Origin of the sequence: Proteus faecis, from assembly GCF_003144395.1 — a bacterium.
In the GTDB taxonomy this organism is placed as follows: Bacteria; Pseudomonadota; Gammaproteobacteria; order Enterobacterales; family Enterobacteriaceae; genus Proteus; species Proteus faecis.
On the sequence record NZ_PENZ01000007.1, the window covers coordinates 115,344 to 173,014 of the forward strand.

53 protein-coding genes (2 of these 53 cut by a window edge) are annotated in these 57,671 nt (G+C 40.1%); 29 read left to right on the forward strand and 24 right to left on the reverse strand.

The genetic code is table 11. The features are described from left to right. Nucleotides 1-500, reverse strand: partial view of a glycosyltransferase family 39 protein gene (locus tag DK858_RS01585; protein WP_109395930.1) — the start only. The gene continues 973 nt to the left of window position 1, outside the view; 500 of the gene's 1,473 nt are visible here — the first part of the coding sequence; the start codon lies at nucleotides 498-500; its stop codon lies off the left edge, out of view. A gap of 188 nt (nucleotides 501-688) precedes the next feature. Here DK858_RS01585 and yihI point away from each other — a divergent pair, with 188 nt between their 5' ends. The 5 genes from yihI (at nucleotide 689) to DK858_RS01610 (ending at nucleotide 6,118) form a co-directional block, all read left to right on the forward strand. Then, nucleotides 689-1,186 carry a Der GTPase-activating protein YihI gene (yihI, locus tag DK858_RS01590; RefSeq protein ID WP_109395931.1) on the forward strand — a complete coding sequence of 166 codons (498 nt, stop codon included), beginning with the start codon at nucleotides 689-691 and terminating at the stop codon, nucleotides 1,184-1,186. Between the two features lie 225 nt (nucleotides 1,187-1,411). Continuing rightward, nucleotides 1,412-2,857, forward strand: a complete 1,446-nt coding sequence (locus DK858_RS01595) for a DUF4026 domain-containing protein (protein WP_109395932.1) — start codon at nucleotides 1,412-1,414, stop codon at nucleotides 2,855-2,857. A 398-nt stretch (nucleotides 2,858-3,255) separates the two neighbouring features. After that, complete coding sequence (gene feoA / locus DK858_RS01600; protein ID WP_109395933.1) at nucleotides 3,256-3,492, forward strand: ferrous iron transporter A; 237 nt, start codon at nucleotides 3,256-3,258, stop codon at nucleotides 3,490-3,492. Nucleotides 3,493-3,540: 48 nt separating this feature from the next. Then, on the forward strand, nucleotides 3,541-5,868 hold the full coding sequence (gene feoB / locus DK858_RS01605; RefSeq protein WP_109395934.1) for a Fe(2+) transporter permease subunit FeoB: 2,328 nt from the start codon (nucleotides 3,541-3,543) through the stop codon (nucleotides 5,866-5,868). 19 nt (nucleotides 5,869-5,887) lie between these two features. Further along, nucleotides 5,888-6,118: a FeoC-like transcriptional regulator gene (locus DK858_RS01610; protein WP_006534547.1), complete on the forward strand. Its 231-nt coding sequence runs from the start codon at nucleotides 5,888-5,890 to the stop codon at nucleotides 6,116-6,118. A gap of 92 nt (nucleotides 6,119-6,210) precedes the next feature. Here the strand turns inward: DK858_RS01610 and bioH are convergent, their stop codons facing one another. After that, a complete protein-coding gene (gene bioH / locus DK858_RS01615; RefSeq protein ID WP_109395935.1) occupies nucleotides 6,211-6,978 on the reverse strand; it encodes a pimeloyl-ACP methyl ester esterase BioH in 768 nt (255 codons plus the stop codon). Nucleotides 6,979-7,015: 37 nt separating this feature from the next. Between bioH and gntX the strand changes: the two genes are divergently transcribed. The 6 genes from gntX (at nucleotide 7,016) to glpD (ending at nucleotide 12,312) form a co-directional block, all read left to right on the forward strand. Next, entirely contained in the window at nucleotides 7,016-7,708 is a 693-nt protein-coding gene (gene gntX, locus DK858_RS01620; protein WP_109395936.1) for a DNA utilization protein GntX, read from the forward strand. Nucleotides 7,709-7,768: 60 nt separating this feature from the next. Beyond that, nucleotides 7,769-8,347 (forward strand): Fe-S biogenesis protein NfuA, encoded by a 579-nt coding sequence (gene nfuA, locus DK858_RS01625; RefSeq protein WP_006534544.1) that lies wholly within the window; start codon nucleotides 7,769-7,771, stop codon nucleotides 8,345-8,347. Nucleotides 8,348-8,526: 179 nt separating this feature from the next. Further along, nucleotides 8,527-8,853 (forward strand): thiosulfate sulfurtransferase GlpE, encoded by a 327-nt coding sequence (glpE, locus tag DK858_RS01630; RefSeq protein ID WP_109395937.1) that lies wholly within the window; start codon nucleotides 8,527-8,529, stop codon nucleotides 8,851-8,853. 19 nt (nucleotides 8,854-8,872) lie between these two features. Continuing rightward, nucleotides 8,873-9,712 (forward strand): rhomboid family intramembrane serine protease GlpG, encoded by an 840-nt coding sequence (gene glpG / locus DK858_RS01635; protein ID WP_109395938.1) that lies wholly within the window; start codon nucleotides 8,873-8,875, stop codon nucleotides 9,710-9,712. 38 nt (nucleotides 9,713-9,750) lie between these two features. Beyond that, the gene (locus DK858_RS01640) at nucleotides 9,751-10,509 is read left to right on the forward strand and encodes a DeoR/GlpR family transcriptional regulator (protein WP_006534541.1); all 759 of its coding nucleotides are present in this window, start codon (nucleotides 9,751-9,753) and stop codon (nucleotides 10,507-10,509) included. 309 nt (nucleotides 10,510-10,818) lie between these two features. Continuing rightward, nucleotides 10,819-12,312 carry a glycerol-3-phosphate dehydrogenase gene (gene glpD / locus DK858_RS01645; RefSeq protein ID WP_109395939.1) on the forward strand — a complete coding sequence of 498 codons (1,494 nt, stop codon included), beginning with the start codon at nucleotides 10,819-10,821 and terminating at the stop codon, nucleotides 12,310-12,312. Nucleotides 12,313-12,425: 113 nt separating this feature from the next. Here the strand turns inward: glpD and DK858_RS01650 are convergent, their stop codons facing one another. Continuing rightward, complete coding sequence (locus DK858_RS01650; RefSeq protein WP_109395940.1) at nucleotides 12,426-12,785, reverse strand: DUF488 domain-containing protein; 360 nt, start codon at nucleotides 12,783-12,785, stop codon at nucleotides 12,426-12,428. A 277-nt stretch (nucleotides 12,786-13,062) separates the two neighbouring features. On the opposite strand from DK858_RS01650, the gene metF reads away from it, so the two are divergent. Next, on the forward strand, nucleotides 13,063-13,962 hold the full coding sequence (metF, locus tag DK858_RS01655; RefSeq protein ID WP_098941645.1) for a methylenetetrahydrofolate reductase: 900 nt from the start codon (nucleotides 13,063-13,065) through the stop codon (nucleotides 13,960-13,962). Nucleotides 13,963-14,012: 50 nt separating this feature from the next. On the opposite strand, the gene DK858_RS01660 is transcribed toward metF, so the two are convergent. From DK858_RS01660 to DK858_RS01700, 9 genes are all read right to left on the reverse strand, one after another. Then, complete coding sequence (locus DK858_RS01660; protein ID WP_109395941.1) at nucleotides 14,013-14,603, reverse strand: DUF4291 domain-containing protein; 591 nt, start codon at nucleotides 14,601-14,603, stop codon at nucleotides 14,013-14,015. A gap of 246 nt (nucleotides 14,604-14,849) precedes the next feature. Next, nucleotides 14,850-15,854: a LacI family DNA-binding transcriptional regulator gene (locus DK858_RS01665; protein ID WP_109395942.1), complete on the reverse strand. Its 1,005-nt coding sequence runs from the start codon at nucleotides 15,852-15,854 to the stop codon at nucleotides 14,850-14,852. 56 nt (nucleotides 15,855-15,910) lie between these two features. Beyond that, complete coding sequence (locus DK858_RS01670) at nucleotides 15,911-17,428, reverse strand: tripartite tricarboxylate transporter permease (RefSeq protein ID WP_109395943.1); 1,518 nt, start codon at nucleotides 17,426-17,428, stop codon at nucleotides 15,911-15,913. A gap of 19 nt (nucleotides 17,429-17,447) precedes the next feature. Next, the gene (locus DK858_RS01675) at nucleotides 17,448-17,909 is read right to left on the reverse strand and encodes a tripartite tricarboxylate transporter TctB family protein (protein ID WP_109395944.1); all 462 of its coding nucleotides are present in this window, start codon (nucleotides 17,907-17,909) and stop codon (nucleotides 17,448-17,450) included. A gap of 61 nt (nucleotides 17,910-17,970) precedes the next feature. Then, nucleotides 17,971-18,945, reverse strand: a complete 975-nt coding sequence (locus tag DK858_RS01680; protein WP_228407144.1) for a tripartite tricarboxylate transporter substrate binding protein — start codon at nucleotides 18,943-18,945, stop codon at nucleotides 17,971-17,973. Between the two features lie 20 nt (nucleotides 18,946-18,965). After that, nucleotides 18,966-20,018, reverse strand: a complete 1,053-nt coding sequence (locus DK858_RS01685; protein WP_109395945.1) for a sialidase family protein — start codon at nucleotides 20,016-20,018, stop codon at nucleotides 18,966-18,968. A gap of 22 nt (nucleotides 20,019-20,040) precedes the next feature. Continuing rightward, nucleotides 20,041-20,970: a dihydrodipicolinate synthase family protein gene (locus tag DK858_RS01690; RefSeq protein ID WP_109395946.1), complete on the reverse strand. Its 930-nt coding sequence runs from the start codon at nucleotides 20,968-20,970 to the stop codon at nucleotides 20,041-20,043. Nucleotides 20,971-20,980: 10 nt separating this feature from the next. Next, nucleotides 20,981-22,627 carry a signal transduction protein gene (locus tag DK858_RS01695; protein WP_109395947.1) on the reverse strand — a complete coding sequence of 549 codons (1,647 nt, stop codon included), beginning with the start codon at nucleotides 22,625-22,627 and terminating at the stop codon, nucleotides 20,981-20,983. A 50-nt stretch (nucleotides 22,628-22,677) separates the two neighbouring features. After that, entirely contained in the window at nucleotides 22,678-24,264 is a 1,587-nt protein-coding gene (locus DK858_RS01700; RefSeq protein WP_109395948.1) for an FGGY-family carbohydrate kinase, read from the reverse strand. A gap of 440 nt (nucleotides 24,265-24,704) precedes the next feature. On the opposite strand from DK858_RS01700, the gene DK858_RS01705 reads away from it, so the two are divergent. Next, complete coding sequence (locus tag DK858_RS01705) at nucleotides 24,705-25,133, forward strand: hypothetical protein (RefSeq protein WP_109395949.1); 429 nt, start codon at nucleotides 24,705-24,707, stop codon at nucleotides 25,131-25,133. Nucleotides 25,134-25,184: 51 nt separating this feature from the next. On the opposite strand, the gene DK858_RS01710 is transcribed toward DK858_RS01705, so the two are convergent. From DK858_RS01710 to DK858_RS01735, 6 genes are all read right to left on the reverse strand, one after another. Continuing rightward, nucleotides 25,185-25,937, reverse strand: a complete 753-nt coding sequence (locus tag DK858_RS01710; RefSeq protein ID WP_109395950.1) for an ABC transporter ATP-binding protein — start codon at nucleotides 25,935-25,937, stop codon at nucleotides 25,185-25,187. A gap of 24 nt (nucleotides 25,938-25,961) precedes the next feature. Then, nucleotides 25,962-26,777 carry an ABC transporter ATP-binding protein gene (locus DK858_RS01715; RefSeq protein ID WP_109395951.1) on the reverse strand — a complete coding sequence of 272 codons (816 nt, stop codon included), beginning with the start codon at nucleotides 26,775-26,777 and terminating at the stop codon, nucleotides 25,962-25,964. After that, nucleotides 26,755-27,624: a nickel/cobalt ABC transporter permease gene (opp1C, locus tag DK858_RS01720; RefSeq protein WP_109395952.1), complete on the reverse strand. Its 870-nt coding sequence runs from the start codon at nucleotides 27,622-27,624 to the stop codon at nucleotides 26,755-26,757. The genes DK858_RS01715 and opp1C overlap by 23 nt, the downstream gene beginning before the upstream one ends. A gap of 2 nt (nucleotides 27,625-27,626) precedes the next feature. After that, nucleotides 27,627-28,553: a nickel/cobalt ABC transporter permease gene (opp1B, locus tag DK858_RS01725; protein WP_109395953.1), complete on the reverse strand. Its 927-nt coding sequence runs from the start codon at nucleotides 28,551-28,553 to the stop codon at nucleotides 27,627-27,629. A gap of 71 nt (nucleotides 28,554-28,624) precedes the next feature. Further along, the gene (gene nikA, locus DK858_RS01730; protein WP_109395954.1) at nucleotides 28,625-30,199 is read right to left on the reverse strand and encodes a nickel ABC transporter substrate-binding protein; all 1,575 of its coding nucleotides are present in this window, start codon (nucleotides 30,197-30,199) and stop codon (nucleotides 28,625-28,627) included. Nucleotides 30,200-30,210: 11 nt separating this feature from the next. Continuing rightward, nucleotides 30,211-30,993 (reverse strand): class I SAM-dependent methyltransferase, encoded by a 783-nt coding sequence (locus DK858_RS01735; RefSeq protein WP_109395955.1) that lies wholly within the window; start codon nucleotides 30,991-30,993, stop codon nucleotides 30,211-30,213. Between the two features lie 409 nt (nucleotides 30,994-31,402). On the opposite strand from DK858_RS01735, the gene DK858_RS01740 reads away from it, so the two are divergent. The 13 genes from DK858_RS01740 (at nucleotide 31,403) to DK858_RS01800 (ending at nucleotide 49,729) form a co-directional block, all read left to right on the forward strand. Next, nucleotides 31,403-32,896, forward strand: a complete 1,494-nt coding sequence (locus DK858_RS01740) for a vWA domain-containing protein (RefSeq protein WP_109395956.1) — start codon at nucleotides 31,403-31,405, stop codon at nucleotides 32,894-32,896. A gap of 578 nt (nucleotides 32,897-33,474) precedes the next feature. Beyond that, nucleotides 33,475-34,971, forward strand: a complete 1,497-nt coding sequence (locus tag DK858_RS01745; protein WP_109395957.1) for an SrfA family protein — start codon at nucleotides 33,475-33,477, stop codon at nucleotides 34,969-34,971. A 3-nt stretch (nucleotides 34,972-34,974) separates the two neighbouring features. After that, a complete protein-coding gene (locus DK858_RS01750) occupies nucleotides 34,975-37,959 on the forward strand; it encodes a virulence factor SrfB (protein WP_109395958.1) in 2,985 nt (994 codons plus the stop codon). Beyond that, entirely contained in the window at nucleotides 37,956-40,667 is a 2,712-nt protein-coding gene (locus DK858_RS01755) for a putative virulence factor (protein ID WP_109395959.1), read from the forward strand. Before DK858_RS01750 ends, DK858_RS01755 begins: the two co-directional genes overlap by 4 nt. Nucleotides 40,668-40,670: 3 nt before the next feature. Beyond that, the gene (locus DK858_RS01760) at nucleotides 40,671-41,678 is read left to right on the forward strand and encodes a hypothetical protein (protein WP_109395960.1); all 1,008 of its coding nucleotides are present in this window, start codon (nucleotides 40,671-40,673) and stop codon (nucleotides 41,676-41,678) included. Nucleotides 41,679-41,687: 9 nt separating this feature from the next. Continuing rightward, nucleotides 41,688-43,685 carry a vWA domain-containing protein gene (locus DK858_RS01765; protein ID WP_109395961.1) on the forward strand — a complete coding sequence of 666 codons (1,998 nt, stop codon included), beginning with the start codon at nucleotides 41,688-41,690 and terminating at the stop codon, nucleotides 43,683-43,685. Next, nucleotides 43,685-44,377, forward strand: coding sequence for an ABC transporter ATP-binding protein (locus DK858_RS01770; protein WP_109395962.1), 693 nt, complete (start codon nucleotides 43,685-43,687; stop codon nucleotides 44,375-44,377). Before DK858_RS01765 ends, DK858_RS01770 begins: the two co-directional genes overlap by 1 nt. After that, nucleotides 44,358-45,593 (forward strand): ABC transporter permease, encoded by a 1,236-nt coding sequence (locus DK858_RS01775; protein ID WP_228407148.1) that lies wholly within the window; start codon nucleotides 44,358-44,360, stop codon nucleotides 45,591-45,593. Before DK858_RS01770 ends, DK858_RS01775 begins: the two co-directional genes overlap by 20 nt. Beyond that, a complete protein-coding gene (locus DK858_RS01780; protein ID WP_194294820.1) occupies nucleotides 45,583-47,139 on the forward strand; it encodes a formylglycine-generating enzyme family protein in 1,557 nt (518 codons plus the stop codon). Before DK858_RS01775 ends, DK858_RS01780 begins: the two co-directional genes overlap by 11 nt. 26 nt (nucleotides 47,140-47,165) lie before the next feature. Next, nucleotides 47,166-47,849: a hypothetical protein gene (locus DK858_RS01785; RefSeq protein ID WP_109395964.1), complete on the forward strand. Its 684-nt coding sequence runs from the start codon at nucleotides 47,166-47,168 to the stop codon at nucleotides 47,847-47,849. A gap of 17 nt (nucleotides 47,850-47,866) precedes the next feature. Then, on the forward strand, nucleotides 47,867-48,355 hold the full coding sequence (locus DK858_RS01790; protein WP_109395965.1) for a hypothetical protein: 489 nt from the start codon (nucleotides 47,867-47,869) through the stop codon (nucleotides 48,353-48,355). A gap of 251 nt (nucleotides 48,356-48,606) precedes the next feature. Further along, nucleotides 48,607-49,158, forward strand: a complete 552-nt coding sequence (locus tag DK858_RS01795) for an Ail/Lom family outer membrane beta-barrel protein (protein WP_109395966.1) — start codon at nucleotides 48,607-48,609, stop codon at nucleotides 49,156-49,158. 70 nt (nucleotides 49,159-49,228) lie between these two features. Continuing rightward, nucleotides 49,229-49,729: an outer membrane beta-barrel protein gene (locus DK858_RS01800; protein WP_162556436.1), complete on the forward strand. Its 501-nt coding sequence runs from the start codon at nucleotides 49,229-49,231 to the stop codon at nucleotides 49,727-49,729. A 117-nt stretch (nucleotides 49,730-49,846) separates the two neighbouring features. On the opposite strand, the gene chbG is transcribed toward DK858_RS01800, so the two are convergent. From chbG to DK858_RS01830, 6 genes are all read right to left on the reverse strand, one after another. After that, on the reverse strand, nucleotides 49,847-50,611 hold the full coding sequence (gene chbG, locus DK858_RS01805; RefSeq protein ID WP_109395968.1) for a chitin disaccharide deacetylase: 765 nt from the start codon (nucleotides 50,609-50,611) through the stop codon (nucleotides 49,847-49,849). 36 nt (nucleotides 50,612-50,647) lie between these two features. Further along, nucleotides 50,648-52,003, reverse strand: coding sequence for a 6-phospho-beta-glucosidase (locus DK858_RS01810; RefSeq protein WP_109395969.1), 1,356 nt, complete (start codon nucleotides 52,001-52,003; stop codon nucleotides 50,648-50,650). Nucleotides 52,004-52,163: 160 nt separating this feature from the next. After that, nucleotides 52,164-53,012 (reverse strand): transcriptional regulator ChbR, encoded by an 849-nt coding sequence (gene chbR / locus DK858_RS01815; protein WP_109396019.1) that lies wholly within the window; start codon nucleotides 53,010-53,012, stop codon nucleotides 52,164-52,166. A gap of 10 nt (nucleotides 53,013-53,022) precedes the next feature. Next, nucleotides 53,023-53,370 carry a PTS N,N'-diacetylchitobiose transporter subunit IIA gene (gene chbA / locus DK858_RS01820; RefSeq protein ID WP_109395970.1) on the reverse strand — a complete coding sequence of 116 codons (348 nt, stop codon included), beginning with the start codon at nucleotides 53,368-53,370 and terminating at the stop codon, nucleotides 53,023-53,025. A 59-nt stretch (nucleotides 53,371-53,429) separates the two neighbouring features. Further along, nucleotides 53,430-54,788, reverse strand: a complete 1,359-nt coding sequence (chbC, locus tag DK858_RS01825) for a PTS N,N'-diacetylchitobiose transporter subunit IIC (RefSeq protein WP_109395971.1) — start codon at nucleotides 54,786-54,788, stop codon at nucleotides 53,430-53,432. A 94-nt stretch (nucleotides 54,789-54,882) separates the two neighbouring features. Then, on the reverse strand, nucleotides 54,883-55,209 hold the full coding sequence (locus DK858_RS01830; RefSeq protein ID WP_006534491.1) for a PTS sugar transporter subunit IIB: 327 nt from the start codon (nucleotides 55,207-55,209) through the stop codon (nucleotides 54,883-54,885). Between the two features lie 452 nt (nucleotides 55,210-55,661). On the opposite strand from DK858_RS01830, the gene DK858_RS01835 reads away from it, so the two are divergent. The 3 genes in view from DK858_RS01835 to DK858_RS01845 are tightly spaced (each overlapping or abutting the next) and all read left to right on the forward strand, a layout consistent with a single transcriptional unit that may run on beyond the window. Next, a complete protein-coding gene (locus tag DK858_RS01835; RefSeq protein ID WP_109395972.1) occupies nucleotides 55,662-56,633 on the forward strand; it encodes a siderophore ABC transporter substrate-binding protein in 972 nt (323 codons plus the stop codon). Further along, entirely contained in the window at nucleotides 56,630-57,592 is a 963-nt protein-coding gene (locus DK858_RS01840) for an ABC transporter permease (RefSeq protein ID WP_109395973.1), read from the forward strand. Before DK858_RS01835 ends, DK858_RS01840 begins: the two co-directional genes overlap by 4 nt. Beyond that, nucleotides 57,579-57,671, forward strand: the 5' portion of a protein-coding gene (locus DK858_RS01845) for an iron chelate uptake ABC transporter family permease subunit (protein WP_109395974.1). It continues 915 nt past the right edge of the window; the window shows 93 of its 1,008 coding nt (coding positions 1-93); its start codon is at nucleotides 57,579-57,581; its stop codon lies off the right edge, out of view. The genes DK858_RS01840 and DK858_RS01845 overlap by 14 nt, the downstream gene beginning before the upstream one ends.

Sequence of the window (57,671 nt, forward strand, 5' to 3'; positions counted from 1 at the left end):
CCCATTGTGGCAATACCCATCGTAATCGCAAAACCAATCCAATATTTTTTATTGTCATTAATCGCACAAAGGAAAAAATAGAACGCCCATGCCCAACAACCAACTAGAATATAATTATCGTTATACGGGATAATATCAAAGTTGATAACGCCAGATAAATTAAGCGCTAACATAGCAAACCACGCTAGGTTAGTATTTTGTGTCAACTTATAGGCTAAGTTCCACACACCTAATAATCCAATGGCAATGACAATAAAGTGGATAAAATACCAATAAAAGCTAAAATCGATACCGCCATAAATAGCCGGTGTCATTATAAAACCAACAAACCAAGGATTTTTTGGAGATCCCCACCCTCCATTAGTGCCCCAATTGACAGCCTCAACGGCATCATAAGGCACTGTAGGGTCAAAGAGATAACTCACTAAGATCCAGAGCGTCGCATAACCAATAACCCACCAATATACTGGTTTACGTAATTGTGCAGATGATAATGTCATAATAAATAAAAATTTAAGTTAATTAATTTAGTTTGGCCGTTAATTGACGTCACAACACAGTAAAGTATAGTGAAACGAACCGCACATTGTACGTGAGCAAAAATTAAATTGTCTTAAATTTGCGCTTTTATTGAAAATTTGTTTCTGATAGATTGCGCAACCAAGAAGATCACTATCGAGTTACCATTATGAATATGATTAAAAGAAAACCCGCAGCTAAAGCACGTAAGAAATCTCGTGAAGAGCTGAATGCGGAAGGACGTGAACGTAAACGTCAAAAGAAACACCGTGGCAATCCTGCCGGTAACCGTCAGCAGGAAGCGGAAAACAAACAGCAAACGAAAAATACAGCGCCGAAAGATCCACGTATTGGTAGCAAAAAACCGATCCCTCTGATTGTAGGCGATACACCAAAAGTGGCGAAGAAAAAACCGGCGCCAGTTAAAGCAGAGCCCGTTCGTTTAACACCTGAGCAAGAATTAGACCAGTTAGAAAACGATGCTCGTTTAGATGAATTACTGTCTCGTCTTGAAAACGGTGAAAAACTCAACGCAGAAGAACAGGCTTATACTGAGAAAACCCTTGATCGTATTGACGAATTAATGGTTGAACTGGGTATTGAGTTTGAAGATGATGACGATGAAGAGAAAACAGAAGACATCATGCAGTTGCTGAAAGGTAAATAATCAAAAGATTAATTATTTTCCTTGAATAGCTTACATCTAACGGATATTAATAACTTATTGATATCCGTTATTTTTTATAGTGTTTTCTCTGTTTTATTTTTCATTAATTTTTATTATCAACAATAGATTAAATAACCCTCACAAGCTCAGATAACTCCATCTATTCCTCTCTTGTTATCCCTGATATCCTATTTTTCTATCTTTAATATACGAGTGATAAAAAATATGGATAACAGACAGCAGTACTTAGATATCGCAGCCGGGCAAGGAGAAAAAGTGCCCTCTCGTATAGTGGCCTTCCCTGCACAGCCACTAAACTATGCGCTTATTGAACAACGTCTAGACGAGCAGACCGATTACACTGATGGTGAAATAAATTATCTGAGTGAAAACATTGACGACGGTTTTTTCTATCGTTGCCAGCATGGTGATGACGAGTTACATTTTTTTATCTGTCTTTACCCTCGTGATGAAAGTTACGAAATACGGCCAATGTATTCGACTGATGAGCTCACACCACAACGACTCGCACATGCGAATGCGACCACTCAAGATTTATTGTTAGAAACACTGTTTACTGAAACCTTGCATCCTTTAGCTAGCTATCGCCATCAACTGAATTTTCTTAATATCATCGCACCAGAAATAGTCTTAGCATTAGATGAATCCGCGGCAGGCAAAGCATTAACACCGGAGTGGATCCGCTTCCAATTAGAAACGCCCGATCTCTATCCAGAAGTAGAAAGCTTATATGTTATTCATGCTGTCTATGACACAGAAAATGATCCACCAACCATGTTCTGGTTCCATACACATGGATTAGCCCGTTGTGGCATAACAGAAGTCGATTTAGTTATTCCAAGTATGCTTGAATCTTACTATGGTATTCCTGATCTCTTCCGCTGTTTTGTTAACAACAGTATTAACCATCGCCAAATTAAATTTGGTGAACCAATGCTTTGTGGCCAAACATCATCAGGCTTGGAGTATCTTGTCGCATTACCTTTTGAAGAAGGTATTCGCCATGTTAATCAATCAACACCTCTTGAAAACCTTAGACCTTTAGAAGAGATGCGTTATGACACGCAAGGCGCACCAAATGGCGTTTTCTTGGGGGATTTAGCCGATCGTGATGAATATCATCAACATCCTTCTTCTATGCTATTTAGAACCAATGAAGAAAATCCTGTTTTAGAAACCTTCTTTAAAGGTTATGAAGAGCAGCAAGCAATGATGCTACTGCGTAGCAATGAAGAAACCTATGAGATGTCTGAAAAAGCCAAGCGACGCTGGGAATACTTCGTTTCTATGTTTGATAACTACAATCAACCACCTGTTGAGAAAAAAAGTGGTTTTCTCTCCAAACTATTAGGAAAAGACAAACCCGAAGAGACCGAAAACCCTTGGCAGTTTATGATCAAATTCGGTATTCCTTATGGTGAAGAGGAAGAAAAAGAGCTAGAGCATATGTGGTTTGTGCCACAATCTCGTGATGGGGATACCGTTTATGCAAAATTACTCAACGTGCCATTTTATGTTCAGGATATGCAAGAAGGTGAAATCTATCCTATCAACACGGCACTCATCACTGATTGGGTCGTTTCATTTGAAGGTGATAGTTATACCCCTAACAATATTTACCAACTTTTTAGCCACCAGCAAACTCACTAATTAGCGGGTATTTCACAATAACAACGCGAGCTTTCCACTTAAGCTCGCGATCTTCATATTCTTGAAATCTACTTTTATATTGTTACCCGTTAATAGCATTAATTGATTATTATTTTGTTGCTACATTGACATTTCAACTTGTTACATTCTGTTTTTGTCTAATAACAGATAGGATAAACAGTCAATTTTCATCTCAATATCTTTTCTCTAGTTGATTTAAATCAAGTGCAGATAAGCGTAGACTAGGCTAAATTATACCCAATAAGGATAATTATAATTCTCATTAGCATTAAAAATATTTATTATAATTAACCAGACTATTATTATGTGAATTCACATGCTAGTTAATAATAATCATTATCATTATTTTTTGTATCAATATTCGTGGAAGGACAATTATGTCTCTGATCCCAAATCACAGTTATAAAATCTTGAGCTACTCACCTCAGATTAGCCCTGCATACAGACAGAAATTATTATCCTTAGGTATGTTACCTGGCGCTGTGTTTAACGTTATTCGTATTGCGCCACTGGGTGATCCTATTCAAATAGAAACGCACCGAGTCTCTCTAATTTTGAGAAAAAAAGATCTCGCATTCATTAATCTTAGCGAAGTGCTTCATAACGAAAAATAATCGTTATTTCTCATTCAACCAGGCAAGACAACTATTGGCATCACTATTATGACTCCTCTCACTATAGGCCTTATCGGTAATCCCAATGCCGGTAAAACAACACTCTTTAATCAGTTAACAGGCTCTCGTCAGCGTGTGGGAAACTGGGCGGGGGTTACGGTCGAACGCAAAGTTGGTCGTTTTACAACTGCAAATCATAAAATTGAACTCGTCGATTTACCCGGAACATACTCTTTAACAACAATCTCAGAACAGACCTCTCTCGATGAGCAAATTGCCTGTCATTTCATTTTAAGTAATGAAGCAGACATGTTGATTAACGTGGTTGATGCATCAAATCTTGAACGTAACCTCTATTTGACATTGCAACTGCTTGAGCTTGGTATTCCGTGTATCGTGGCATTAAACATGCTCGATATTGCAGAACATCAAGATATGCAAATTGATATTCAGGCACTTTCAAAACATTTGGGTTGTCCTGTTATTCCAATGATTTCAACCAAAGCATCTGGCATTGATAAGCTCAAAGAAGCCATTGATACCTTCCCGGCTGAAAAGAAAAAACCACAAGAATTACTCACTTCTTATCCACTATGGTTATTAAATGAAGTTGAGGTGCTTGCTGAAAAAATTAATCATGATGAGTTTAATTTACAGCAACGTCGTTGGATGGCATTACAGTGCTTAGAGGGCGATATCTATACTCACCAACGAGCTCAAATCACTAGTGAAGATATCAAAACTATTCGCCAACGCATTCAAGACGAACAGAATAATGAACCAGAATTAGTCATCGCTGATGCCCGTTACCAAAATATTGAGCGCATCTGCCATACCGTGATTAATATGGAGTCCATCAAGCCGAATATTCTGACACAAAATATCGATAAAGTGATATTAAACCGTTGGTTAGGTGTTCCTATCTTCCTGTTTGTTATGTATTTAATGTTCGTTCTAGCAATTAACATTGGCGGTGCATTACAACCTGCTTTTGAAGGTGGCTCCGAAGCTATCTTTATTCATGGTATTCAATGGATTGGCGCAACGTTTAATTTCCCTGAATGGCTAACAATTTTCCTTGCCCAAGGTGTCGGTGGCGGTATCAATACTGTTCTTCCATTGGTGCCACAAATCGGGATGATGTACCTCTTTTTATCTATCCTTGAAGACTCAGGTTATATGGCTCGTGCCGCATTCGTTATGGATAGATTGATGCAAGCTCTAGGGTTACCGGGTAAATCATTCGTACCACTGATTGTTGGTTTTGGTTGTAACGTACCTTCCATTATGGGTGCACGTACTCTTGATGCACCAAGAGAGCGATTGATCACTGTATTAATGGCGCCGTTTATGTCTTGTGGTGCACGTTTAGCTATCTTCGCGGTATTTGCGGCAGCTTTCTTTGGTAAAAATGGTGCAAGTGTTGTTTTCTCACTTTATCTTCTGGGTATTGTGGTTGCTATCCTCACAGGCTTACTGCTAAAACACACTATTATGCGCGGTGAAGCGTCACCTTTCGTGATGGAACTGCCTGTTTATCACGTACCACACCTAAAAACGTTACTACTACAAACATGGCAACGTCTAAAAGGCTTCGTTATACGTGCTGGTAAAGTCATCATTATTGCTAGTATGTTTATCGGTGCACTAAACAGCTTTACCTTCTCAGGTAAACCTGCAGATAACATCAATGATTCTGCACTAGCTTCTGTCAGTAAAGTGATCACGCCATTACTGCAACCTATTGGTGTTCACAATGATAACTGGCAAGCAACGGTTGGTTTAGTCACAGGTGCAATGGCAAAAGAAGTGGTTGTTGGAACATTAAATACCCTCTATACCGCAGAAAGCATTGTTAATGAGCCATTTGATCCTGAAGAGTTCGACCTGTGGGGAGAAATTGGTGATGCATTTGGTGAAACATGGGATAGCTTAAAAGAGACATTCACTTTAGCTGCACTATCTAACCCAATTGAAGCCAGTAAAGGTGATGGTGAAATGGATACCGGCACAATGGGAACAATGGGGGCAAAATTTGGCTCAGGTATCGCAGCTTATAGCTACTTAATCTTTGTTTTACTGTATGTACCTTGTGTTTCAGTCATGGGTGCGATTGCACGTGAAACCAGTCGTGGCTGGATGACTTTCTCTATTCTTTGGGGGTTAAATATTGCTTACTCACTGGCTGCGCTGTTCTATCAAACCGCAACCTTTAGCGAACACCCGCAAAGCAGTACCATTACCATTGCCGCGGTTGTGATATTTAATCTGGTTCTATTTATTTTGTTGCGTAATGCGCGTAATCGTCTAACAATTAACTTAAGTAATAAGTCTTCATTGGCTAAACAATGTTGTTCAAAAGGTAGCTGTCACTAAGTGACAAAGGAAGAGCAAGATGGCGAGTTTGATAGAAGTACGTGATTGTATCGCCCTTAATGGTCGAGCCGATGCCCGTCTTATCAGCCATCAACTCAATATGCCAGAACCGTTGGTGCAAGCAATGTTAGAACGGCTCACATTGATGGGTAAGCTTCAAGAGGTAGATGTTGAGGATTGTCTTACGGGCAGTTGTAAAAGTTGTCCAGAAGCCACCGCTTGCCAGACAAAGCTTTATCAATTACGTTAATGCGTTATAAAAAACAAACCCCTATTTTTTATAGGGGTTTTCTTTATCTCCAAGAAAAACGATACTCGTGTTCTATCTTGACGTATCTGAAATCACTTTTTACACGTATTAATAAGTGCATCACTAAATTCATCTGGATGTGAAATAAACGGCGCATGTGCTGCATTACGGAAAATAACCGAAGGTGATTGCGGATAAATAGCATCTAATAATCCAGCCACTTTTCGAGGCACTAACCCATCTAAATAACCATAAAAACGAATAAAAGGACAACGCAACATTTTCAACTCTTCTCGTAAATCCTCAGTACGCAGAATTTCTAATCCGCCATTAAGCACTTCAACAGAAGGAAGGGGTTGCTCTAATACCACGGATTTTAATGCCTTCATATCTTCACGCGCACTTTGAGTGCCCAATGTTTGCAGTGCTAAAAAACGTTCAACTGTACGATGAAAGTTCTCATTTAACTGTTGCTCAAACCCTCTTAGAACCTCAGGTTTGATACCTGGCCAATCGTCATGAGCACTAAAACAAGGCGAAGAGGCTACTGTAATCAATGCTTGCACATTATTGGGATTATCCAAGACAACACGGCTCGCAACTAATCCACCTAAAGACCATCCTAACCAAATGGCATTATCGGGAGCGTTGGCAAACACAATCTCAGCCATCTCTTTTAATGTAAGAACAGGAAAACCTTGGCTACGACCATATCCTGGGAGATCAACGAGATGCAGTGTAAAATGCGAGTTTAGTCGCGGTATTAATGATTGCCAGACCTCTGCATTCAATCCCCATCCGTGTAATAGCACAAGATCTGTTTTTCCTTCACCGATTGTCTGCCAATACAATTTATTCATTGTTATGCTCTCTTCTCTTAGTACAGGGATTTTCATTATGTGGATAACAATAGCAGGATATTGTTGGTTATGTCGCCAACCCTTACATTATGATACTAAAGGTATTTGTTCGAGTTGTATTCGCCATTTACCTAAACAGAATAACCGTTGCCCATGCTGTTTATATCCCTCATCTCACGCTATGATGCTATGCGGACGTTGCTTACAATCGCCCCCACCATGGAAACAGATGTTGACAGTCACAGACTATCAACCCCCATTAAATAAATTATTACACCTTTATAAATACCAACCTCGCCCTCAAATAGCTTTATGTCTCGCACGACTTTTTCTATTGCGATGGCTTTCACATCGCAGAGACAATGGGGTGCAAAAACCCGATAGAATTATTAGCGTTCCTTCGCATCGCCATCGCCGTTGGTCTAGAGGCTTTGAGCAAGTAGAAGCTATCGCAAAGCCTTTGGCAAGGTGGCTAAATTGTGCTTATCAACCGAATACCCTGATAAGAACTCGTGCTACACTGGTGCAAACGCATCTTAATGCCAAACAAAGGCAGCAAAATTTAAAGAATGCATTTGTATTAAATAACACAGTGTCGGTATCAGGGAAAAATCTGGCACTAATTGATGATGTTATCACTACAGGCGCGACATTAAAGAGTATTGTCCCCTTGTTATTTCGTGCTGGAGCACGCTCTGTTGAGGTATGGGCGATTTGCCGAACCTTGTAGTTAACCGCCAATTGGGCGTATGATAACCAACCAGAACAGTCAACTATTGAGCAAGACGATATGATTATTATTACTGATGCCGCACAGGCGCATTTTGCCAAACTACTGGCTAACCAAGAACCCAACACTCAAATTCGTGTATTCGTTATCAATCCTGGCACACCTAATGCTGAATGTGGCGTTTCATACTGTCCACCTGATGCCGTAGAGCCAAACGATACTGAAATTAAGTTCGAAAAACTTTCTGCGTATGTTGATGACATCAGCGCACCTTTTTTAGAAGATGCGGAAATTGACTTTGTCACTGACCAACTGGGCTCACAATTAACCTTGAAAGCACCTAACGCAAAAATGCGTAAAGTCGATGCTGATGCACCTTTAATTGAACGCGTAGAATACGTACTACAATCACAAATTAACCCACAATTAGCGGGCCATGGTGGTCGCGTTAGTCTAATGGAAATCACAGAAGATGGTTATGCTATCTTACAATTCGGTGGTGGGTGTAACGGTTGTTCAATGATTGATGTCACATTAAAAGATGGTATCGAAAAAGAACTATTAAACCAGTTCCCAAATGAGTTAAAAGGTGTGAAAGACTTAACTGAACACCAACGTGGCGAACATTCCTACTACTGATCCTTCAGTATGACATCCCCTATGATACTCACCTGCACGGATATCATGGGGGATTTGTTTATTAAAATAATCATTTACAAAGTATAACGTCATCTTTACCTATTTGACGTTATGATAAATGTACCGTTCTCTCGCTCAGAACAAATAAATCAATTAACAATATAATAAATAAGACAATTATGGATAAGTTTCAATTTCTCAGCATTGAACAAGCCTATCAATTCTGGACATCTCAATCGGCAATCTTAGTTGATGTTAGAGATCCTCAGAGTTACCGCATAGGTCATGCTACCGGCGCATTTCATCTCACCAATGATACGCTAAACACATTTTTACAAGATGCTGACTTTGATGTGCCTGTGATGGTGATGTGTTATCACGGCCATAGCAGTCAAGGAGCAGCTCAATATCTGGTCAATATGGGCTTTGAAACCGTTTATAGTGTTAACGGTGGTTTTGAAGCATGGCTAAGAGAGTTTCCACAAGCGATAACCTCTCTGCAATAACTACAGATGAGTTTTGTTAATGATCCACATTATTACGCTTTCTAACCCTCAAACGGCTGATTTATTTGTCAATTATATGGCAACGAAAGGTGTGCGAATTCACACAAAAAATGAAAATCAGCAGATCTCACTTTGGTTAGAAGACCAACATCAATTGGATATGGTTGAAAAAGAACTCAATACTTTTTTACGCGAGCCTTTTCACCCACGTTACCAAGCCGCAAGTTGGCAAACCGGTGATCCAAAAAATACAGGTATCAAATATCGCCCAGCCTTTTCGATAAAAAATATGGTGCAACGATCAGGTCCATTAACAGTGCTGGTCGTAATTTTATGTGCTCTTATTTTTATTTGGCAACAAGTAGTGGGCGATTATGACGTTATGCTCCATCTAGCATGGCCTTATAAAGAGAGCCTGAACTTTGAAATTTGGCGCTATATCACCCCTGCGTTTGTTCACTTCTCACTAATGCATATCGCCTTTAACCTTGCAATGTGGTGGTATCTCGCCAGTCAAACAGAGCAGCGATTAGGCACAGGTAAGTTATTTGTCATCATGCTCGTTTCTGCGCTCTTTAGTAATTGGGCACAATCACTGTTTACACAGTCCAATTTTGGTGGGCTTTCCGGTGTTGTCTACGCATTAATTGGCTATGTCGGCTTAACGGGAATACGTAATCCAGAAAAAGGTATTGGTGCTCCAACCGGCTTACTCGTCTTTTCGATTTTGTGGATTGTTGCGGGTTATATGGGCGTTTTAGGTGACTCTATCGGAAATACTGCACATTTTGCAGGCTTCCTTATCGGCTTATTGATGGCTTTGTGGGATAATCGACATCAATTATCTCGTAGATCATAATAAAATTAACATGATATTTTTAACATTAGGGGATACCTGTGAAGCAAACGCAACGACATGATGCCATCATTGAACTGGTACGCCTACAAGGCTATGTCAGCACTGAAGAATTGGTGGAGCATTTTGAAGTCAGCCCACAGACAATCCGACGCGATTTAAATGAACTAGCGGAAAAGAACAAAATCCAACGTCATCACGGTGGTGCGGCATTACCTTCAAGCTCAGTGAATACAGCTTATCATGATCGTAAAATTATGTGGTCTGATGAAAAATCACGTATCGCACAACGAGTAGCAAGCTTAATTCCTGATGGTGCAACACTATTTATTGATATTGGTACAACGCCTGAAGCGGTCGCTCATGCATTAATTAACCACAAAAACCTACGTATCGTGACCAACAACCTCAATGTTGCAACATTACTGATGGGCAAAGAAGACTTTCGCTTAATTCTTGCGGGTGGTGAAGTGCGTACGCGAGATGGTGGTATTGTCGGTGAAGCCACACTTGATTTTATCTCTCAATTCCGTCTTGATTACGGTATCTTAGGGATAAGCGGTATTGATATGGATGGTTCTCTACTTGAGTTTGATTACCATGAAGTTCGAACTAAACGCGCAATTATCGAAAACTCACGCTGTGTAATGTTGGTGACTGACCATTCTAAGTTTGGTCGTAATGCGATGGTGAATTTAGGTAATATGAATCTGATCGATTACTTATTTACCGATCAAGAACCACCAGCAGGGATCCAAAAAATTGTTGAGCAACACAACGTTCAACTCGAATTATGTTAATTTAATCCATTCCTCAAAAAGTACCTTATCAGGTACTTTTTTTTCGCCTATTCCCAACTAAACTCTAATTAACCCATTCTATTTACTCTTATTTTTAATCTATCTACGCTTTTTTTTATTAACACATTAACAATGTTGCTTATTATTAATAAACCCACAAAAGATGTGGATATGATAATAAATTGTTATCCATATCACGCGGTTATGTTTTTTATCAGTTATATAGTTGGCATTTTCATCAAACTTCATTACAATTATGAGCGAAAACGAACATTAAAGAATTATTTCGCGCATTCGTAGGAGGATGTTATGAAAACTCAAGACTTGATTGTCATCGGCGGCGGGATAAACGGCGCTGGAATTGCGGCGGATGCAGCTGGCCGAGGCCTTTCAGTACTTATGCTGGAAGCTCAAGACTTAGCAAGTGCGACATCTTCCGCGAGCTCTAAACTGATCCATGGTGGTTTACGTTATCTGGAACACTATGAATTTCGCTTAGTAAGCGAAGCACTAGCAGAGCGTGAAGTGTTATTACGCTTAGCACCACATATCGCATTTCCAATGCGTTTCCGCCTGCCACACCAACCACATTTACGTCCAGCTTGGATGATCCGTATTGGTCTATTCCTTTATGATCATTTAGGAAAACGTGTCAGTTTACCAAGCAGTAAAGGGATTAAATTTGGTGCAAATTCTGTATTAAAACCAGAATTAACACGCGGTTTTGAATATTCAGATTGTTGGGTTGATGATGCACGTTTAGTGGTACTCAATGCACAAGAAATCGTCCGCCATGGTGGTGAAGTACGCACGCGCACTAAAGTCACTCGTGCTTGGCGTGAAAACAATTTGTGGATGGTAGAAGCACAAGATTTACGTACTGGTGAAACATCGCTCTATCAATCAAAAGCTCTTGTCAATGCAGCAGGTCCTTGGGTTAAAACACTGTTTGACGAAGGCTTAAAACTGAAATCACCTTATGGTATCCGTTTAATTAAAGGTAGCCATATTGTTATTCCTCGTGCCCATAACGAACCACAAGCCTATATTTTACAAAACGAAGATAACCGTATTGTGTTCGTTATTCCTTGGATGGATGAGTTCTCTATCATCGGTACTACTGATGTTGAATATAAAGGCGATCCTAAAGATGTCGCTATTGATGACAATGAAGTTCAGTATTTACTGAAAGTTTATAACGATCACTTTAAAAAGCAGTTAACCAAAGAAGATGTCGTTTGGAATTACTCTGGTGTGCGCCCATTATGTGATGACGAATCAGATTCACCACAAGCGATAACCCGTGATTACACCTTAGATGTTCACGATGATAATGGTCAAACACCACTATTATCTGTATTTGGTGGTAAATTAACGACTTATCGTAAATTAGGTGAACATGCCGTTGATAAACTCGTAAGCTACTTCCCTAACATGGGCAAACCGTGGACTAAAAATGGTCAATTACCAGGTGGGAATTTAGAAGGTTGTGATCGTGATGGTTATTCACGTTTAATTCGTCAACGTCATCCTTGGTTACCAGAAGCACTGGCACTGCGTTTTGCCCGCACTTATGGTAGTAATACTGAATTACTGCTTGAAGGCATTACTGATTTAGCCGGTATGGGCGAAAACTTCGGTCATAATCTGTATGAAGCAGAATTGCGTTATTTAGTGAAACATGAGTGGGTTATCGAAGTTGATGATGCCATTTGGCGTCGTACCAAACTCGGCATGTGGCTAAATGACGAACAAAAACAACGTATTAGTGAATGGTTAGTGGCAAATACACACACAGCATAAGAGTAGCAAAAATATTCTCTGACTCTGTTCGATGTTTTTATTAGCAATTTTTGTGGCGCCTAATACCGCGCCACTTTTTTTGCTTTTTTATCAAAATGATGAAATTACCATCATTAGCAATGAGTTAACTGCTTTTCTAGAAAAGCTTTTAGCACCGTTGCATTATTTTGTTGCTCATCTTTACCTGAATAAAGTAATACTAAGGGTTGCTCTTTTGCTATCAAAAGGAGAGGTTGCCAATGTTCTGGCCTATCTGTCAATTCTTTAATATAACGTTGCGTAAATTCAGCAAAGTCTCCCCCACCAGCATGAAACCATTTTCGTAATTCAGTCGAAGGTGCAACCTCTTTATTCCACTCATCATAATGAAAATCGGTTTTCTTCACGCCTCTAGGCCACAATCTATCAACTAATACACGATAACCTTCATTCGTCCCATTTTTATCGTTATACACACGTTTACAGGTGATCATTTCGCCTCTCGTCAATTAGTTACTTCAATTAATTGTAGAAGAAAAATTATCAGGCTAATGCCTAGTGAGACTCTTTTTTTTTATAAAGAAAACTTCAACATGAAGTTTTCTCTCATTTCTATTGAATTATCCTCATCAAAAATAGGTGAATAATTGTTGACTAAATAACCTAATTAAGAGAATCTACATCTAGACGTCTAAATGGTTAGATGGGTGACTAGGTAGTGATACTTAAATAAGAATAACAACACAGAGACATGATTGATGAGGTATAGGTATGAGCTTTTATCACGCAAGCCAACATGAAGCATTAAACCAAAATCTTGCCGAACTTGATGGTCAGATCCAAGTTTCTTTTGAGTTTTTCCCTCCTCGTACCGAAGAGATGGAAAATACCCTTTGGCAATCTCTTGCGCGCTTAAATACCTTAAAACCTAGCTTTGTTTCTGTAACTTATGGTGCAAACTCGGGTGAGCGCGATAGAACGCACTCTATCATTAAAGGGATTAAAGAGCGTACAGGATTAGAAGCAGCACCGCATTTGACTTGCGTTGATGCTAGCCGTGAAGAACTACAACATATCGCACAAGATTATTGGCAAAGTGGTATTCGCCATATTGTTGCCTTACGAGGTGATTTACCGGACAACACTCAAAAGCCCGATATGTATGCCACTGATTTAGTTCATTTACTCAAAGGCGTGGGTGATTTTGATATCTCCGTTGCGGCTTACCCTGAAGTCCATCCTGAAGCAAAAAGTGCGCAAGCGGATCTCATTAACTTAAAAAGAAAAGTCGATGCGGGAGCAAATCGTGCGATCACCCAATTTTTCTTTGATGTCGAAAGCTATCTACGTTTTCGTGATCGCTGTGTTTCAACCGGTATTGATGTTGAAATAGTGCCAGGCATTTTACCTGTCACTAATTTTAAACAACTAAAACGCTTTGCCGGTTTAACCAATGTGAAAATTCCGGGTTGGATGCATAAAATGTTTGATGGGTTAGATAATGATCCTGAAACCCGTAGTCTGGTCGGAGCTTCAATTGCTATCGATATGGTGAAGATCTTAAGCCGTGAAGGCGTCAAAGACTTCCATTTTTATACACTTAATCGTTCAGAATTAACCTATGCTATTTGCCATACGCTCGGTGTTCGTCCTGAACTTGTACAAGCCTGATCCTAGCTTACCATTACCCCGCTAATTAAGCGGGGTGACATCGAGATAGATTACTCACCAAAGTGATAAGGTTTTTCTACTGGTAATAGGTTGTATGCGGTGTCGAGATCACCATTAGCAATACAAGCATCTATTTTACGTGCCTTATCGGTAATATCCGTAATATTCACAATCCACTCATTGCAATATTTTTCAACTGCTTGATTTCGCAAACCAATTTGGATAGTGCGATAACTGAGTCGATTCAGATAAATATCACGTTCAGGATCCCACTGAATACGGATATTACTGGCTTCTGATGCTGCTTTCCAAGCCTCAGCACTGACATAGCGGTCTGGATCAAAATGACTCACAACACCTTGTGTCAGCATCTCTTGAAAGCCTTCATGGGTAATATCAACTGCAAGAATAGAAGCTTGATTAGCGTCTTTGCGTCCCCAACCAGAACGGTACATCATCCAAAGAAAGGAAGGTTTTACCCAAGTCATGCGGGTCATACTAAAAGGGGGCGAAACAAATGTTCCGTTTGCGACTGCGCTCTGAGCAATAGTATTTGAATAGGCTTGATAAACACGAACAAAATCATTCGTATAATATGCCCTTACTTCACACTCAGGACATCGGTCAACATCATCGTTCATCTTTCTTTAATATCCTTTTATATTAATAAAATGGAACTATCCGCTTAAATTATGAGCCTCTAATTACAGATAATCAAGAGTCCCTATTTTTGATAAGGCTATATAAATAGCGTAGCGCGTGCCCACAGAAATAAAAAAGAATAACAATAAAACAAACCGACGACTGTCACGATTGTGGTTTATTTGTACAGAAATGAGTCAATTAAAACGTCTATTCTGCTCACAAGAATAAGCGATTTAATTAACTCATTGGGGAGAAATTAAGCGCTCGATAAGTTGCGTTTTTATTAATGCTGGGGATTTGACTGTGGTACCCGCTATCTTTGCCGTCATGATTTCAAACGCTTTTTCGACTAATAACGCTTCATCCTGCTTCATTGACCACACATTATTCGGTAAAAAGCTGAGCATCACATGCTCATCGAAGGTACCAATATGAAGATGAGCGGGGATACTTCCTTCACGTTGACGGATAACACTCAATAAACCTTCAAGAATAGGCAATGATGAGGCAATAAAATGAGAGGGTATTTGCTGATGTTGCTCCAAATACTGTTTCATCATCTGCTCACCATCTTTGGTTGTATTATGCTCAGCATAAGAGACAGTGACCCGGTTATCATCACCATAATGTCCTTTTATCGCTTGCACATAACCGCGCAAACGAGCGGCGATGGTTGGTAATAATGCATCACCGGCAAAAAAGTGGATTGGCACATCTTGCTTTATCATCGCTCTTGTCAGTTGAGCACCACTGTCACAGTTATCTGAAGCGACACAAATAGCCCCACTCACAGAAAAATCTCTATCTAAAAATACCAATGGCTTTTGACGATGCTTAACATGGTGTAGCTGATTTTTGCGGCTTGATGAAACAATAAAAATGCCATCGACATTGCGCTCGTCCATTGATTTAACAAGCTTATTCTCATTTTTAATATCACCATAGGTACAACTAATTGTTAGCTGGCAACCAATTTGGTGACAATGCATCTCTAATTTTTCCGCTAAAGCGGCAAAGAATGGGTTAGAAAGACGAGGGATAACCAATCCATAGGTATCTGTTTTATTAAGCTTTAAGCTTCTAGCCGCATGATTGACGGTATAGCCAAACACCTCAACATAATCTGCTATCTTCTTTTGCGTTTTTGCACTGATCCGGTATTGATCACCTTTGCCATTTAATACCAATCTGACTGTGGTAATAGACAAATTCAGGTCATTTGCAATCTGTTCAACTGTTTTTGCCATTAATATTCCATCATTGATATTGTGCCCTCATCGTAATGATGAGGGCCTGTTAACCGTTACTGAGCTGGTTTGGCTCGGTATTTCTTCCACATTGCTTTTAACGAAGGTCCAATAATGGGTAGGATCAACGTCAGTATCGCAATACCTAAGAATGTCGCTGTGATCGGGCGCGTATACAGGATAGATAAATCACCCTGAGACATCATTAAAGCACGACGTAAATTTGATTCTGCCATCGGCCCTAAAATAATCCCGATCACCACAGGAGACATAGAAAAGTCGAGCTTTATCATAATATATGCTAACAATCCTGCGCCCATCATCACAAACACATCAATGATGCTGTGGTTTACAGAATAAGCACCGACACTACACAATACAAAAATAATAGGTACTAATACACGACGGGGTACATCCATCACTCGAACAAAGAGTTTCATACATAAGAAACCTAAGATACCGAGGAAAATATTCGCCATCATCAAACCAAGGAAGATGCTATTAACTTCAACCGGATTGTCAGTAAAGAGCTGAGGCCCTAATGCCAATCCTTGAACCATAAATGCACCCATGATAATGGCTGTTGCACCATCACCCGGAATACCTAAGGTCATTAAAGGCACCATGGTTCCGCCTGTTACTGAGTTTGCACCGGCTTCTGGTGCAGACACACCTTCTGGTGAGCCGTGACCAAACTCTTCGGGATGCTTAGACCAACGTTTTGCTTCGTTATAAGAAATAAATGATGAGATATCTCCACCCGTTCCAGGAATAGCACCAATCGTTGTACCAATAGCTGATGAACGGAAATAAGTTGGCAATACTCGTTTAAAGTCTACCCATGTCGGTAATACACGCTGAATACGTGCATTAATTTTTTCACTCTTTTTCTGTTTACGCTCACGGTACTCTTCTTCGAAACTAATCAGTCCCTGAGAAAAAGCAAACAGACCAACCAAGATAGGAATAAATGAAACCCCACCCATTAAGTAAACGGTATCAAAAGTAAAACGAGGCCCAGATGTCATTGGATCAAGTCCAATAGTCGCAATCGCTAACCCTATCGCACCACCCATTAATCCTTTCACAATCGATTGCGATGATACACTGGTAATAATACTTATGCCAAATACAGCGAGTGCAAAATATTCAGCTGCCGAGAAACCTGTTGCTACTTTTGCTAATTGCGGCGCAATAACAATCAGGGCAATCGTACTAAAGATCCCCCCGAACATAGAGCCCATCGTGGATAAACCCAGAGCCCGCCCTGCTTCCCCTTTTTTCGCCATTGGATAACCGTCCAATACCGTTGCAGCGGAAGCGGGAGTACCCGGCGTACTAATCAATATCGCAGTAATTGAGCCACCATAAACGGCACCACAATACATTCCTAATAATAGGAGGATCCCTGTCATTCCTTGGAAGGAGTAAGTTAATGGGAGAAGTAATGCAATCCCCATATTCACTGTTAAGCCTGGTAATGCGCCGATAATAATACCCGCGAATACCCCCAACAGGATCATCGTTATCGTTTCCAGACTGAAAACGACCATTAAAGCGTCTAATATTTCCATCTCAAAGCTCCTTTACCGCTTACTCAAAAAGGACGGAGGTTGGCAGAGGTGAATTAAAGATAATGTCAAAGAAGACATAAACGGCGGCAACCATTACAACCGGGATAACAACCAAGGCAATAGGTTTTCTTTCATTCATCAGCCACATAATGATCGGGATAAGAAGCAGTGACGGAATAATAAAGCCGAAAAAGTGCAGGCCTGTGGCATAGACCAACATAAAGAGGCCTAAACCGTAAGCGCGTTTAACTGCAGTAGAACTCAGGTCAACAGACTGGTGTACATGTTTGATTTTATCAATCACAACACCGATCCATTGAAAAATCCCCAGTAAAATAAATAAGATGGCAAGACCATAAGGCCAAAAACGCTCCCCAGGCACACCATAATCATCAAACATGCTCATATCACGGGAGAGATAGATAATAAGTGCCCCGAAAGCCACTGAAATCGCACCGATGATTGTATTGATTTTTGTCATGTCGGGATCTCCCCGACCCTACCTGCCGTAACAGGTAGGGTGGTTTATAATAATAGAAAAGTTATTTTTTCAGGGTTGTTGAAATTAACTCAGCATACATCTCGTGGTCTTCTTTCATCATTTGGTAAGCATCGTCACCCGTGATGAATACAGGCATAATGCCTTGTTTTTTCAGAGCTTCTTGATATTCAGGTTTTTGCACCACTTCAGAGAATGCATCTACTAACTCTTTCTTCACGTTATCAGGTACATTAGCGGTTGTTGCTAATACAGCCCAAGCACGCATTTTCACGTTAGTGTCTAATTTCAATGCTTCTTTGAAAGTAGGAACAGCAGGGAATAATGGGAAGCGACGCTCATCCATGACACCCAGAACACGCAGAATACCGGCATCAACTTGAGACTTAACAGCACCTGGGGTGGTTAATACGCCATCGATATGATTACCCACTAAAGCCGCAATTGAAGGGCCTGTACCTTCGTTATAAGGGATATGGTTAAATTTAGCACCCGTAGTACGTTCGATATTAACGCCCGCTAAGTGATAAATAGCACCCATACCTGAGTTACCAACTTTCAGTTTACCCGGATTTGCTTTCGCGCCATCGATAAACTCTTGTAACGTGGTATAAGGTGATTCAGCATTAACCACTAACACCACTGGATCAGCGATAGTTGTTGCGATTGGAGTGAAGTCTTTATAAGTAACTGGTGATTTTCCTTGGTGTGGGAACATCGCCAGTTCAACTGTTGTCATCACTAATTTTGTGCCATCTGGGCGCGCATTAGCAACTTCAATCAGCCCCGTTAAACCATTACCAGCAGGTTTATTTACAGGAACGAAAATACGTCCAGCTGGCATCACGTCTTTTGCAAATTCAATGATAGTACGTGCAGAAGTATCAGTACCACCGCCCGGATTTTTCGGGATGACAACATCAATATTTTTTGTAGGATACGTTAACTGTTGGGCAACTGCGTTCCCCATGCCCAGTGTCATCGTAATCGCCAACGCTGCGAGTAGACTCTTTTTCATAAAACCCTTTCTCCACATTTTTATTGAGTAGCCATTAACTGCTGATAAACAATGTTTTTTCGATTCCAAGTAAAGGTCACGTGCAGGGTATTGTTTTCAGCAATAATAGCCGGATATGAAAATTCGCCTTCCCCATCGAGTAAATCGAATGGTTCAGACCAAGTACTGCCATTATCGGATGAAAGACTGACAGAGATAGGATAACGACGGCTCCAGTTACCTGAATTCGGGTTATATACCAATGCCAGTTGACCATCTGCGAAGGAGACGACATCAATGCCGCTATTATTATTTGGTAATATTGTTGCATAAGCCGGACACCAATTGCGCCCATAATCCGTTGAATCGCTACGATAAATAGTACCGCGCGTACTCCGCATCATGGCATGCACATGCCCAGGCTGGGATTCCCATAGTGTTGGCTGTATCACGCCATCCCATTGAAAAACGCGTTGTAGATCAGTCTCCCATAAGGCATCGTCCTTTAAACCTTGCCAGATTTCATGTTCCGCCTGTTCACCTTTATGATGTTCAATTGGAATATCTACTCGCAACCAGTGTTGACCGTTGTCACTCGAAATATCAACAAACGCATCCCAGAATTGGTCATCCTCAACCGATCCTGGTGCCAACCACTCGCCGTTCGACATCACTAACACTTTATTTTTCACAGGACCTCTAGGTGTAACATCACCAGAAACCAATTCACTCGGTAAACTCCAGCTATTTCCGCCATCCTTCGAGATAACGTATTGGGTCGTCCAACTATGTACATCGGGACCCGTTTTATAAAACAGCCAGATATTACCTGTTGATGGGTCAACATGTAAAACTGGATTCCAGTGCGCAACACCCGGATTTTTAACAACAGGTTGAGCGTGTTGCCAATGATCACCCTCTTTCATCACTAGCCAGATAGCGGTATTACCGCTACCTTCTTTATCACCAGCGAAAAAAGCGGTTAACAAACGCTCAGAGTTAGGCACACGCACAATCGTTGAAGCATGGCAGTGATTAAAAAGTGAATGTGCATTATCAAGCACAAACTGGGTTTCCTTCATCACGAAAGGCATATTCCTACTCCTGTGTCCTAAATTAATCTAACGAAAGCCACTTCTTCATATTCTCACCCAATGCAGTCATGCTATTGACGGCAGAAGGGAAAAATGAGTTTTCAAACTGACTGCTGTTACGGGAACGGCAGACCAGTGTGCTGAAGTTACCAATCAGGCGCTGATAATATTTAGCGCATGCTGGATAATCCAGTGTTTCGGTCATCGCTGCTGTTGATAAATAATCCGCTAACACCGCAGCCTGTTCTGGTTTATCTTTCCAATTCTCATAAAGCCAAACATAAAGCTCTGGATGGAAATTTGCCATAACACCGCTATATGCCTGACATCCTGCTTGGAATGAAGCTAATAGCGTTTGACTGTTGGCGTTTGCAAGATGCAAGCGAGTTCCTTTTGATAATGCCAAACGACGTTCTATCATCGGAAGAGAACAGCACGTATCTTTGATAAAAGTAAAGCGATTGCTTTGTGCACACCACTCTACAATCTCTTCAGATAACAAGCGCTTGTAAGGATAAGGGCATTCATAGATACCCAAATCAATCTCTTTTGGTACCACATTGGTTAAGACTTGCAGTGTTTCCAGCGCTTTATCATCTGACTCACCGACTAGAGCCAAGCGATTACTAATCATAATGACGCCATCGACGCCTGTACCCGCCATTGCCTGCAATTGTTCTTTTTGCTGACTTAATGCGGTTGCAGTATGACCAGAAGCAACTACAGGTACTCTTCCATCTGCTTTCTCAACGATAAAACGGGTAAGTGCTTGAGTCTCCTCATCACTTAAATAGAACATTTCGCTTGATTGGCAAGCGGCAAATAGACCATGTACACCGGAATCGATATACCAATCTACAAGACGCTCTAATGACGCCCAATCAATCTCCCCTTTGGCATCAAAAGGGGTTAACATAACAGGCCAAACACCGACGTATTTTTGCTGACTCATCATCAATTCCTTACAGTAAGTTAATGGCATCACCTGCCACTTTCACTTGGATACCTTGAGTCAATGCTTGAGCAACAAATGCTTTTAGCACAAACGCCAATTTATCTTCATCAACATAAGCCACAGTAATGTGGTTACTTTGATGTCCCGCCATAAGGTCATCACGTGTTACGCCATCTAACGTACAGTTCAGTAATGGCCATTCATAGTTAGTTGCTCTACGACGACGTTCAAATTCTGCTTCAGGTAATTCCACCGCTACACCAGTACCAATATGCATAATTACATCTGTACCTTCATAGTGTGCACGCGCCCATAACAAACGCCCTGCTTTACCTTGACCTGCGATAGTTGATCCCCCTTTAGGGAAGAACATCGGAGGCTGGCGATAACCTGTCGCACCTTTTAAGCCGCCTTTGAGGTGTTCAAAAGGAACAGAGCCCGAAATTTCCATATCCCAGTAGAATGTGCCTTCATACTCACTACCCCAACGAATATCATGTAGTGTGGTTTCAGCCGGTAATCCTAATGAGGTTAATAAACGCCATAACATCGTTTGAGGAATAGCCGTACCCATATCCACTTCATTGATACAAGGAATTGGCGTGTTAGGGCAGATAATCTCGCCGTTTTCATCTGGTAGAGGGAAACGCATGGTTGAACCAATCGCACCTTCAGCAAAGTCAGACGCAGGGCAACAATCTTTTAAACCCTGCTGATATTGCACACCCACCGCAGTTAGACCAAAACGTTTTACGAAACGCGCCATTGCAATCATCATGGCGCACTGCTCCATCACTTGTTCACGGGTGAGTTCAGTTTTGTCATCCTGACCAAACATAAACGTCATCCCGTTATCTTCGTACCACTGTAAACATGCCTCTCTTAATTCTGTCGGTACTTTCGCCATTTCGACCAATAACGCAGATTGAGAAAGGGATTCAATAGGCATACCAATATTGATCATTGCCTGTTGTGGGAAGACCCCGTTAATCATTCCCATACAGAATGTATCGAACAAACCAATTATTTCTTTATTTTTAATTATATATTCGCCGACTTTACGACCCACTTCGCCAGCTTCTGTCGCCATTACCCTGTGTGTTGGCGCAACATCTGTAAGATAGCTAAGCTTATGATTTACATAACCATATTTTAACCAAGTTGCTAAACCATCTACAAAAAATTCGTCATCAAACGCTTCTGACCATAAACGTGAATAATTTTTACCTAAGCTAGTCATCGTACCCGCTAAGCACAACATACCCACTAGACCCGGCCATGTACCATCAAAGTTAGCCAGCAGTAAAATAGGGCCTCTATGGTGTGCCAAGGAAGAGGCAATATGGTGTGAATATTGCCATGCGGTTAATAACACGATAACCGGAGCATCAGGATCAATTGCGGCAAACATATCGCAACCTTCACGCTGACTGCTGATAAAACCATGACCGCGAGCTTCATTAATTTCATGAGCACGCTTCATTTTGTAACCTTGAGCTTCTAATGCTGCGGCCAATTTATCTTCAAATTTTTTCTGTACAGGCCAGCATGTTACGTTTGCAGGCTCACGTAAGTCTGCGTTGGTGACCATCAGGATCTCTTTCTGACCAGCTGTGATGGTTGTCGGTAATTTTGGTAGATTTAAGTTCAACATAAGATATCCCTGGTGAGGTAAACTTGGTTCATAATCGGAAAAATTAGAGGTCAACAATCTGACATCATTTCGTTATAACGTTGCTGATCTTGATACATCTGCAAATAAACTTGATATTTAGCTTGATGGAAGGCAAATGTGTCACTATCTGGTGTGATAATGCTACCTTCTCGTACCATTGCGCTGGCAGCTTTAGAGAAATCATCGAAGGCTTTACACGCTACAGCGCCTAATAATGCAGCCCCTAAATTCACCGCATCTTCTTCTTGCGCTAAATGAATTTCACGGCCTGTCGCATTAGCGTATTCACGTAGCCACAATGGATTCTTTGTTGCACCACCACACATCACGATGCGATTGATTTGATGTCCCGCATCTTCCAGTGTGTCGATAATATGGCGTGTGCCATAAGCAATAGATTGCAGTGTTGCAAGATAATAACGAGCCAATGCAACACGACCACTTTCCAGCGTTAAACCGCTTACCATACCTTTTGCAGCAGGATTGGCGCGCGGAGAACGATTGCCATGATGGTCAGCTAAAACATGAAACTGAGCTGTTGGATATTGTTCATTCTCTTCCAATTCAGCGACAGCTTCGTTTAATAAGGCATAGTAGTTAACACCTTTTTCTTTTGCTTCTTGCTCTAATTCAGCCCATGATTCATGACGGCGGATAGACCATTCAACTAACGCACCAGCAGCACTTTGCCCACCTTCGTTTAGCCATAATTCTGGTAACATCGCGCCAAAATAAGGCCCCCAAACACCGGGAACCATAATTGGATATTGGCTGACTATCATGTGGCAATTAGACGTACCACTGATAATTGCCAAACTACCTTCAGGTTGTGATGCCGTTAATGCCAAACCACCTGCATGTGCATCAATAATGCCTGAAGCAACAATGACACCCGTGTGCAAGCCAAACGCATCAGCAACCGACTCATCTAAACAACCGGCCTGTTCGCCTAACGCAAGAATGGTTTGTGGTACTTTTTCTAATAATTCATCCAAACCTACATCGGCTAACAAGCTCTCACTAAATTGCCCCTGATGTGCTAAATAGTTCCATTTACAAGTTAATGTACAAGTACTTGCGACATCCCCTGATGTTGCTTTCCAAACTAAAAAGTCGGCTAAATCAAAGAATCGCCATACGTTTTGATAACGCTCTGGATAATGATTTTTTAACCACAGAATTTTTGGCAATTCCATTTCAATACTCACTTCACCACCGACATATCGTAGTGAAGGATCATTGGTCAAATTGATGGTGACCGTTTCTTGTACAGCACGGTGATCCATCCACATGATGATATCTTGTTCCGCTTTACCACTTGGAGAAACAGAAAGCCCTTTACCATCCTTATCCACAGCAACTAAAGAACAAGTGGCATCAAAACCAATAGATTTCACATGGATAGGATCAATAGCAGATAACGCCACCGACTCTTTTACTGTCGTGCAAACCTGTTGCCAAATATCGGTAGACGATTGCTCAACGAAATCCGTTTTTGGACGGAATTGAGCAATAGGGCGGACAGAAAAGCCCAAACGCTTTCCATTGCTATCAAATACCGCTGCACGGACACTGGCTGAGCCAACATCAACGCCAATAAAATATTGTTGTTCCATGCGAACCCTCATCATTTGCTAACGCTATGCTAATTTTTGCTACTTCGAGTTAGCAAGTTAATTCGAGCATGACGAAAAAACAATCACAATAAGATTGGTTTGTGATGTAGATCTACATCGATAATTTAACACCATGATTTTATTGATAATTTATTTATTTGATTTTATACGCTATTTAGATGAGGTACTGAATCGATTATGTTCGTTATGAAACTAACGAACATTTAATTAATAAAGTAGGTAAAAGCACTTATAAAAATAGTAATATCTCGACAATAAACTCTCTTTTATTAAAAGATATCTCACTAATAATGAGAGATATTATTCAAAAAATAATGAAACCCGGGAAAACGATAATATTCCTATTGCTATAACGCTCTATTACTTTATTTTTAATAAGTTAATTTAAATTTATATATTCTTTTTTGGAGCATTTAATTATGTTGAAAAATATTGCGATTAGTCTTTCTCTACTTTTTATTACCTCTTCTGCCTTTTCAGCGACATTAGCTGAAAAAGAATTACAACAAAAATTTGAGGAGAATATTCAGTCTCGTGTTATGGATTTAAATAAAAGCTGTGATACCAATATAAAAGTGGTTTTTGATTGGTCTGCATTTTCTGCCGATGATTTAAAAACAATAGGTATTGATAGTTATTGCAGTGAAGGATTAAAAGGCGTAATTAATACTTGTGAAAGCAGCCAAATAGCACAAGAAACGGTAAAAGAAAAAATAGAGAATATTATCTGCTCTAAAGCAACACCGCGTAGTATTGAACTCAAAGATGGCACTCTAAATTTTGGTATTGATTTCAATGCGGCAAACGATGCAAAAGCAGTTCAAGAACACTTAATGAATAATCTCTAAATATATTAAATTCATCAAGCAATAATGCTTAAAGGCATTACTGCTTGTTGATTAAATAACAGCTTGAATAAGCTTTTTAGAATAATCATGAGAAACATCGCCTAAATTATTTATCTCACACAATTCAATATTTTTGCCTTGTAAAAAGAACATCACTTTATCACAGAAATAAGCCACCGTTTGAATATCATGACTAATAAAAAGATAAGAGAGTGCAAATTCTTCTTTTAACTGTTTTAATAAATCTAATATTTGAACTTGAGTAGGAATATCTAAAGAGCTAAGCGCCTCATCTAATACAATAAGTTTTGGGTAAGATGCTAATGCACGACATAAACATACCCGCTGAGCCTGACCACCAGAAAGTTCAAATATATAACGGGTATAGCAACTTTTAGGTAATTCTACTTTATCTAAAAAAGCAAAAATAAGTGTTTTCAGTGCTTGATGGCTAATACTTGGATTAATGATTTTAATCGGCTCAGCAATAATTTCGCCTACCATTAATGTCGGATTAACAGAAGTCAGATAATCTTGAAAAACGATACTGATTATACCTTGGCGATGAAGTCGTTTTGTAACGGGCTTATTATTTAAAGAGATAACACCACTATCAGGTAACTCTAATCCACAAATCAAACGTGCTAACGTACTTTTACCACTACCACTTTCACCGACTAAACCAAAAGCTTCACTCGAATTAATATTAAAAGAGAGTGAGTCGATAACCTTCACTTTTTCACCGAATAGTGTGTTATTTTTTTGAATATAATATTTACTTATATTCTCAACGTTTAATAACATAACCCCTCTTTTATTATGATGATATCAGTATATTTTTTTATTAATCAATTGCTCAAAGCGTAATGAAAGTTGTCGGCGTGCATTAATTAAATAACGCGTATATTCTTGCGTTGGATGAGCTAAAACGGTTGCTTTCTCACCACATTCAACCATTTTTCCTTTTTGCATGACAAATATATCGTCAGCCATTTCATTAACTATCCCTAAATCATGAGAAATAAAAATCAGTGTTGAATGATGAGTTGTGACGACATGCTGGAGAAGTTTTAATATATCTTGGCGAAGAGGTGCATCAAGCGCCGTTGTGGGTTCATCTGCAATTAATAACTTAGGTGATAAGGCAAGTGCTATCGCAATCATTACACGTTGCAATTGCCCACCACTTAATTGATGAGGAAATGCTTGCATAATAGATTGAAATTGATGAGGAAATACATGAGATAATGCCAACTCCGTTTCTTCTATAGCTTGCTTTTTAGAATAGGAAAAATGGTAGATTAAAGTTTGGCAAAATTGCTTTCCTATTTTCATTAAAGGATCAAAGGCCCCCATGCCATTTTGCACAATCACACCTAAAGATGTCCCCAATAAAGCGCGACGTTGAGAAAGCGATTCATGGCTGATTTTCTTTCCATTCAAGAAAATCTCCCCTGACATGACTAACTGTTCAGGTAGTAATCCCATAATAGCTTTACTAATCAAGCTCTTGCCACTACCACTTTCTCCTACAATCGCGAATGTACGCCCTTGCTTTATTGAAAAAGAGATATCATCAATCAGCTTTTTTCCACTTTCTTGGTGAGTGATAGAAACGTGCTCAAGCGTCAGTAAGTTGTTCATGTTTTTCTCCTACTGACTGGCGATTATCCGGATCAAACACATCACGTAAGAAATCCCCCCAAAAATTAAATGCGGTGACAACAAGCGTGATAGCAATACCTGCAGGTAACATTTGCTCTGGATGTAATACCATGACATTTTTTGCTTCACTGAGCATATTTCCCCATTCTGGCGTTGGTGGTTGTACACCTAACCCTAAAAAGGAGAGAGCAGATATCATTAAAATAACACTACCAATATCTGTTGAGGCTAAAACAATAGTTTCAGCAAAGGTGACAGGTAATAAATGACGGCGCAAAATATGGCTAGAAGGTGCGCCAATCACTTGTGCATATGCAATGTAATTACGATGGGAATATTGGCGAACGACCCCTCTGATCATTCTGGCATACCATGCCCATTTCACCAAAATAACGGCAATTAAGATATTACCAATACCCGGCCCCATTATTCCCACTAGCGCTAAGATCATAATTTCTGCAGGAAATGACAAAACAACATCACATAACCGCATAATTAATGTATCTGTCTTGCCATGGAAAAATCCGGCTAACATGCCCATTAACCAACCAATCATTAATGTCACACTCATGGCTAATAAGGCATAAAATACCGTCGTTCTAATACCAAACAATAACCTTGAAAAGATACAGCGCCCTAAATTATCCGTACCCAACGGATAATCAAAACTCATGGGCTTAAATTTCAAACGTATCGACGTTAATGTCGGATCATGTGGTGCCAACCAAGGGGCAAATATTCCTGCAATAACCACAATCGTAATCACCAATAAACACAGTTGTGCACTTTTATCTTTTCCGAGTCGTTGCCAAAACAGACGCCACATCATTATCTCCTTAACCGTGGATCTGCCATCATTTGAATGACATCCATCAGAAAATTAAAAAAGAGAAATAACAGCGACATCAACAGAATATAAGCTTGTATCATCGGATAATCACGACCAAATATAGCGCTGATACATAGTCGTCCGATCCCTGGCCAAGCAAAAATATTCTCAATCACTACCGTACCAGCAATAAGCTTCGGAATACTCATTCCCAATGCCGTTAAACTGGAATACAGCGAATTACGTAAAATATGGCGACGTAAAATAAGATTATCGGGTAATCCACGTGCTCTAGCATAAAAAACATAAGGCTGATGCCATTGATTTAACATCGTCCCTCGTAATAGCCGTAAATAAGTGCCGATATACCCTAAAGAGAGCGCTAAAGCAGGCAAAATAACAGACTGAGGCGATAGCATCCCGCTAACGGGCAACCAATTTAAATAAACTGCGACACCCCAAATTAATAATAATCCTAACCAATAATTAGGAATAGCCGTTAAAACAAACACAATAAAACGGATACATTTATCCGTAAAACCTTGAGGTTTAGCCACACACCATAATGCTAAAGGGAGAGCCAGAATAATCGTAAAGAATAGCGCCGTTGAGGCTAGCCAAAGTGTTGGTGGTAACGCCCTTAACATCTCTTGAATAACCGGGGTTCTTGTCAGAAAAGAAGTACCAAAATCAAGTTGTAAACCCGCTATTAACCATAAAAAATAACGCGTAAAAAAAGGTTTATCTAACCCTAACTCATGACGCATACCTTCAATAGCTTCGGGTGTTGGCACTATTTCATTGACACGTAGCGCGACTTCCGCAGGATCAGATGGCGCTAACTCCAACAGAATAAAGGCAATAAATGAAATTATCAGTGCCAGTGGAAAGATAGCCAGCACTCTCCAGAATATATAACGTAGCATAAGATTTGATCAGTGTGGCGCGTTGATATGACGAGCCACACTTATTTGGGTTAACCTCATTGAAGTATTAATTAAGGCTTAAAGCGCATCTTTTCAAACGGTATTTCATATTGAGATGGATTAAAACCCACATTTTCTAATTCACTACGATGGATAGCCTTAGTACGTGAATAAGTTAACGGAATATAGACTGCTTGCTCTGCTAATGAGGTAAATAAGGCTTTATAGAGTTCCTGACGACGCGCTTCATTAGGTGTAATTAATAGCTCGCTAATCATTGCATCCAATTGGGCTTTATTGGCCAATCCTTTTTGCCCTTGATAATCTGCATGAGCCGGTATTCTAAATGATGAAACAAAAGAAGCCGGATCGTAAGGCGTTCCCCATGAGAGTGAATATTGTAAATCGAAATCACCATTTTTTTGTCTATCTAAATAGGCTTGCTTCTCTTCACCTAAAATCGTTAGGCCGACACCAATCTTTTTAAAGTCATCTTGAATAAGTTCAGCTATCTCTTTCTCAACAGCATTATTCACATTATAAGAGAGCAATAGCTGTAATTTTTCACCGTGTTTTTCACGGATCGCCTGACCTTTTGGTAATACCCAGCCTTCGGCTTCTAATAGCTCAATCGCTTTTGTTGGACGATAAATATAAGTTGGAGAAGAAAAATCACAGTAAGGCACACTGCGCGCCATTAAAGTGTCAGCGACTTTTTCGCTACCCGCCAAAATACCTTGTGCAATCCCTTCTTTATCAACCGCATATTGTAATGCTTGGCGAACTTTTTGGCTGGATGTCATTGTACGACTACTATTGAGCACAATCGCGCGAGAAGCAATCGGTGCACTCATTTCAGTTTTGAATTTATCTGATGCCATAAGAGCTTCAAATGAATCCATATCTAACATGTCACCATCTGCACCAAAAATAAGCTGAATATCCCCTTTTTGCAGAGAAAGTAACATGGTTTGTCTATCGGGGATCACTCGCCACACCACACCATTTAATACTGGCTTCGCTCCCCAATAATTTGGGTTAACTTTAAACTCAGCATATTGGTCTTTTTTATGTTCAGTTAATACCCAAGGCCCAGTACCCACATAGTTCTCAACACCCATTTTGGTTTTACCATTAATAAAAGAATTCGGTGAAATAAAGCGGAATGGGCGAGTTAAACCTAATTCAGTTAATGTTGGATAGTAAGGATTTTTTAGATTTAATCTAACAGTGAATTCATCAACAATTTCAACGTTATCAATCTGACGGACTAACTCTAACCATGCATGACGTTCATAATTGTCTAACACAGCTTCAATATTTAATTTTACCGCGTTAGCATTAAAGGGTTCACCATCACTAAACGTCACATCATGACGTAAAAAGAAAGTGTAGCTTTTTCCATCAGGAGAAATATCCCAACGCTCCGCTAAATAAGGTGCAACACCTTTTTCGGTATTTAATACAAGGGATTCAAATACCATGTTTTGAGCCGCCATCTCGCCCGAGTAGAGGTGCGGGTTAATATCACGAATATCTTTTGTGCTGGCATAATCCAACATATTATTACTTTTATCTGCTAACGCAGGAAAAGCACATGTAATTGTTAATAATAGTGTTGGAAATACTGAAAATAAGGACTTCACGTTATTCTCCTTTAATTATTTTTTTGTTTTTGTGCGTGGATCATAAACATCGGTGTTGAGCCATAATTGATTTTTTCTTCTTCGTTCCATACAAAATCACCAATGCGTGTGTCTATCATATATCGGCTAAAACCGACTTCTAACAGAGTATTAATATCCCATTGTGGGCGTTTAATTTGACTTAACGGTAATTGGCGTGCAATTCGTTCCATCTCCTTGGTATCTGTGTTGACGTAGTGATCTTCAACTTGCTTTTCAATTGAACGTTCTCTATCAGCCACAAAACCCTGCCAGTAATTTTCATCAAAAAGATGTAAATACCAGTTAGCATCAAAATTAATTAAACTGCCACCCGGTTTTAATACACGAAACCACTCTGAATACGCTTTTTCAGGCGCTTTTAAATTCCATGTCACATTGCGACTAACCACTAAATCAAATTGCTCACTGGCAAAAGGCAGTTGGTGTACATCACCACGAATAAATTGAATATTTGCTTTATGTGTTTGCGCATTTTGTTTGGCTTCCAGCAACATGCCCTCAGTTGCATCAATTGCCGTAACATCATGACCTGATAACGCTAATAAAATGGCAAAAAAACCGGGCCCTGTTCCAATATCAAGCACCTTTAAGGTTTCACCCTCTTTAATATGCCCTAATAACAGATGACGCCATTTCTGTTGTTTCTCGCTCAGCAATTCCTGTTGATTAGACTCACTATAACTTTCAGCTCTGATATTCCAGTAGCGAGTTACATCATTTAGTAATTGGTTATTATTTATTTTATTTGTCATCAGAAACCTGCTGTTATATCAACGTAAAGAGGGGAATAAATTCCCCTAAAAGCGAATGATTTGGCTATTTTTTAGTGTGGGTAACATACCTTGTAACCCCAAGATGCTCTATGTGCTATATCAATATTCACCGGTACTTAATACGGGAGACCAGTTAATTTGCGATCTTCATCTGTAACTATAAATGTGCATCCTAATGGGGGTGAAGATAAATAAGCAAATGAATTATTTCCGCTGTTAAAATAGAGAAACAAATTGAGCGAATTTAGAAATAAAAATAAAATTTACCTTGTATTAAAAAAAGTGGGCGCTTTAATTCCACCTTTTTTATAAAACCGTTATAGTCAATAATATTGCTATCTTAAATTTCTTTAAACGAATATAGCCGTCACATAAGGCTTTCTAAAATATGAATCGAATCTCACGATTAACGGCTGATATTGCCCGCGCCGATTTTGCCTTAACGCATCAACAGCAATTACTTCAATTGCTAACTCAACACTTTCCGACGAAGTATCATTCTCTATTTGCTACTCCAGAAAAAAAATCGGATAACGTGATTGAATGGTATTCTCCTGTTTCTGGTCATCCTGTCGCTTTAACCTCACTACAAGGAGAAGAGCAACAAGAAATAAGACGTATTTTAGATGAACGCCTTAACGATATTAAAACGCAAACGGCGTTATTAGCATCGCAAAATCGCATTACAGATGAAGAGCGCCATCTTTTAGATACCGCATCAACACTACCTGATAGCGATAGTGTCTATATTATTAATGGGCAGCCCGTTATCACATGGTGGCCACGTACAACGCCCCTGCCACCTCCTATTGCACAAGTCACCGCAGGTGCAAGTGCTGCGGCTGCAGGTGCCGCACTTGCTGATGTACCCGCCCAAACACGCAATCGCTGGCTACGTTGGTTATTACTGTTTCTATTCTTGCTGTTTTTAATCTTACTCGCATCTTGGTTGAAAGGCTGTTTTGATCCTAAAGCGGTTCCTCCTGTCATTGAAGAGAAACCCGCCGTTGTCATGCCACCAAAACCAGAGCCGATCCCTGACCCCGTCCCAGAACCTGTACCTGAGCCTACTCCCGAACCAGAACCCGCTCCAGTGCCTGCACCTGCGCCCAAGCCTGTTCCCGTGAAAAAACTCACACCACTAGAAGCTTGTGTGCAAGATGAATTGAAACAAGCAGGTGTAACAGAGAAAACAGCAAATACGACTTGTGAAAATCGCTTAGCAAACAAAATTAAACAAATGTGCCCAGCAGATCGCCCAGCGGAACTTGCCCCTCAAGTGATCCTTATCTTTGATGCATCAGGCTCTATGGCACTAAACATGAATTTAACAGAAAGTGATTTAGACTATATTGCTTCAACTGGACAACTTTTCCCCGGTTATGATGCAGAACCTCGACGGATCACAACAGCAAGAAATGCAGCAATAAAAATCATTAATAACATTCCGTCAGATATGAAAATTACCACCGTTGTGGCATCTGATTGTGGTGTTGTGAAATCAAGCCCTGCTTATGGGGGTAATGAGCGATCAAAATTACTCAGTTACATTAAGCGCATTGAGCCCGATAGTGGCACACCATTAGCCGAGTCTATTAAACGTGCAGGTAATTTAATTAAAGGCAATAATCGCGACACCATCATTGTGTTGTTATCAGACGGTTTAGAGTCTTGCGATCAAGACCCATGTGCCGCAGCTAGAACCTTAAAACGCGCTCATCCTCGCGCTGTTATTAATGTTGTCGATATCTTAGGAACAGGTGCAGGTAACTGCGTTGCGCAAGCAACGGGAGGAAAAGTATTCACTGCGCGTAATGCGAATGAAGTCAGTTTAATGACTCGAAAAGCGATTGAAGATTATATTCCGAAGAACTGTAAATAATGATTAATTACTATTTCTAATATTTAATTCACCCTCTTTGGTTTTACATTGAGGGTGAACTTTTTCACGTATCGCGTGTATTCTATTATTATATTGAAGTTAGCAATCTCTATATCTTATCGATTTCAGACCATTCTTTAATTATGTTTTTTTCTTTTCTGATCCTTTCGTTATTCAGAATAAACCTATTTTGTGATTATTATCACAATGATTTGATGATCATTAATAGTTTGTTCTTTTATATTTCGTCTTTTTTCCCTTCTACTCCATTATTTTTTAATGTAAAAACCAATATATTGGTAGTTTTATCCATATATTTAAGAAAATAGCGCGTAAACTGTATTACCACTATTTAATTATCATAATCGCTATCTCAATATTCCCTCTTTCACACAAGAAAAATAAAAAAGTCTTTAATAATAATCAGTTAATTAACCCCAAATAATCCGCTAGATAGACACCTAATTTCTGATAATATAAAATGTATACCAAATTTATATCTTTATTTTTAGCCTTAAAGCCTATTTACGGATAAGCCAACTTACCCATAGATAATCTTGCCTAGCGGAATGATCGTCGTGAATAAAGCATTCTTACGAAGTGGTAAATTAGAAAATTACCTCCCTATGGGAGAAAATGGACAGGCTGTTTATATCTCTGCACTGCAGCTACGTGAAACTCTGCGTTTAAGAGGAAAGGCTCATATTTCTCAATGCCTTGCCATTCCTCAGCCAAATGAAACTGGCGAACGCATTGACTGGTATTCACCGATTGATGGCTCGGTGATTCCTTGGTCTGCAGCTTCAGAGGAAGAGCGCACCGCCGCTTATGCCCTACTGAAAAAGAATCAAGATGATTTAATCGCCTTTAGTGAACAAGAGCAGCAAAAGACTGGAAATAAAGAAAGTCAGCTTTTTGGCGCGCTACTCAGTAAAACCATTCAATTTCCTGACGAAAACCATATTTTTATTGTTGATGGACAACCGATTATTACCTTTTGGGGCTTTGTTAGCGCCAATCAGCAACTTAGAGTTGACCCAGTTGCTTGCTTAAAGCCAGCTGTTGCGCCAATTATACCTACATCAACCGTGGTTCCACCAGCACAAGAAAACGTTATCATTACTGACACTAAGCGCCCTTGGTGGCGTTTCTTATGGTGGTTGTTACCTTTATTACTACTTCTACTCGCTATTTTCTTCTTAAGAGGCTGTTTCTCAACGCCAGCGTTACCTACGGTCGATATTAAAACGCCAAATATTGAAGCGCCTAAATTGCCAGATCCTACACTTGAGAAGCCAAAAGTTCCCACAGTAGTAGCAAATGGGCACACCGTCGGTGTGCCAACAGGCACTGTTCACACAGGTACATTAGGTACTGTAGATGCGAATGTAGGTACTGTAGATGCGAATGGAAATGTGATTAATGGCACTGGTGGTAACGGCACGGTAGTTGATCCTAATACGGGTTTACCTGTGGTTGATCCTCAAACAGACAGTAACCAAGGTACATTACCTGAAGGAAACCTGCCTAGCGATGCGCAACAACCCAATATTCCTCCGGTTGACCCCACAGCGCAAAATGAGCAACCCAAAACAGATAATAACCCAAATACAGGGAATGAAAGCCCTCTTCCTAACCCTTCGGTTGATCCCAATGCCCCACCCGATGTCACACCGCCAGCAACCGCAGATAACACGACACCACTCACTATTCCGGCCAATGCGTTAGCCAATGGCTCAACACAATTTCTCAATGGTCAATGGAAAGCGGGCGCAGGTATTCAAGATCAAAAAACGGGTAAACCACTGAGCCTAAATTACCAAATCGATAACGGTAAAGGACAAGTCGTGATGACACGCAGTGATGGCGTAACCTGTAAAGCCCCTGTCAATGCAGCCGTTAATCAAGGCGGACTGAATATTAATAACCAAGGTCAGGCTCTATGTAGTGATGGTTCAAACTATTTGATGCCAAATATTATTTGCCAACCTGGAAGCCAAAATATTGCTGATTGCCAAGGGAAATATGAAAACAGTCAGCCATTCCCATTATCAATGAAGCGGGAGAATAACTAATTCATGTTAGCGCCACTGACCGATTATAAAGATAAAATCACCCTTATCCGTGATAGTAGTATTCAGTTTCTGGATTTTGGTTTTACGCTACCACAGCGCAAAGAATATGGTGAGTTTGTTAAAAAAGGCGAAAACGGCCCGTTAATGCGACTCATCTATAATGAACGAGACGATAACTACCTCTATCCTGCACCTAAAAATCAGCCTCAAATACCGAGAGAAGCTGAATTTAGTTTCTCCCTTGAAGAGTCATTAACGCTATTAAATGACACATGGTTACCAGTGCCATTTTTCCGTTTTAATCCACCACGTGCATTCTCTCAAGGCCCTGATAACTGGGTAAGAATGATGTTCCATCAATTGCCAGAGCCAGATGAAGATGGGCATACACACCGCGTTGTTGTGGCATTTGATACTCGAATAGAGCCAAATCGCACTAATACCGCTTATCTGGCACCAAACGAAGAAGATGTACGTTCTGGTGTTGCTTTTGCGTTGGCCTACTTGGGCTATGAAGTTGAAAACTTTCTTGAGACACCATGGATTGATGGTTGGTTAAAAGAAGTCTTTAGCGAAAGAGCGCTGACTGTAACCAAAATGTACCATGATGAACTGGATGAGGCGCTTAAAGAGTTTCAACATCAGGCACATTATCTCAATTTACTTAATATATTAGGTGAGAAACTACGCTTACCTGAGATCAAAATTAACGAAACCAAACCACAAGAGCCTGCAATTGAAGTTGACCTTATTCTTGATGTGGGTAACTCACGCACCTGTGGGATCTTAATTGAAGATCATATCAATGATAACAAAGGGTTAACGCAACTCTATGAAATGACGCTGCGTGATTTAAGCCACCCTTATCAAATCTATAACGAACCATTTGAAAGCCGTATTGAATTTGCGCAAGCTGAATTTGGTAAACAAGATTTTTCAGTTAATAGTGGTCGCAACAATGCCTTTATGTGGCCCACTATTGGTCGCGTTGGCCCAGAAGCCAATCGCATGGCGGCACAACGCTTAGGTACTGAAGGTTCAACAGGTATTTCAAGCCCTAAACGCTATTTATGGGATGATTCGCCATATTCTCCAGGTTGGCGCTTTAGCCGCTCTTTTGGTCAAACAGACAGAGAGCCACTAGCGACTGCTGTTCCTATGACATACCTTCTAAACGATCATGGTGAACCATTATTTCGTTTAGAGCCGGATGATCGCATGCCGGTATTTACACCAAACTATACCCGCAGTTCATTAATGACCATGATGTTAACCGAAGTGTTAGCGCAGGCATTAACACAAATGAACAGCCCAGCTCAACGCCTTAAAATGAGTCATGCAAGCGCGCCTCGTCAACTGCGCAATATCATTTTAACTATTCCACCTGCGATGCCAAAACCAGAGCGCGCCATTTTTGAAACGTGCATGGAAAACGCATTAGGGCTAATTTGGAAAGCAATGAATTGGGATCCCACTGACGAAAAACTGCGCTTTGATGGTAAAGATGAACAATGTCGTATACCGATGCCAAACATCCATGTGAAATGGGATGAAGCCACTTGTGGTCAGTTAGTTTACCTCTACAACGAAACACAAATTAAATTTGGTGAGCGTACTGAAGCCTTTTTTGCCAGCCAAGTACGTGAAGATAATCGCGCATTAACTGGTGATAGCACGTTAAAGATTGCCTCAATTGATATTGGTGGCGGAACCACCGATCTCGTGATCACACGCTATAAACTAGATACTGGTACCGGTAGTAACGTCAAAATTATTCCAACACAGTTATTTCGTGAAGGATTCAAAATTGCAGGTGATGATATTTTATTAGATATCATCCAAATCTGTGTATTGCCAGCATTACGCACCGCATTAACGGATGCGGGTATTTCTGATGCCGATGCTCTGATGTCTTCTCTTTTTGGGAGTGAAGGTTTAGATGCGGGGCAACAAGTGTTACGCCAACAGCTTACCCTACAAATCTTCAATCCGATTGGATTGAAGATTTTAAGTCAATACGAAAACTACGATCCATTAGTGCCTCATGAAGGCATTAACAGTACGTTTGGTGAATTACTTAACGTTCAACCGACAGAGCATGTACGTCGTTATATTGATGATGCAACCAATAAAGAGCTCGGTGGTGGCGAGAGCTTCTCTATTTTAAATGTACCTGTACAAATTAACTTTGCGCAATTGCACGCTGAATTTATTTCAGGTGAACGTATCAATATCACCCGTAGTTTAAAAGCACTGTGTGAAGTGCTTTATTACTACTCCTGTGATGTTTTACTGCTGACAGGTCGCCCTTCTCGTTTACCGGGTATTCAAGCACTATTAAAAGTATTACAACCTGTACCACCTTCTCGTATTCTGCCATTACACGGTTACAAAACAGGTGGCTGGTATCCATTCAACAAAAAAGGCCGTATTGACGATCCAAAATCAACCGCGGCAGTCGGTGCAATGTTGTGTTTAATGGCTGAAAATGCACGTTTGCTCAACTTCTACTTCTCGACAGGTAACTTTAAAACTTACTCAACAGTACGCTATTTAGGGATGTTGGATAATAACAACACTATTTCCGATAATGACGTCTACTACCGTGATATTCAGGATAAATTTGAACCTGATCCTGATACCTATTTTGAAGTCAGAGGCGGGATCCGCTTAGGTTTCCGTCAATTAGATAATGCCCGTTGGCCTGCATCTCCACTTTATACCTTACGCATTAAAAGTCCGAAATTGGCACAACAACTTAGCCAAGAAGACAGCGTATTGCATATCAAACTTGGAGAAGAAAGAGGTGCCTCTGGCCATAATGATAACAATAAATCTGAAAAATTACGGATTGAAGAAATGGAGCTGATTAACGGCAAAGGTGGCGTTAATAAAAACGGTTTAAGCTTCAAACTCAATACGTTAGCAGATAGTGGTATTGGTGAAACATCCTATTGGCTGGATAGCGGGAGTGTATTAGGTAAATGAATATGATGGATGAAAAACAGTTAACAGCCAAATGGGATGCCATTTATCAAGGTGCAGGCAAAGCCATTGATTGGATAAGTGCGGTAAGAGGTAATGCGCCTCGTTTAAATACAGAAGCAGATAGCCTTATCTATCGTCTGCGCCGTAGCCGGAATATGGCGAAAAACCTCAGTTTAGCGACACAACGTCCAATGTCTGTGGGCTTTTTTGGGCTATCACAGGCAGGAAAATCATACCTGATTTCAGCGCTTGCTGCTGGGCAAGAGGGGCGCCTAAGAACCCGTATGTCAGGTAAAACGCTTGATTTTATCGACCATATCAACCCACCGGGTAGCGGTAAAGAAGCCACTGGCTTAGTCACTCGCTTTAGTCGCAACGCCACAAAAGGTACACAAGCGTTTCCTGTCGAACTGCATCTTTTCAGCGAAATTGAGATCGTTAAAATTCTCGCCAATGCTTACCTGTATGACTTTAATCAGGAAAAAATTGATTTTGAATTAGATGACGAGAAAGTTTCTCGTTTAATCAATTCATTAAGCACACAACGCAGTGCGACACCTGTTGCGGGTATTACTCATGATGATGTTGTTTCATTGTGGGATTATCTTCAACGCCATGCGGAAAAAAGCCAAAAAAAATTGGCGACATCCTATTGGCCTAAAGCGATTGAGTTAGCGCCTTATCTCAGCATTGCGCAACGCGCTAAACTCTTTTCTGTTTTATGGGGCGATATTGCAGAGCTGACATCCGCTTATCAGCGTTTTAGCACCACACTGGCTACTTTAGGTCATGCATCTCTTGTTTTGGCTCCGCTCTCTTCTTTAGTCAAAGAGCAAGACGGCGTGTTAGTACAAGAAGACAGTATTATGAACGTGGATATGTTAGAGCGTCTTAATACTGCCAATGATAGCCAGATCAACATTTGCCCTGTTCATGGTGATCGTATTGATGCCCCTGTTACCCTTTCGTTAGCAGAGTTAACTGCGCTGACCGTTGAACTCGTTGTCCCGTTATTAGATGCACCAAGTAAAGCCTTGTTTGAACACGTTGAATTGCTCGATTTTCCGGGTTATCGCGGACGTTTAGGGGTTGAAACTATGGATGATGTTCGTCGTCAGGTAAATAATGACAGTGCAAATCCACTGGCTCAGCTTATTTTACGAGGTAAAGTTGCCTATCTGTTTGAGCGTTATACCGATAACCAAGAGATGAATGTGTTGGTGGTGTGTACTGCGTCTAATAAACAGTCTGACGTCAAAGAGGTCGGTGGTGTACTCACAGAGTGGATACATAATACCCAAGGTAAAGATGCTCAAACTCGTGCCAAACGCCCTTCTGGTTTAATTTGGGCAATGACCATGTTTGATACACGTATTAACAACGCTTTAACCATGAATGAAGCGTTATTACGCCAATCATGGGGTAAAGGGGGCATGATCAAAATGGCGATGTTAGAGCGCTTTGGTCAATACCCTTGGATGTCAGATTGGATGAATGGAAATGCCTTTAATAACACCTTCTTGGTGCGTAAACCGGGTATGCCTACTCCGTTTATTCAAATCAGTAATGGCAAAGAGAGTGTGCTCAATGAGGACAGCGTTTCACAATTACATCTGATGAAAAAAACCTTTGCTGAAGACGAAACTGTCCAACGCTATATTCGTGAGCCTGACCAAGCATGGGATGCCATGTTGTCGCTCAACGATGGGGGTATGCAACGCCTTGCCGATTACCTTGAAACGGTTGCATTAAAATCACTAAAACTTGAACGTATCAGCGAGCAATTGCAAGAAATTCAACGTGATTTAATCGGTCATCATCTTGAAAAATGGTATCAATCAGGTGGTGAAGAAGAGCTCCAAATCAAACGTCGTAATGCCACCACTATTTTACGCTTTATGCAAAGTCGCCCTTATCTACAAGGTGCCTTGCTAGATTATCTTCTGCCTTCTCGTAAATCACTCTACGACCTGTATATGCAGGAAAAAGAGGTTATCGATACGCTTTCAGAGAACAAAAAAGTGACTCAGGCTCCAATTTCGGCCTTTGCAGCGATGGAGCAACCAACTTTCGATCTCTTTAGCGATGCGCCAATTTCGCTAGAGCCAGAAGAAGATAAAGCCCCTAAAGGTCACGGCAACGAGGTTACCTATCCTAAAAAAGTGATGGCCTTATGGATAAATCATCTGCGTAGCCTACCTGATAACAGTACGTTGTTAACCTATTTAGGCATTGACCAAGAAATTATGGTGCTATTAGTGGATGAGCTTATCACAGCGATTAATCGCCTTGGTGTTGAACAACGCATGTTGAAAACGCTTGCCGGGACTGAAGCCATTGCCCGTCGTGATGACTTAGCTGAACAGCAATCATCTCGTGTTTATAATGTATTGGGTGATTTTATTACTTGGTTCAACTTCAAAGATGACGGTGTTGAGAAGCCTGATAGCAAAATTAATGTCGGTCATAAAATCTTTGAAAAACCGGATAACACTAGCGTGCAATGGGGTGAGGATGAGCGTTTAGTCCGCTTACCTACCAACCCCGTTAACTATACCCTTTTATTTGTGATTGATTGGCTTATCGCTTTATCAGCAGTTATTACTGAGAATGCGGGGCATTCTGCGGGCAGAGAGATCAGTGCTGAACAAAACGCACTATTAGGCCAAATCATTCACACAATGAAATCATCCGTCGTGGAGTCATAATTCGTGTTTATTCCAGAATTAAAACCCGTACAACCAGCTCGTCCCGGCTTTGCGGTATTAAGTATTCGTAATTGGGAAGGTGACGCTTCCCCTGTTTATTTAAGCATTCAGCGTAACCAAGATCGCTATTTCTTAAATGATAAAGGGGAATGGGTAGGTAATGCCTTTTTCCACCAGCTGTCTCTTGAAGATGCTGATGACGGTTATCAAATCGTTCTTGATAAAACGTTGGTTGATCCCCTCGTTAGCAACTTACAAATGGCGTATCAATTTACGTTAAAAGATGATAATGAAACACAAGATATCGGGCGATTACGCATTCGTGATGGTGTATTAGCCTCACAAGCTCAAGGTCAAAGTGAAGCATTAAAATCAACGGCTACATTAGATAATCAGCCTGTTCCGCCTGCGCCCATTGCTGAAACATCCCCCGCACCAGAACCTGAACCACTCAAAATACCTGAGCCAGAGCCTATTATCCCTGAAATCAAAGTAGATGAACCGCCACAGCGTCCAATACCACCGGCACCGAAAAAATCAAAAATCGGCTTAATTTTCGCGATTATTTTGATCTTAATTTTAGCGGGTATCTTAACGTGGTTCTTCTTACTAAGGGGTAATCCTGCTGGCGAGCCTGCGCCACAGCCAACACCAGAACCCACAACACCTAGTGTCTGCAGTGTTGAAAACATGAAATCGGGTACCGCATTAACCTTTGTACAAAGTTGCATACAGAGCCAACCAGATAGCAAAACTATCCTTGCAACGATCTCACTCGCAAAACAGAACAATCAATGTGATGTTGCTCAGCGTTTATATGCTTATAAAGCACAATCAGGTGATGTTGAGATCGCACTAAATTACGCTCGTGAATACGATCCAGAAACCGCGTCAACACAAGGCTGCTTTAGTGCAGATAAAGAAACGGCCATTTATTGGTACGAAACGGTTCTCAATCATGATCCACAAAACAGTGACGCAAAAGCGCGTCTTGAAGCTTTAAAAAAATAGGAAAGTCGCATGAAAAAGGCGCATTGGCTTACGCTTATTCTCAGTGGTTTAATTCTAACAGCGCCAGCAAGTGCTGAAGAGAAAAAGCCACTATTACAAGAGGGTAAAAAGACCCTCTATCAACGTGTATTAACTTACCCGGGTTGCCAAATCACTGACACTATTGGCGCAAAAGGTAAAGAGCAACCTGCATTTAGCCGTTTTTATGTTTATCAACGCCAAACACAGGGCGCTAATGAGTGGTTACAAGTTGGCCCTGATAGCTTAGGTCATATTAGTGGCTGGATGAATGCAAGTTGTACCTCAGAATGGAAAATGCAGTTAACACTCGCATTTACTAACCCTGCGGGTCGTAACCCAATGCTGTTTTTCAAAGATAAGCAAACGGTTGAAAGCTTACTTGAAAGCCCAACGCCTGAAAAACAGTACAAACCCTTTTTAGCAGATATCAAAAACCAAAAAGTCAATCCGGCTATTTTAGCAAAAGAGCCTGATTATATGATTGATCAGAAAAGTAATTTCTATCTACTGCCTGTATTAGGATCGGATGAAGTCTTTACTGATGCGGGCTATAAAGTGCGACTGCTCAATGTGGCTTCTGTTTCTTCACAAGCTAAAGACAGCAAAGACGCACAGAATGCAACTGCAAACAGTACAAAACCAGCGACACCGAATAGCAAAGATGCTGACAATATGATGCAAGGTTTTTCTGCCGCAGTGGTGTTTGTTATCGACTCAACAATATCCATGGATCCTTATATTGATAGAACCAAACAAGCGATCCAAAAGGTTTATGCACAAGTCGAAAAAGACAATATGTTGGATAAGGTAAAATTTGGTTTAGTGGCGTTTCGCTCTAATATCAAAGCCGTACCAGCATTGGAATACGACAGCAAGATGTTTGTAAATCCCAATGATGTAAAAGATGGCCCTGATTTTCTGAATAAAGTTAAAGAATTACGCCAAGCTAAAGTCTCAAGTAGCCGTTTTGATGAAGATGCTTATGCTGGCGTAATGCAAGCCCTTGATGATGTTGATTGGACACGCTTTGGTGCGCGTTACATTATTTTAATCACTGATGCAGGTGCATTAACAGGAGATGATCCTCTTTCATCAACTAAGCTCGATGCTGAACAAATTCGCCAAGAAGCGGCTTATCGCGGTGTTGCACTTTATACACTGCATTTAAAAACGCCATCAGGTGCAAAAAATCACGCTTCTGCACAAACGCAATATGAAGCATTAACGCTTAATCCGTTCTTACACAAATCACTTTACTACCCTATCAACTCAGGGGATGTAAATAGTTTTGGTCGCATGGTAGACAGTCTGGCAACCGCTGTCACCACTCAAATTCAAACGGCTTATCGTGGCGAAGCCACTGTGGGAAGTGCATTAAATGCTGATCCTACTTATGGCAAAGATAAAGAGACAGACACCTTACTTAGTGATGCACACGATTTAGGCTATGCCATGCGTTTAGCTTATTTAGGTGAAAAACAAGGTACAAAAGCGCCTCCAGTCTTTCAAGCATGGATAAGTGATCGGGACTTATTACAGCAAAATATCCCAACCACAGAAGTACAGGTTTTATTGACGAAAAGTGAGTTGAGCGATTTAAGTGATGTCATGAAAAAAATCGTGAATGCGGCTAATGAAGGTTTGATCTCGCCTGACAATATGTTTGCGGATTTACGCTCAATCGCTGCCACTATGGGTAACGATCCAAATCAAATCAAACAAGGTTCAGCAACCAAGTTAGGTGAAATGGGATTATTAGGTGAATACATTGAAAATCTCCCTTACTTAAGTGAAGTCCTTGGCTTAGATGAAGAGACATGGAAAAGCTGGGATGGGCTAGAGCAAGAGAAATTTATCCGTCGTCTCAATACCAAGTTGCAATACTATCAACGTTATAACGAAGATGTTGATCGTTGGATATCCCTTGCACCACAAAGCGATCCTCGCGATCACGTTTATCCTGTTCCACTGGAAAACTTGCCTTAATGATCCAGATTGAAGGCATGGCAATTACGCGTGGTGATGCGCAACATGGTTTTCGTGTTGCGCTTCCTTCATTGACCCTTGAAAAAGGAGAAATCTGCGCGTTAACTGGGTTAAGTGGTTGTGGTAAAAGTACCTTACTAGAAATGATAGGGCTAATCTTACGTCCAGATGAATTAGCGCATTTCCAACTCGGTGATAATGTCATTATCACCCAAGCGGTATTGCATAATGAGCAGACTCAACTCGCATCATTGCGTGCTAAGAACTTGGGTTTTATGCTCCAAAGTGGTGGGTTACTTCCCTTTTTAACCGTCATACAAAATATTCAATTACCTCGTAAGATGCTGGGGTTAACCCAACACTCCGCTTGGCTTGATCACGCTATTGAGCATCTACAGTTACGTCCTTTACTTGATCGTTTTCCTCGCCAGCTCTCTATTGGTGAACGCCAACGTGCTGCTTTTATTCGCGCAATTGCCCATGAGCCCGCTTTACTGCTTGCCGATGAGCCCACAGCTGCTCTTGATCCCCATAATGCACAAGCGTTATATGCATTGATTGTGGAGATGGTAAAACAACTCGATATCTCTGCGCTGGTTGTTAGTCACGACTGGTCTTTAGTCGAGCGTTTTGAATTTAGCCACTATCATGCACAACTACAAGGGGGCGGTAGTGTCTTTCTCAAACAATAATATCCATCCCAATCGCCTCGGCTTACTCAGCTCACTCGCTTGGCGTGACTTAATTTATGATCGCAAAGTCGCGCTCTGTATTGTGTTCTCTTTAGTCTCAGTGATTGCGCCACTGTTACTGCTGTTTGGGCTAAAAAACGGCATTGTGACGCAACTTCACAACCAACTGCTAAATGATCCTCGTAACCTTGAAATACGGATGTTAGGCAATGGTAATTATCCACAAAGCTGGTTTGATGAAATTGCGCAAAAAGAAGAAGTCCGTTTTGTTATCCCATTAACACGTAGCTTAAACACACAAGCCGATATTGTGATTGATGGACAGCATTTTATTGATAACGCTGAAATTATCCCAACGGCAGAAAACGATCCTTTATTAACAGATGTGACTATTCCCAAAAATGCGGACACTTTAGTGCTCTCTGCCAATGCGGCACAAAAACTACAGGCGAATGTAGGCGATAGTGTGCGCTTATTTATCAGCCGTAAGCTTAATGGCGTTAATGAACGAGCCAAACGTACCTTTACTATCGGTGGCATTATCAGTGATAGTAAATTTCCAAGAGCAGCGGCTTTTGTTTCTCTTGATGTTTTAGTGGCAATGGAAGATTACCGAGATGGTTATCAAGCACCTCTTTTTGGCGTCACACAAGGCATCGAAGCGAAATTAAGAACCCAGTTTGCCAAAGCTCGCCTTTATGCAAAAAATTTAGATGCCATTGCACCACTAGATGATTGGTTTAGACAACAACACATTGATGTGATGACACAAAAAAGCCAAATAGAGTCTGTAAAAGCTATCAGCTACGTCCTTAACGTTATCTTTTCCGTCATTGCTTGGGTATCACTATTAGGCTGTATTGCCTCATTAATTGGCGCATTCCTTGCCAATATTGACCGTAAACGTAAAGACATGGCAGTACTACGCCTATTAGGTTTTCGTCAATTTGCCGTCTCTTTATATATTGTGTTGCAAGCGCTGTTATTAACCAGTGTTGCCTTTATTTTAGCCCTTGGGCTTTACGGCATCGGTAGCACCTTATTTACCACATTATTAGGCACACATTTACCTGAACAAGCCTTTGTCTGTCAGTTAACATTTTGGGATTTATTAATCGCTATGTGCAGTGCCTTGCTTGTGGCCTTACTCGTGGCAAGTATTGGCGCATTACGTGCCGTTTCGATTGAACCTGCGGAGAGCTTACGTGAAATTTAATTTATCGCTTCTAACTTTATCATTCGCGCTGTTATCTAGCAGTTTTACCGCATCTGCCAAATGGGACGATAAATTCGTTAACCCAAAAGCGTTGCCTGATGATGTGATCTTGCCTTTCCCTTGTGAAGGTTCCATGGTGTTTCGCCAAGTCACCATCCCCTTAAGCCAGCCATTACAAGATTACAGTATCACCCTGGGGCAAGAAGGTGATGAATGGGGTTATTTAGAACAATCACGAGCAGAACATATTGCGGGTAGCTTTCCATTAAAAGGTAAAGAAAAAGGTCGTTACTACCTTATGGCAAAATACCCTGTTACCGATCTGCAATATAACGCCATGCAGAGCGTGATTAATGGTAAAGAGTGCCCTGTTGCTGCAAATAAATTACGCTTACCAAAAGTGAATATCAGTTGGTACGAAGCGATGCAATTTGCAGATCAATATAACCAATGGTTAAGAAGCAAACATCCCGAAGCACTCCCTGTTGAAGATGGCGCAAAAGGTTTTGCTCGATTACCAACAGAAACGGAGTGGGAATTTGCCGCCCGCGGCGGTTTAAAAGTCTCAGCTTCAGAATTTCGTGACATACGTTTCCCAATGCCAGAAGGTACCAAAAACTATATTTGGTCAGCAGGTAGCCAATCTGCTAATGGCTCATTACAACTCACCGGTTTGTTATCACCCAATCCTCTAGGCTTACATGACATGTTGGGTAATGTCGCTGAAATGATGTTTGAGCCTTTTAGGCTCAATAAACTCGACCGCTTACATGGACAAGCTGGTGGCTTTATTGTGCGCGGTGGTAGTTATCTCACCCCAGAAAGCGATATGCGAAGTTCGTGGCGTCAAGAAGAGCCTTATTACACCAATACTGGTGCCAATAAAAACAAATACACTGGCTTTCGTTTAGCTATTGTCGCCCCAGCATTAACATCACGTGACAAAATCAAAGAGATAGAAAAAGAGTGGCAACAATTAGGTAATGAAAAGCCGACAAATAGTAAATCAAAAAACAATAGTGATAACTCCATTAATAGCCTAAATACGCTCTCGACCCAAGTACAAGATGAAGCACTGAAAAAACAGTTAGCTGAATTGAAAAATACATTACGAGCAAATGCACAACTGCGAGATGAGCAACGTGACCAAGCTATCCGTACTTCACTGCAATTAGGCGCTTTTTTATGTACCAAATTAAAAGATGATGGCGAGTTCTACGACCGATTAATCGCATTACATGAAAAAAATTGTCCTGTAGGCACAAAAGATGCCACTTGTGAACGACGTCAAGAACAAGTCAACGAACATAAGAAAACCCTCGACTTTGTTGTGAGCTATTACGCTGACACCTTAGTGGATATGGCAACAACATACGACGCCTCGTTAGTAAAACCTCAAGTTGAAGTGGTACGCCAATTGATGGAGGCCAGAGGTAAATCAAATTTAAATACGTACCTTTCAACGTATATGCAAGGACTTCAAGGATATTGGGCTAACGGTAAAGTTTCACGGAATGAATGGCTTGAAGCGTGCAAAAAACAATAACAGAGACTTGGGATAATAGGTGTGGTATGAACAAACAATTTATGGCAACACTTGGCATTAGTGCTTTACTTGCCCTATCAGGATGCCAAAGTAATAAAGGGGCAGATCCTCGTTTAACAAATAATAGCGATATGGAGTTTTTCAGCAAATCCGGTATCACGGCTTGTGCCGGTGGTGCGGCAATCGGTGCCTTAGGCTGTCTCGTCTCAAACTCAAGCAATAAGGGCGCATGTATGCTTATTGCTGCTGTCGCGGGCTGTGGCGTCGGGATTGGTGCAAATGCCTATTTAGATAATAAACGTCAAAATTATGCTTCTAAAGAAGAGATGCTCAATTCCATGATTGCTGATATTCAAAAAGAAAATCAGCACTTACAAAGCGCCTCTAACACCGCAAAAGCCGTTATTGCTGATGATAAAAAAGCGATTGCAAAAATTCAGCAAGATATGAAACAGCAACGTTTAAATAAAGAAGCGGCTGAGAAACAACTGAAAGGCGTTGATGCCAATATCGCAGCATTGCGTTCTCGCTTAGCCGATATGAAAAAACGTGAAGCCGAATGGCGAGATATCGCCACTCAAAGCCGTCAAGATGGTCTAAAAACGGCACAACTTGATAAACAAATTGATGGGATGAAGCAACAAGTTGCCTCTTTACAAGAAGAACTTGATAGCCTTTATACTCAACGTACAGCAATAAAACTTAGTTAACGTTAAAAAGGATGATAATGAAACTTTTACCTCTTTCCCTTGTTGGCATAAGCTTACTATTAAGCGGTTGTGTCACCAATCCCGCGGATTGCGATCCAACAACCGGTGATGTTAGTATAATTACTAAGTTTAACTGTAATTATTCAGGGACTTACGACAATCGCATTGAGCAAAAACAAGCTATTTTAGCAAATGAGAAAGCATTAAATACGGAGTTTAAAGCCGTTTTTGCTGCTATCGAGAAAGAAAAGCAACAAACCAACGCCTCTCTCAAAAGTAAACAAGCTAGCCAACAAGCATTAAACCAATCAATGAATAATCTGTTAAATCAAATTCGCCAAAAAACGAAAGGGCAAAATGATATTCAAAAACAGATCAATGAAATTGACAAGCAAATGAAAGCGGCACAAAACAATCCATCAAAATCAGTGATGGAAAAACAGCTTGAGTTAGAAAATTTACAAAATCAAGTCATTAACCTGCAAAGTGATTTAGGCCTTAAATAAACCTAAAAAGGCTCTCTATTATTATTTAGAGAGCCTTTTTCTTTATTTTAATTATTATTTTTTATTTATATAGTAATTCATATCACATTTAAATTATTATTTATTTAATATTCATTGAAATTAATACACATCTTTAATAAAACAACCGTATTTAAATTAGCGTGCTATTTTTTATTCCATTAAAAATAAACTCATCATTATAATCCCCTCGCTTAATAACACATTATTATTTAAATTATGGGATATGACTAATGAAAACAAAATTACTATCAACTTTATTTATAACTGGTCTATTGGCTACTTCTTCTGTTTATGCCCAAAACGACTTTAAATTAGATAAAACCACACTTTCAGCGGGTTATGCACAAATCAAAATGGCAGGTCAAGATCCAATACACGGTGGTGTTTTTTCTATTCGTCAAGAAGTTAATTCACAATTTGGTGTTTTAGCAACAGCAACTTATGCCCAAAATGAATATGATTTAAATAAGCCTGTTAATACTTTTTTTAAAGACGTAACTGTGCGTTATTACTCTGTTATGGCTGGCCCCACAGTACGTTTAAATGATTTTGTTAGTGTTTATGGTACGGCAGGTATGAGCCAAGTTCAGTTTAAATCCGACGATTCAGAATTAAAAAAAGTAAAGAAAAATGCATTTAGTTGGGGTGCAGGTTTAATTATTAACCCAGCAGAAATGGTTTCTATTTCTCTTGGATATGAAAATAGCCGTTTTAAATTTAAAAATACCGATAATCGAATTATCTTAGATGGTTTCATTGCTAATATCGGTTATCGTTTTTAATTAAACTTAAGCACATATTATTTTATAGTATGTGCTTTTTCTTTTTTTAATTATTAAATTTACTATTCTTATGATAAAAATATTATTATTCTTTACATTACTCTTTACTTCTTTCACTTATGCTAAAAGTGATCGTACATTATATTCTATTGGTTATGCTTATATCAAAGTAAAAGATTTACCCACAGCGAATGGGATTAATATGAGAATTCAAGCATTACCTCAAGCTAATAAAAAAATCTCTATACAACTTGCAGGAACGTTATCTCATCAACCATTATCAGATAATCGTCGATTACGCTATGCTTCTATCACCTTAGGCCCCGCTTATGCGCTAACACCGTTTATTGATCTCTATACTACAATTGGTGCCAGTGGCATAAGTTATCAAACAAAAGAAAATATAAATAAAGATAATTCATCTAAATCTGTCAGTTGGGGAACAGGTATCACATTTACATCATCACAAAATATTACACTGACTTTAGGCTATGAAGGCAGTTACTTTAAAATGGAAGGGAAAAGTTATCCAAGTTATGCACTTATCAGCAATATTGGTTATCGGTTTTGATTTCTACGGTGACAAAAATAAAAACGCCTCTGCTTTATAACAAACAGAGGCAAAATCATGCAAAAGACCCACACCAGGGAATAACACAGACATCAATCATCTAAACCACATTCCAAATCATTTCATTAAATCTTGATACGTTCCCAATTGATAACCTCGTTCAATAATCGCTTGTTTTAACGTCATATCTGTTAATACTTCAAGTTCCGTTAAGCGCTGGAAACAATAACCACTCGCTCGTAATGGATTATCCACAAAAGCGGGGTGTGTCATCACTTCAATAGAATGCTCATGACGCGCTTTCGATTCATCAAGCACCTTTAAAAATAATGCTTGTGTGATTTCATCTCCATAAAATTGGCTATCAAAACCATCACTACTTATCACACCCTCAGTATTAATCCCTTCTTTATGTGCAAACAGTCTATCAACGCGTATTGGTAGCGATTTTTCTCTGGCGAACTCCGCTACAATGGGAAAAATTTGCTTAAACATATGTACATGATGGTGGCTATCAATATGGTCTGGCTCACGACCAAAGATCTCAATAAAACGCTGATATTGTGCTTTAAGTTCAACACGAATTTCATCAAGCGGTAAACTACCCTCTTCTGCCATTTGCCATACCCATTTCCCCAGTACACCTTCACGCGTTAAAGAAGGTAAAGGAGACAGCGGTTTACCCATCGTCAATGTAAAATGAAGTCCAACACCTAATCCAGGCAACTCATGACACAATTGTGCTGCATGTTTAATTCCTTCAGCATTGACAAGTGCCGTTGTTGAACTAACCACTCCATGACGAAAACACTCTGCAATGCCGTAGTTTTGGCCTTTACTCAGTCCAAAATCATCTGCATTCACAATTAATAAACCAGCCATTCTGTCTCCTTATTACTTATTTTTATCTACCGACAATTAATGAGCGGCTTTTTCTAACTCAGCAATTGCTTTAGCAAAATTAGGGAGATGCGCTTTATGCGCTAATAACATTTCGCGCGTAAGCACTTCTGAATCTTTATCGGAAAGTACTAACGGCGTTAAGTTCATTGCTAATAAAGCATCATTTAATTCACCACTAATAGCCGCTTTGCTGGCCGCGATTTCAAAGGCTTTGATGGTATGAATTAATCCCATCACTTTTTCATCAAAATGCGTTAAACGTGGATGAGGTTTAGCACCATCACGCCCTAAAATAGCAGTCACTTCAATTGACCAATCTGCTGGAATATTATCGATATGACCATGATGAGGAATATTCACATAATGCTCAGCTTGTTTATCATTATAAATAGCATTAATCACTTCACAGGCGGCATCCGAATAATAGGCCCCTCCACGTAATTCCAACTCTTTCGGTTTGATATTTAAATCAGGATCTTTGTACAATTCAAACAGTTGCTTTTCGACTTTTTGTACTACTTTAGCGCGCGCCCCACCTTTATAGTATTCACCCATTTCAATAGCTAACATCTCTTTTTGCTTGAAGTAATACAGTAAATAAGAGCATGGCAACAGATTAAGAGAGCGGATCAATCCCTCACTAAAGGGTAGGTCAAAAATATTCTTCACCGAGCCCGCAGTTAATGTGCCTGAAGCCACACCGTCTAATAATTCAGGAAAACGAGATTGGCCATTTACAATAACGTCTTTAATAAACACCATGTGATTTAAGCCAAATAAATCAATGGAAAGTTCATCTTTATCCGTTAACTTCAACACATCTGTAATAAACATCTTCATACCGATTGGAATATTACAAACCCCAATAAACTTCTTAAAATTGGTATGACGATAAACAGCTTCTGTTACCATGCCTGCTGGATTTGTAAAGTTGATGATCCACGCATTAGGGCAAATCTCTTCAACATCCTTAATAATATCGAAAATAACAGGAATAGTGCGTAAGCCTTTAAATAACCCACCTGCACCATTAGTTTCTTGTCCTAAATAGCCATGACTTAACGGAATAGATTCATCAAGTTCTCTTGCTTTCAATTGACCAACACGTAACTGTGTTGTGACAAAATCCGCCTCTTTTAATGCTTCACGACGATCAAGCGTTTTATAGATGGCTAAAGGAATACCCGCCTTTTTTACCATGCGCTGGCAAAGCTCAAAAATAATATCGAGCTTCTCTTTTCCTTCTTCTACATCCACTAACCATAATTCAGTGATCGGCAGTTCATGATAACGTTTAATAAAACCTTCTAATAATTCAGGTGTATAACTGCTTCCACCGCCAATGGTAACTACTTTTAATTTATGACTCATAAAACACTCCCATACAGCGTAATAATGCTGCTATTTGTGTATTAATGGCAAAATTAAGGCGTAAAGAACCATGAAGAAAATAAGCTTATTTTCTTCTTTCTCTCTTATTTCAATAAAATTAATCTTTATTGTTGATTAATTTATTACGCCTAATAATGAATTAGTTTGTTTCTTTAATACTACATAAATTTTTCCGATAACTATTTGGGGTTAGCGAAGTTATTTTCTTAAATGTCTTAATAAATAAACTAGGACTACTGTAACCCGCATCAAAGGCAATATCTGTTATCGAATAATTGGTAATTTCCAATTGCTTTTTCGCAAAATTAATTCGGATATCATGAATAATTTGCATTGGTGTTTTATCGTAATAACGCCGAGTTGCTCGGGTTAAATATTCTTGTGATTTCCCTGATAACATCACCATATTAACTAATGCATTTTCACCAAATTTTTGTTTGTCATGCATCTCGCTTATCGTGTCTCGCAGCCATAAGGGAATATCGTCTTGCGTTCTATTTTCTCGATGGTGTCGTAATCTATTCACCACATTAAAGGTGACAATTTCAATAAATTCATTAAATTCGGTATGGCGGAAATTCAATGAGCCAATAACGGATTCAATATAGGAGAGAAACTCATTTTTTAATTCATAAACTTGTGAAGCGATAAAATAAGAAGGCAATAACGAGAGATAATGTTTATCAAAAAAGGCTTTACTAATTCCCACATTTAAAATACGTGTTGCACCAAAATCATAGAAACTTTGGTGATGAGAGCCTATGGGGATGAAAACAAAATCTCCCCGCTCTAATAAAACCTTCTTACCATTAATCTCTTGATAATAACGCCCGGTTAAAACAATGGTGAATTCATAATAATCATGTTGATGCAGACCACTGACACTTTCTGTTTTATTATAAATAAAGACATGAAAATTTTTGCCATTAAATAGCTGATCTTCATAGACCATGCGTATTTCGCTTTGTGCTCTCAATGACTCCACCATGATATTCATCTTATTTTATCTTCTCATGTAACTCGATTAATTCTGTCACTAACTCTCTGGCTAACATCGATGTCATTAAATGATCTTGCGCGTGAACTAAGACCAAGCTGACTTTCGTTTTTCCGACACCTTGGTCATCACCAATTAAACGTGTCTGTATTTTATGTGCTTCATTTAATGCTTCGCGAGATTGTTCCATTAATTTTCTAGCGCCTTCAAAATCACCCTCTTTGGCTTTCTTTAATGCGCCATAAGCCACACTACGAGCTTGTCCTGAGTTAATGATAAGCCCCATGATGATCTCTTCAAATTCATCTTCCGTAGCACTGCTATCAACTGCATTTTCAATATCTAACATGGTATATCCTCTTTGACTCTAGAAAGTGCAGAGCAAGCTCTGCACTTCTTTTCTATAACTTAAAATTTCAATGCATTGGCAATATCTTCTTCACTCTCTTCTTTCTCAATTTCAGTTTGTGCTTTGTTTGAGATGATGACGAAAGGAAGATAAATCAGTGTTGCTACACCCAAGTTAAACAGCGCTAATAACAGTGCTGCGATACTGCCGTTAGTGTTAAAGAATGCACCTAACCCCGTTGGCATCGTCCATGGCGCTATATTTGTTACCGGTGGGATTATCCCTAAGTAATAAGCTGTCACAGTAATTGCGGCAAGAATAGGCTGAATAAGAATAAAGGGAATAAACATCACTGGGTTCATGATAATAGGCAAACCAAAAATAATCGGTTCGTTAATTTGGAATAAACCCGCTGGTAATGCCAGTTTTGCCACTTGGCGATGATCAGCGCGACGAGATGCGATAAAGATAGCCAAGATCAGCCCCAGCGTTGCCCCTGTGCCCCCTAAGAAGATAAAGGAGTCTAACATCGGTTTGGCCCAGAGATGGAATGTCTTACCTGCCGCTAATGCCGCTTCAACAGAACCGTACTCTGTGTAAATCGCAATATTCTCTAATGCCCATGGTGTCATAATGCCACTATCAAGCGCTGTCAGCGCCAGTGAGCCATGAATACCAAAGAACCATAACAATGATGTGAAGATAACATACGCCCAACCCACTACTGAGCCTAATGAGGCTAAAGGCGTTGAGATAGAGTCTAAAATAACTTGGTGGAAATGTGTCTCATAATGTCCTAATCCCCACGAAACAATTCCCATAACAGATAAGATAATAAAACCAGGGATTAAGGCTGAAAATGAACGTGAAACAGAAACGGGTACGCTATCAGGTAAGCGGATCACCCAATTACGGCGCACAATAAAGGTGAACATTTCAGCAACAACAAGACCGATAATAATACCTGAAATAACATTCGCGCCCCCTAACCAGTTGGCGCCAACAGCATACGCCCCACCAGCATTATAAGGTGTGACGGTCATAAACGCAGCGATAGAGAGTAACCCAGCAGCGATAGGATCGACCTTACGCTCTTCGGCTAATCCCATACCGATAAAAAAAGGTGTCATTAATGACATGATACCCAATGTACCATTATAGACATTCCCCCCAATGGCTTTAAAACCATTGAGCGTTTCTATTGTTGATGCATCAAGGCGGATACCTAAAGAATAAAAGAAGGAGCCTTCACCAAAACTAAGAAAAACGTTATTGATAAGTACAAACATTGCCCCTGCAAGGGTTAACGGCATTAAACGAATAAAACCATTTTTAATCGCATTAACGTGAGGTTGCTTTCCAATTTTAACCGCAAAAGGAAGGAGTACCTTTTCAAGTGAACCAATAAACTTACTCATAGAAAAATACCCTTAAAATGCCGCTAATTGCTCGGCTTGCTGAAAAATTCGCTCTTTGACTGGAATAGAAATAATAAAAAAATAAAAAATAGAATTAATTTGTTGTTGCAGATGCTTTTTTAATAGAGGCGACAGCGGCTTTTAACACACCTAAGCCATCTACTTTTCCGTATAACAAAGAATCGATCACTTCGACCGGTTTATTAGGGAGTAATTTTTGGATATCAGGCAACATCCAACTAATTTGTGGACCAAGTAAAATTAGATCCGCATCCTGTCCTTTTTGTGCTGCTAAGGTTTCAGGAAATGCTTCAATAACCACAGGCACTTGATATTTTTCTGCTTGTGCTCGCATTTTGGTCACGAGAAGGGATGTTGACATGCCAGCAGAACAAAATAAGTAAATATATTTCTTTTGCATAAAACCCTCTTGAGTTGGCAACGATTTACCCTAGAGATAACAAGGCTTTCTCTTGTGCATTCATTACTGTGTCAGTACAGAAACCGAAGTAAGATTAAAATAAGGATTGTTTCTGCTTGAATGAAGTATACGCAATGATACTGGCTAACGATATTTCTTAGTGGTTAAGAATTGTCTCTCCTTGACCTACTCTTTTGACACTCTTCACAAATTGAGCAAATAATCTTAAGAGTTCTTTCACGTCACAAAATTTGTTCTTTATTTTCCTTTAATGATCTCTCACAAAGTTTCGCCATTTTAGTCAAGTTAATTCTTTATTATTATGAGAATGTGAATTAGTATCATTACTCTTTATGTCTTTAATGGTATTATCGTCTTCTTTGTGGATCGACCTTTAAGCCACCGCTGTAAAGATCCGTGTTATTTCGTGTTGCAACAATATGGGAAAGAGAATGTTTAAAAAGTCATTAAGCCCACTGTTTTTACTGCTTTCTTCACTTGTTATCGCAGGTTGTGATAACGCTCAAGACACATCAACAGCACAATCAGCGGAGAAACAAACTCTCACGATTGAACATTTCCAAGGGACAACTGAAATCCCTGCACACCCGCAAAAAGTGGTTGTGATGAATATGGAAACCCTTGATATTATTGATGCATTAGGTGTTCCTATTGTTGGTCTTCCACAAACGAATGTTCATTTACCAAAATTTTTAGAGAAATACACCAATCCGAACGACTATATCAATGAAGGTGCATTATTTGAGCCGAACTATGAGAAGCTCAGCACAACAGCACCTGATTTAATTTTAAGTGGTAGTCGTGCTCGTGATGCGTATTCTAAATTAAGTGAAATTGCACCCGCGATTTCAATGGATATCGATCCTAAGCGTTTCGTTGAAAGCCTAGCTGAACGCACAACAACATTAGGTCAAATTTTTGGCAAAGAAGAACAAGCTAAAAAACTACTGGCTGATTTCAATAGCAAAATTGATACCGTAAAAACCAAAACACCAGACGCAGGTAAAGCAATGGTGGTTTTAGTCAGTGGTGGTAAAATTTCTGCTTATGGCCCAAGCTCACGCTTTGGCTTTATTTATGATGTATTAGGTTTTGAACCGGCTTATGTTTTTGATAGCCCTGGCTCACACGGCAATATCGTGAACTCTGAATTACTGCTAAAACTTAATCCAGACTGGCTGTTTGTTATTGACCGTGACGCAGCTATTGGCCGTGAAGATTCACAACCTGCTAAACAAGTTCTTGATAATGCACTAGTTAGAAAAGTAAATGCTTGGAACAAAGACCAAGTTATCTATCTTGATGCAAGTTCCATTTATATCTCCGGCGGGATCCAAACTTACTCTCGTTTAATGGATACAATTAATCAGGCCTTGGATCAAAAAAATAAAGTAACTGAATGAAAACGTTCCATTTATCATTGGGGATAGGGGTTATCGCTATCCTCTCAATGATCAGTCTATTCGTCGGCGCAGGAGATATTACTCCTGCTTCGCTTTTTACTGATCCCGATATGCGCGATATCTTCTTTATCAGCCGTGTTCCAAGAACTCTATCATTATTACTCGCTGGTGGTGCCATTAGTGTTGCAGGATTAATTATGCAACTGCTCACCCAAAACCGCTTTGTCGAACCTTCTCTTGCTGGAACAACGCAATCTGCAAGTCTTGGATTATTAGTCGTCATGCTGCTCTTTCCAGCAGCAGGCATCTTCACCAAAATGATGGTCGCAACTGTTTTCGCCCTTCTTGGTACGTTGTTGTTTATGTTGCTTCTGCAAAAGATCACTTTAAAAACAACACTGATAGTTCCTTTAGTCGGCATTATGCTCAGTGCGGTTATTGGCGCACTCACCATTTTCTTAGCGGTGTACTTCGATTTACTGCAATCATTAGATGCATGGACAAGTGGCGATTTCTCAAGTGTGTTACAAGGCCGTTATGAGCTGTTATGGCTTGTGGGTGCGCTGGCAATCATGGCGTGTTGGGTTGCAGATAGTTTTACTGTTGCCGGAATGGGGCGAGAATTCTCCATTAACGTGGGGCTGAATTACCGCAAAGTAATGATAATAGGATTATCGATTATTGCGCTTATTAGTGGTGTTGTGGTTTCTGTTGTAGGTGCATTGCCTTTCCTTGGTTTAATTGTGCCCAATTTGGTGAGCTTAATAATGGGGGATAATATTCGTAAAACTATCCCTTGGGTTTGCTTAAGTGGTGGGGCGATTGTTTTACTGTGTGATGTGATTGGACGCCTTATTCGCTATCCATTTGAAATTCCTGCCAGCGTTATTTTAGGCGCTGTGGGTGCTATTATTTTCCTTTTCTTACTACTAAAGCAGCAACGTTATGCAAAAAGTTAATTCATCCATAATTAGCAAATGTACTGGCGCTGTCGAACATAAGAAAACACGCCTCTCACCTATGTCTCGTATCTGGTTA

Excerpts from the sequence above, each read along its gene's own strand:
- yihI (WP_109395931.1), top strand. The coding sequence starts at position 689 with ATGAATATGATTAAAAGAAAACCCGCAGCTAAAGCACGTAAGAAATCT.
- DK858_RS01595 (WP_109395932.1), top strand. The coding sequence starts at position 1,412 with ATGGATAACAGACAGCAGTACTTAGATATCGCAGCCGGGCAAGGAGAA.
- feoA (WP_109395933.1), top strand. The coding sequence starts at position 3,256 with ATGTCTCTGATCCCAAATCACAGTTATAAAATCTTGAGCTACTCACCT.
- feoB (WP_109395934.1), top strand. The coding sequence starts at position 3,541 with ATGACTCCTCTCACTATAGGCCTTATCGGTAATCCCAATGCCGGTAAA.
- DK858_RS01610 (WP_006534547.1), top strand. The coding sequence starts at position 5,888 with ATGGCGAGTTTGATAGAAGTACGTGATTGTATCGCCCTTAATGGTCGA.
- bioH (WP_109395935.1), bottom strand. The coding sequence starts at position 6,978 with ATGAATAAATTGTATTGGCAGACAATCGGTGAAGGAAAAACAGATCTT.
- gntX (WP_109395936.1), top strand. The coding sequence starts at position 7,016 with ATGTGGATAACAATAGCAGGATATTGTTGGTTATGTCGCCAACCCTTA.
- nfuA (WP_006534544.1), top strand. The coding sequence starts at position 7,769 with ATGATTATTATTACTGATGCCGCACAGGCGCATTTTGCCAAACTACTG.
- glpE (WP_109395937.1), top strand. The coding sequence starts at position 8,527 with ATGGATAAGTTTCAATTTCTCAGCATTGAACAAGCCTATCAATTCTGG.
- glpG (WP_109395938.1), top strand. The coding sequence starts at position 8,873 with ATGATCCACATTATTACGCTTTCTAACCCTCAAACGGCTGATTTATTT.
- glpD (WP_109395939.1), top strand. The coding sequence starts at position 10,819 with ATGAAAACTCAAGACTTGATTGTCATCGGCGGCGGGATAAACGGCGCT.
- DK858_RS01650 (WP_109395940.1), bottom strand. The coding sequence starts at position 12,785 with ATGATCACCTGTAAACGTGTGTATAACGATAAAAATGGGACGAATGAA.
- metF (WP_098941645.1), top strand. The coding sequence starts at position 13,063 with ATGAGCTTTTATCACGCAAGCCAACATGAAGCATTAAACCAAAATCTT.
- DK858_RS01660 (WP_109395941.1), bottom strand. The coding sequence starts at position 14,603 with ATGAACGATGATGTTGACCGATGTCCTGAGTGTGAAGTAAGGGCATAT.
- DK858_RS01665 (WP_109395942.1), bottom strand. The coding sequence starts at position 15,854 with ATGGCAAAAACAGTTGAACAGATTGCAAATGACCTGAATTTGTCTATT.
- DK858_RS01670 (WP_109395943.1), bottom strand. The coding sequence starts at position 17,428 with ATGGAAATATTAGACGCTTTAATGGTCGTTTTCAGTCTGGAAACGATA.
- DK858_RS01675 (WP_109395944.1), bottom strand. The coding sequence starts at position 17,909 with ATGACAAAAATCAATACAATCATCGGTGCGATTTCAGTGGCTTTCGGG.
- DK858_RS01680 (WP_228407144.1), bottom strand. The coding sequence starts at position 18,945 with ATGAAAAAGAGTCTACTCGCAGCGTTGGCGATTACGATGACACTGGGC.
- DK858_RS01685 (WP_109395945.1), bottom strand. The coding sequence starts at position 20,018 with ATGCCTTTCGTGATGAAGGAAACCCAGTTTGTGCTTGATAATGCACAT.
- DK858_RS01690 (WP_109395946.1), bottom strand. The coding sequence starts at position 20,970 with ATGAGTCAGCAAAAATACGTCGGTGTTTGGCCTGTTATGTTAACCCCT.
- DK858_RS01695 (WP_109395947.1), bottom strand. The coding sequence starts at position 22,627 with ATGTTGAACTTAAATCTACCAAAATTACCGACAACCATCACAGCTGGT.
- DK858_RS01700 (WP_109395948.1), bottom strand. The coding sequence starts at position 24,264 with ATGGAACAACAATATTTTATTGGCGTTGATGTTGGCTCAGCCAGTGTC.
- DK858_RS01705 (WP_109395949.1), top strand. The coding sequence starts at position 24,705 with ATGTTGAAAAATATTGCGATTAGTCTTTCTCTACTTTTTATTACCTCT.
- DK858_RS01710 (WP_109395950.1), bottom strand. The coding sequence starts at position 25,937 with ATGTTATTAAACGTTGAGAATATAAGTAAATATTATATTCAAAAAAAT.
- DK858_RS01715 (WP_109395951.1), bottom strand. The coding sequence starts at position 26,777 with ATGAACAACTTACTGACGCTTGAGCACGTTTCTATCACTCACCAAGAA.
- opp1C (WP_109395952.1), bottom strand. The coding sequence starts at position 27,624 with ATGTGGCGTCTGTTTTGGCAACGACTCGGAAAAGATAAAAGTGCACAA.
- opp1B (WP_109395953.1), bottom strand. The coding sequence starts at position 28,553 with ATGCTACGTTATATATTCTGGAGAGTGCTGGCTATCTTTCCACTGGCA.
- DK858_RS01735 (WP_109395955.1), bottom strand. The coding sequence starts at position 30,993 with ATGACAAATAAAATAAATAATAACCAATTACTAAATGATGTAACTCGC.
- DK858_RS01740 (WP_109395956.1), top strand. The coding sequence starts at position 31,403 with ATGAATCGAATCTCACGATTAACGGCTGATATTGCCCGCGCCGATTTT.
- DK858_RS01750 (WP_109395958.1), top strand. The coding sequence starts at position 34,975 with ATGTTAGCGCCACTGACCGATTATAAAGATAAAATCACCCTTATCCGT.
- DK858_RS01755 (WP_109395959.1), top strand. The coding sequence starts at position 37,956 with ATGAATATGATGGATGAAAAACAGTTAACAGCCAAATGGGATGCCATT.
- DK858_RS01765 (WP_109395961.1), top strand. The coding sequence starts at position 41,688 with ATGAAAAAGGCGCATTGGCTTACGCTTATTCTCAGTGGTTTAATTCTA.
- DK858_RS01770 (WP_109395962.1), top strand. The coding sequence starts at position 43,685 with ATGATCCAGATTGAAGGCATGGCAATTACGCGTGGTGATGCGCAACAT.
- DK858_RS01785 (WP_109395964.1), top strand. The coding sequence starts at position 47,166 with ATGAACAAACAATTTATGGCAACACTTGGCATTAGTGCTTTACTTGCC.
- DK858_RS01790 (WP_109395965.1), top strand. The coding sequence starts at position 47,867 with ATGAAACTTTTACCTCTTTCCCTTGTTGGCATAAGCTTACTATTAAGC.
- DK858_RS01795 (WP_109395966.1), top strand. The coding sequence starts at position 48,607 with ATGAAAACAAAATTACTATCAACTTTATTTATAACTGGTCTATTGGCT.
- DK858_RS01800 (WP_162556436.1), top strand. The coding sequence starts at position 49,229 with ATGATAAAAATATTATTATTCTTTACATTACTCTTTACTTCTTTCACT.
- chbG (WP_109395968.1), bottom strand. The coding sequence starts at position 50,611 with ATGGCTGGTTTATTAATTGTGAATGCAGATGATTTTGGACTGAGTAAA.
- DK858_RS01810 (WP_109395969.1), bottom strand. The coding sequence starts at position 52,003 with ATGAGTCATAAATTAAAAGTAGTTACCATTGGCGGTGGAAGCAGTTAT.
- chbR (WP_109396019.1), bottom strand. The coding sequence starts at position 53,012 with ATGGTGGAGTCATTGAGAGCACAAAGCGAAATACGCATGGTCTATGAA.
- chbA (WP_109395970.1), bottom strand. The coding sequence starts at position 53,370 with ATGTTAGATATTGAAAATGCAGTTGATAGCAGTGCTACGGAAGATGAA.
- chbC (WP_109395971.1), bottom strand. The coding sequence starts at position 54,788 with ATGAGTAAGTTTATTGGTTCACTTGAAAAGGTACTCCTTCCTTTTGCG.
- DK858_RS01830 (WP_006534491.1), bottom strand. The coding sequence starts at position 55,209 with ATGCAAAAGAAATATATTTACTTATTTTGTTCTGCTGGCATGTCAACA.
- DK858_RS01835 (WP_109395972.1), top strand. The coding sequence starts at position 55,662 with ATGTTTAAAAAGTCATTAAGCCCACTGTTTTTACTGCTTTCTTCACTT.
- DK858_RS01840 (WP_109395973.1), top strand. The coding sequence starts at position 56,630 with ATGAAAACGTTCCATTTATCATTGGGGATAGGGGTTATCGCTATCCTC.